This is a genomic window from Nocardia sp. NPDC059177 (genome assembly GCF_042755165.1).
Lineage (GTDB): Bacteria > Actinomycetota > Actinomycetes > Mycobacteriales > Mycobacteriaceae > Nocardia.
Genome location: NZ_JBHZBX010000006.1, coordinates 1 through 55,738 on the forward strand (window position 1 = coordinate 1; position 55,738 = coordinate 55,738).

The 55,738-nt window shown below is 70.3% G+C and carries 55 protein-coding genes and 1 pseudogene (1 of these 56 cut by a window edge); 21 read left to right on the top strand and 35 right to left on the bottom strand.

Annotated features, from left to right (window positions below; genetic code table 11):
• Together ACFXK0_RS09370 and dmpG are read left to right on the top strand one after the other, a co-directional pair.
• Nucleotides 1-279 (top strand): annotated as a pseudogene (locus ACFXK0_RS09370) (acetaldehyde dehydrogenase (acetylating)); the annotation flags it as partial.
• A gap of 12 nt (nt 280-291) precedes the next feature.
• Nucleotides 292-1,326 carry a 4-hydroxy-2-oxovalerate aldolase gene (gene dmpG, locus ACFXK0_RS09375; protein WP_379409530.1) on the top strand — a complete coding sequence of 345 codons (1,035 nt, stop codon included), beginning with the start codon at nt 292-294 and terminating at the stop codon, nt 1,324-1,326.
• Here dmpG and ACFXK0_RS09380 read toward each other — a convergent pair.
• Nucleotides 1,316-2,215, bottom strand: coding sequence for an SDR family NAD(P)-dependent oxidoreductase (locus ACFXK0_RS09380; RefSeq protein WP_379409531.1), 900 nt, complete (start codon nt 2,213-2,215; stop codon nt 1,316-1,318). The two genes, dmpG and ACFXK0_RS09380, sit on opposite strands and share 11 nt — an antisense overlap.
• Nucleotides 2,216-2,304: 89 nt before the next feature.
• Here ACFXK0_RS09380 and ACFXK0_RS09385 point away from each other — a divergent pair, with 89 nt between their 5' ends.
• On the top strand, nt 2,305-2,904 hold the full coding sequence (locus ACFXK0_RS09385; protein WP_379409532.1) for a TetR/AcrR family transcriptional regulator: 600 nt from the start codon (nt 2,305-2,307) through the stop codon (nt 2,902-2,904).
• Nucleotides 2,905-2,908: 4 nt separating this feature from the next.
• On the opposite strand, the gene ACFXK0_RS09390 is transcribed toward ACFXK0_RS09385, so the two are convergent.
• Nucleotides 2,909-5,317: an MFS transporter gene (locus ACFXK0_RS09390; protein ID WP_379409533.1), complete on the bottom strand. Its 2,409-nt coding sequence runs from the start codon at nt 5,315-5,317 to the stop codon at nt 2,909-2,911.
• Nucleotides 5,318-5,695: 378 nt separating this feature from the next.
• On the opposite strand from ACFXK0_RS09390, the gene ACFXK0_RS09395 reads away from it, so the two are divergent.
• Together ACFXK0_RS09395 and ACFXK0_RS09400 are read left to right on the top strand one after the other, a co-directional pair.
• Nucleotides 5,696-6,151 carry a hypothetical protein gene (locus ACFXK0_RS09395; protein WP_379409534.1) on the top strand — a complete coding sequence of 152 codons (456 nt, stop codon included), beginning with the start codon at nt 5,696-5,698 and terminating at the stop codon, nt 6,149-6,151.
• Nucleotides 6,152-6,257: 106 nt separating this feature from the next.
• Entirely contained in the window at nt 6,258-6,593 is a 336-nt protein-coding gene (locus tag ACFXK0_RS09400) for a hypothetical protein (protein WP_379409535.1), read from the top strand.
• On the opposite strand, the gene ACFXK0_RS09405 is transcribed toward ACFXK0_RS09400, so the two are convergent.
• The 5 genes from ACFXK0_RS09405 to ACFXK0_RS09425 form a co-directional block, all read right to left on the bottom strand.
• Nucleotides 6,571-7,434, bottom strand: a complete 864-nt coding sequence (locus ACFXK0_RS09405) for an acyl-CoA thioesterase domain-containing protein (RefSeq protein ID WP_379409536.1) — start codon at nt 7,432-7,434, stop codon at nt 6,571-6,573. The genes ACFXK0_RS09400 and ACFXK0_RS09405 overlap by 23 nt on opposite strands.
• A gap of 61 nt (nt 7,435-7,495) precedes the next feature.
• Nucleotides 7,496-11,158: a cobaltochelatase subunit CobN gene (gene cobN, locus ACFXK0_RS09410; protein WP_379409537.1), complete on the bottom strand. Its 3,663-nt coding sequence runs from the start codon at nt 11,156-11,158 to the stop codon at nt 7,496-7,498.
• 259 nt (nt 11,159-11,417) lie between these two features.
• Nucleotides 11,418-11,906, bottom strand: a complete 489-nt coding sequence (locus tag ACFXK0_RS09415) for a hypothetical protein (RefSeq protein ID WP_379409538.1) — start codon at nt 11,904-11,906, stop codon at nt 11,418-11,420.
• Between the two features lie 467 nt (nt 11,907-12,373).
• Nucleotides 12,374-13,663, bottom strand: coding sequence for a MerR family transcriptional regulator (locus tag ACFXK0_RS09420; protein ID WP_379409539.1), 1,290 nt, complete (start codon nt 13,661-13,663; stop codon nt 12,374-12,376).
• A gap of 51 nt (nt 13,664-13,714) precedes the next feature.
• Nucleotides 13,715-14,383 (bottom strand): hypothetical protein, encoded by a 669-nt coding sequence (locus ACFXK0_RS09425; protein ID WP_379409540.1) that lies wholly within the window; start codon nt 14,381-14,383, stop codon nt 13,715-13,717.
• A 356-nt stretch (nt 14,384-14,739) separates the two neighbouring features.
• Here ACFXK0_RS09425 and cobG point away from each other — a divergent pair, with 356 nt between their 5' ends.
• Both cobG and ACFXK0_RS09435 read left to right on the top strand, forming a co-directional pair.
• Complete coding sequence (gene cobG, locus ACFXK0_RS09430) at nt 14,740-15,945, top strand: precorrin-3B synthase (RefSeq protein ID WP_379409541.1); 1,206 nt, start codon at nt 14,740-14,742, stop codon at nt 15,943-15,945.
• Between the two features lie 269 nt (nt 15,946-16,214).
• Entirely contained in the window at nt 16,215-17,306 is a 1,092-nt protein-coding gene (locus ACFXK0_RS09435; RefSeq protein ID WP_379409542.1) for an RNA ligase (ATP), read from the top strand.
• Nucleotides 17,307-17,349: 43 nt separating this feature from the next.
• On the opposite strand, the gene ddaH is transcribed toward ACFXK0_RS09435, so the two are convergent.
• A complete protein-coding gene (gene ddaH / locus ACFXK0_RS09440; RefSeq protein ID WP_379409543.1) occupies nt 17,350-18,204 on the bottom strand; it encodes a dimethylargininase in 855 nt (284 codons plus the stop codon).
• A 132-nt stretch (nt 18,205-18,336) separates the two neighbouring features.
• Here ddaH and ACFXK0_RS09445 point away from each other — a divergent pair, with 132 nt between their 5' ends.
• From ACFXK0_RS09445 to ACFXK0_RS09460, 4 genes are all read left to right on the top strand, one after another.
• Nucleotides 18,337-18,774 carry an Lrp/AsnC family transcriptional regulator gene (locus tag ACFXK0_RS09445; RefSeq protein ID WP_379409544.1) on the top strand — a complete coding sequence of 146 codons (438 nt, stop codon included), beginning with the start codon at nt 18,337-18,339 and terminating at the stop codon, nt 18,772-18,774.
• A gap of 49 nt (nt 18,775-18,823) precedes the next feature.
• Entirely contained in the window at nt 18,824-19,459 is a 636-nt protein-coding gene (locus ACFXK0_RS09450; RefSeq protein ID WP_379409545.1) for a precorrin-8X methylmutase, read from the top strand.
• 5 nt (nt 19,460-19,464) lie between these two features.
• Nucleotides 19,465-21,111: a precorrin-3B C(17)-methyltransferase gene (gene cobJ, locus ACFXK0_RS09455; protein ID WP_379409817.1), complete on the top strand. Its 1,647-nt coding sequence runs from the start codon at nt 19,465-19,467 to the stop codon at nt 21,109-21,111.
• Nucleotides 21,112-21,184: 73 nt separating this feature from the next.
• Entirely contained in the window at nt 21,185-21,727 is a 543-nt protein-coding gene (locus ACFXK0_RS09460; RefSeq protein ID WP_379409546.1) for a PadR family transcriptional regulator, read from the top strand.
• 10 nt (nt 21,728-21,737) lie between these two features.
• Here ACFXK0_RS09460 and ACFXK0_RS09465 read toward each other — a convergent pair whose 3' ends face one another.
• The 4 genes from ACFXK0_RS09465 to ACFXK0_RS09480 all read right to left on the bottom strand — a co-directional run bounded on the left by ACFXK0_RS09465 (nt 21,738) and on the right by ACFXK0_RS09480 (nt 25,245).
• Complete coding sequence (locus ACFXK0_RS09465; RefSeq protein ID WP_379409818.1) at nt 21,738-22,490, bottom strand: cobalt-precorrin-6A reductase; 753 nt, start codon at nt 22,488-22,490, stop codon at nt 21,738-21,740.
• Complete coding sequence (locus ACFXK0_RS09470; protein WP_379409547.1) at nt 22,487-23,080, bottom strand: hypothetical protein; 594 nt, start codon at nt 23,078-23,080, stop codon at nt 22,487-22,489. Before ACFXK0_RS09470 ends, ACFXK0_RS09465 begins: the two co-directional genes overlap by 4 nt.
• A 183-nt stretch (nt 23,081-23,263) precedes the next feature.
• A complete protein-coding gene (gene cbiE / locus ACFXK0_RS09475; protein ID WP_379409819.1) occupies nt 23,264-24,517 on the bottom strand; it encodes a precorrin-6y C5,15-methyltransferase (decarboxylating) subunit CbiE in 1,254 nt (417 codons plus the stop codon).
• Nucleotides 24,496-25,245 (bottom strand): SDR family NAD(P)-dependent oxidoreductase, encoded by a 750-nt coding sequence (locus ACFXK0_RS09480; RefSeq protein WP_379409548.1) that lies wholly within the window; start codon nt 25,243-25,245, stop codon nt 24,496-24,498. Before ACFXK0_RS09480 ends, cbiE begins: the two co-directional genes overlap by 22 nt.
• A gap of 77 nt (nt 25,246-25,322) precedes the next feature.
• Between ACFXK0_RS09480 and ACFXK0_RS09485 the strand changes: the two genes are divergently transcribed.
• Nucleotides 25,323-25,721: a TIGR03618 family F420-dependent PPOX class oxidoreductase gene (locus tag ACFXK0_RS09485; protein WP_379409549.1), complete on the top strand. Its 399-nt coding sequence runs from the start codon at nt 25,323-25,325 to the stop codon at nt 25,719-25,721.
• A 16-nt stretch (nt 25,722-25,737) separates the two neighbouring features.
• Here the strand turns inward: ACFXK0_RS09485 and ACFXK0_RS09490 are convergent, their stop codons facing one another.
• Nucleotides 25,738-26,865: a M24 family metallopeptidase gene (locus tag ACFXK0_RS09490; protein WP_379409550.1), complete on the bottom strand. Its 1,128-nt coding sequence runs from the start codon at nt 26,863-26,865 to the stop codon at nt 25,738-25,740.
• A gap of 122 nt (nt 26,866-26,987) precedes the next feature.
• Between ACFXK0_RS09490 and ACFXK0_RS09495 the strand changes: the two genes are divergently transcribed.
• Nucleotides 26,988-27,950, top strand: a complete 963-nt coding sequence (locus tag ACFXK0_RS09495; protein WP_379409551.1) for a 5'-3' exonuclease H3TH domain-containing protein — start codon at nt 26,988-26,990, stop codon at nt 27,948-27,950.
• Between the two features lie 57 nt (nt 27,951-28,007).
• Here the strand turns inward: ACFXK0_RS09495 and ACFXK0_RS09500 are convergent, their stop codons facing one another.
• The 12 genes from ACFXK0_RS09500 to ACFXK0_RS09555 all read right to left on the bottom strand — a co-directional run bounded on the left by ACFXK0_RS09500 (nt 28,008) and on the right by ACFXK0_RS09555 (nt 40,303).
• Complete coding sequence (locus ACFXK0_RS09500; protein ID WP_379409552.1) at nt 28,008-28,766, bottom strand: DUF4333 domain-containing protein; 759 nt, start codon at nt 28,764-28,766, stop codon at nt 28,008-28,010.
• The gene (tnpB, locus tag ACFXK0_RS09505; RefSeq protein ID WP_379409553.1) at nt 28,763-30,301 is read right to left on the bottom strand and encodes an IS607 family element RNA-guided endonuclease TnpB; all 1,539 of its coding nucleotides are present in this window, start codon (nt 30,299-30,301) and stop codon (nt 28,763-28,765) included. Before tnpB ends, ACFXK0_RS09500 begins: the two co-directional genes overlap by 4 nt.
• Nucleotides 30,302-30,468: 167 nt before the next feature.
• Entirely contained in the window at nt 30,469-33,165 is a 2,697-nt protein-coding gene (locus tag ACFXK0_RS09510) for a DEAD/DEAH box helicase (protein WP_379409554.1), read from the bottom strand.
• Nucleotides 33,166-33,168: 3 nt separating this feature from the next.
• Entirely contained in the window at nt 33,169-34,122 is a 954-nt protein-coding gene (gene tatC, locus ACFXK0_RS09515) for a twin-arginine translocase subunit TatC (RefSeq protein WP_379409555.1), read from the bottom strand.
• Between the two features lie 98 nt (nt 34,123-34,220).
• Complete coding sequence (gene tatA, locus ACFXK0_RS09520; protein ID WP_379409556.1) at nt 34,221-34,487, bottom strand: Sec-independent protein translocase subunit TatA; 267 nt, start codon at nt 34,485-34,487, stop codon at nt 34,221-34,223.
• Nucleotides 34,488-34,579: 92 nt separating this feature from the next.
• On the bottom strand, nt 34,580-35,608 hold the full coding sequence (locus ACFXK0_RS09525) for a 2-dehydropantoate 2-reductase (protein WP_379409557.1): 1,029 nt from the start codon (nt 35,606-35,608) through the stop codon (nt 34,580-34,582).
• Complete coding sequence (locus tag ACFXK0_RS09530; protein ID WP_379409558.1) at nt 35,605-36,588, bottom strand: helix-turn-helix transcriptional regulator; 984 nt, start codon at nt 36,586-36,588, stop codon at nt 35,605-35,607. The genes ACFXK0_RS09525 and ACFXK0_RS09530 overlap by 4 nt, the downstream gene beginning before the upstream one ends.
• Nucleotides 36,585-37,580, bottom strand: a complete 996-nt coding sequence (locus ACFXK0_RS09535; RefSeq protein WP_379409559.1) for a helix-turn-helix transcriptional regulator — start codon at nt 37,578-37,580, stop codon at nt 36,585-36,587. The genes ACFXK0_RS09530 and ACFXK0_RS09535 overlap by 4 nt, the downstream gene beginning before the upstream one ends.
• Nucleotides 37,581-37,654: 74 nt before the next feature.
• Nucleotides 37,655-38,110, bottom strand: a complete 456-nt coding sequence (locus ACFXK0_RS09540; protein ID WP_379409560.1) for a MaoC family dehydratase — start codon at nt 38,108-38,110, stop codon at nt 37,655-37,657.
• Nucleotides 38,111-38,257: 147 nt separating this feature from the next.
• Nucleotides 38,258-38,380 carry a hypothetical protein gene (locus ACFXK0_RS09545; RefSeq protein ID WP_379409831.1) on the bottom strand — a complete coding sequence of 41 codons (123 nt, stop codon included), beginning with the start codon at nt 38,378-38,380 and terminating at the stop codon, nt 38,258-38,260.
• Nucleotides 38,377-39,534, bottom strand: coding sequence for an acyl-CoA dehydrogenase family protein (locus tag ACFXK0_RS09550; protein ID WP_379409561.1), 1,158 nt, complete (start codon nt 39,532-39,534; stop codon nt 38,377-38,379). The genes ACFXK0_RS09545 and ACFXK0_RS09550 overlap by 4 nt, the downstream gene beginning before the upstream one ends.
• Before the next feature lie 16 nt (nt 39,535-39,550).
• Nucleotides 39,551-40,303, bottom strand: coding sequence for a glucose 1-dehydrogenase (locus ACFXK0_RS09555; RefSeq protein ID WP_379409562.1), 753 nt, complete (start codon nt 40,301-40,303; stop codon nt 39,551-39,553).
• 231 nt (nt 40,304-40,534) lie between these two features.
• On the opposite strand from ACFXK0_RS09555, the gene ACFXK0_RS09560 reads away from it, so the two are divergent.
• The gene (locus ACFXK0_RS09560) at nt 40,535-41,749 is read left to right on the top strand and encodes an IS110 family transposase (protein WP_379409563.1); all 1,215 of its coding nucleotides are present in this window, start codon (nt 40,535-40,537) and stop codon (nt 41,747-41,749) included.
• 22 nt (nt 41,750-41,771) lie between these two features.
• Here ACFXK0_RS09560 and ACFXK0_RS09565 read toward each other — a convergent pair whose 3' ends face one another.
• Nucleotides 41,772-42,923 (bottom strand): acyl-CoA dehydrogenase family protein, encoded by a 1,152-nt coding sequence (locus tag ACFXK0_RS09565; protein WP_379409564.1) that lies wholly within the window; start codon nt 42,921-42,923, stop codon nt 41,772-41,774.
• Between the two features lie 137 nt (nt 42,924-43,060).
• On the opposite strand from ACFXK0_RS09565, the gene ACFXK0_RS09570 reads away from it, so the two are divergent.
• The gene (locus ACFXK0_RS09570; protein WP_379409565.1) at nt 43,061-43,696 is read left to right on the top strand and encodes a TetR/AcrR family transcriptional regulator; all 636 of its coding nucleotides are present in this window, start codon (nt 43,061-43,063) and stop codon (nt 43,694-43,696) included.
• A gap of 94 nt (nt 43,697-43,790) precedes the next feature.
• On the opposite strand, the gene pafA is transcribed toward ACFXK0_RS09570, so the two are convergent.
• From pafA to ACFXK0_RS09600, 6 genes are all read right to left on the bottom strand, one after another.
• Complete coding sequence (gene pafA, locus ACFXK0_RS09575; protein ID WP_186817494.1) at nt 43,791-45,149, bottom strand: Pup--protein ligase; 1,359 nt, start codon at nt 45,147-45,149, stop codon at nt 43,791-43,793.
• A 164-nt stretch (nt 45,150-45,313) separates the two neighbouring features.
• Nucleotides 45,314-46,084: a proteasome subunit alpha gene (prcA, locus tag ACFXK0_RS09580; RefSeq protein WP_379409566.1), complete on the bottom strand. Its 771-nt coding sequence runs from the start codon at nt 46,082-46,084 to the stop codon at nt 45,314-45,316.
• The gene (gene prcB, locus ACFXK0_RS09585; RefSeq protein ID WP_379409567.1) at nt 46,081-46,926 is read right to left on the bottom strand and encodes a proteasome subunit beta; all 846 of its coding nucleotides are present in this window, start codon (nt 46,924-46,926) and stop codon (nt 46,081-46,083) included. The genes prcA and prcB overlap by 4 nt, the downstream gene beginning before the upstream one ends.
• Entirely contained in the window at nt 46,923-47,117 is a 195-nt protein-coding gene (locus tag ACFXK0_RS09590) for a ubiquitin-like protein Pup (RefSeq protein ID WP_019047503.1), read from the bottom strand. The genes prcB and ACFXK0_RS09590 overlap by 4 nt, the downstream gene beginning before the upstream one ends.
• 121 nt (nt 47,118-47,238) lie before the next feature.
• Entirely contained in the window at nt 47,239-48,738 is a 1,500-nt protein-coding gene (gene dop / locus ACFXK0_RS09595) for a depupylase/deamidase Dop (protein WP_379409568.1), read from the bottom strand.
• 69 nt (nt 48,739-48,807) lie between these two features.
• Nucleotides 48,808-49,398, bottom strand: coding sequence for a TetR/AcrR family transcriptional regulator (locus tag ACFXK0_RS09600; RefSeq protein WP_379409569.1), 591 nt, complete (start codon nt 49,396-49,398; stop codon nt 48,808-48,810).
• A gap of 92 nt (nt 49,399-49,490) precedes the next feature.
• On the opposite strand from ACFXK0_RS09600, the gene ACFXK0_RS09605 reads away from it, so the two are divergent.
• Nucleotides 49,491-50,066, top strand: a complete 576-nt coding sequence (locus ACFXK0_RS09605; protein WP_379409570.1) for an alpha/beta fold hydrolase — start codon at nt 49,491-49,493, stop codon at nt 50,064-50,066.
• Between the two features lie 93 nt (nt 50,067-50,159).
• The gene (locus ACFXK0_RS09610) at nt 50,160-51,347 is read left to right on the top strand and encodes a DUF418 domain-containing protein (RefSeq protein WP_379409571.1); all 1,188 of its coding nucleotides are present in this window, start codon (nt 50,160-50,162) and stop codon (nt 51,345-51,347) included.
• Here ACFXK0_RS09610 and ACFXK0_RS09615 read toward each other — a convergent pair whose 3' ends face one another.
• On the bottom strand, nt 51,348-52,076 hold the full coding sequence (locus ACFXK0_RS09615; RefSeq protein WP_379409572.1) for a TetR/AcrR family transcriptional regulator: 729 nt from the start codon (nt 52,074-52,076) through the stop codon (nt 51,348-51,350). It abuts the gene before it with no gap.
• Between the two features lie 90 nt (nt 52,077-52,166).
• Here ACFXK0_RS09615 and ACFXK0_RS09620 point away from each other — a divergent pair, with 90 nt between their 5' ends.
• The 3 genes from ACFXK0_RS09620 to ACFXK0_RS09630 all read left to right on the top strand — a co-directional run bounded on the left by ACFXK0_RS09620 (nt 52,167) and on the right by ACFXK0_RS09630 (nt 53,981).
• Nucleotides 52,167-52,466 carry a DUF6412 domain-containing protein gene (locus ACFXK0_RS09620; protein WP_379409573.1) on the top strand — a complete coding sequence of 100 codons (300 nt, stop codon included), beginning with the start codon at nt 52,167-52,169 and terminating at the stop codon, nt 52,464-52,466.
• An 86-nt stretch (nt 52,467-52,552) separates the two neighbouring features.
• Complete coding sequence (gene yidC, locus ACFXK0_RS09625) at nt 52,553-53,428, top strand: membrane protein insertase YidC (protein WP_379409574.1); 876 nt, start codon at nt 52,553-52,555, stop codon at nt 53,426-53,428.
• Nucleotides 53,429-53,447: 19 nt separating this feature from the next.
• The gene (locus ACFXK0_RS09630) at nt 53,448-53,981 is read left to right on the top strand and encodes an NUDIX domain-containing protein (RefSeq protein WP_379409575.1); all 534 of its coding nucleotides are present in this window, start codon (nt 53,448-53,450) and stop codon (nt 53,979-53,981) included.
• Here the strand turns inward: ACFXK0_RS09630 and ACFXK0_RS09635 are convergent.
• A complete protein-coding gene (locus ACFXK0_RS09635) occupies nt 53,971-54,279 on the bottom strand; it encodes a hypothetical protein (RefSeq protein WP_379409576.1) in 309 nt (102 codons plus the stop codon). The two genes, ACFXK0_RS09630 and ACFXK0_RS09635, sit on opposite strands and share 11 nt — an antisense overlap.
• Before the next feature lie 166 nt (nt 54,280-54,445).
• The gene (locus ACFXK0_RS09640; RefSeq protein ID WP_379409577.1) at nt 54,446-54,814 is read right to left on the bottom strand and encodes an arsenate reductase family protein; all 369 of its coding nucleotides are present in this window, start codon (nt 54,812-54,814) and stop codon (nt 54,446-54,448) included.
• Nucleotides 54,815-54,904: 90 nt separating this feature from the next.
• Here ACFXK0_RS09640 and ACFXK0_RS09645 point away from each other — a divergent pair, with 90 nt between their 5' ends.
• Nucleotides 54,905-55,738 carry the 5' portion of a methyltransferase gene (locus ACFXK0_RS09645; RefSeq protein WP_379409578.1) on the top strand. It continues 285 nt past the right edge of the window, so the window shows 834 of its 1,119 coding nt (coding positions 1-834); it begins with the start codon at nt 54,905-54,907; the stop codon falls past the right edge of the window.

Consider the following 55,738-nt stretch of genomic DNA (forward strand, 5'->3'; position numbering starts at 1 on the left):
ATCCCCGAAGACGCCGACCGTGACGCGATCTCGGAATCGATCTTCCGCATGGAGAAGTCGATTCAGGAGTATGTGCCCGGATACCGGTTGCTCAACGATCCGCAGTTCGATGATCCGTCTGTTGTTTCGGGTGGGTTGGCGAAGGTGTCGATCTTCGTCGAGGTCGAGGGTGCGGGTGATTTCCTGCCGCCGTATGCCGGCAATCTCGACATCATGACGGCCGCGGCCACCAAGGTCGGCGATGTGCTGGCCGATCAGATCCTCTCGGCTCGGGTGTAAGGAGCTTCCCCCATGGTCTATTCAGCAGATCTCGACATCCGCGTCACCGACACCTCCCTGCGTGACGGCTCACATCACAAACGCCACCAGTTCACCACCACCGAGGTCCGCGACATCGTCACCGCGCTCGACAGCGCGGGCGTGCCGGTCATCGAAGTCACCCACGGTGACGGACTGGGCGGTTCCTCGTTCAACTACGGGTTCTCCAAAACCCCCGAACAGGAACTGATCAAGGCGGCCGCCGAATCGGCGAAGAACGCCAAGATCGCCTTCCTGACGCTGCCCGGCGTCGGCATCAAGGAAGACATCAAGATCGCGCAGGACAACGGGGCATCGATCTGCCGCGTCGCCACACACTGCACCGAAGCCGATGTCTCGGTGCAGCACTTCGGGTACGCCCGCGAGCTGGGCCTCGAGACCGTCGGCTTCCTGATGATGTCGCACACCCAGCCACCCGAGGCGCTCGCCGCGCAGGCCCGCATCATGGCCGACGCGGGCTGCCAGTGCGTCTACGTCGTCGACTCGGCGGGTGTCCTTGTCCTGGAACAGGTCACCGACCGGGTGGCGGCCCTGGTCGCCGAACTCGGTGACGACGCCCAGGTCGGCTTCCACGGCCACGAGAACCTGGGCTTGGCCGTCGCGAACTCGGTGTACGCGGTCCGCGCGGGCGCCACCCAGATCGACGGTTCCGCCCGCCGCTTCGGCGCGGGCGCGGGCAACCTGCCCGTCGAGGCTTTCATCGGTGTGTGCGACAAGCTCGGCATCAGCACCGGCGTCGACTTCTTCGCCGTGACCGATGCCGCCGAGGACGTTGTCCGCCCGGCCATGCCGGCGGAATGCCTGCTCGACCGTCAGGCCCTCATGATGGGCTACGCGGGCGTGTACTCCAGCTTCCTGCGCCACGCCGAACGCCAAGCCGAGCGCTACGGCGTCTCCGCCGCGCGGATGCTCGTCCGGGCGGGCGAGCGCAAGCTGATCGGTGGGCAGGAGGACCAGCTCATCGACATCGCCCTGGAACTGCAGCGCGAAGCCGCTGTCACCGTGTGACCGCGGGCGCGACCCCGACCAGCCGCGCGCTGTCGTCCCAGAGGCGCGAGCCGAGGCCGTCGCGCCGCGCCGTGTCCGAGAGTTCCGGCGCGGTGAGACGACCACGGCGCAATGCGACCAGCACCCGGCCCGCGGGTGGTCCGGCCGCGCCGGAGGCCAAGTCCCCCAGGGCGTTTCCCGCCGCGTCCCGGGTGTTCATTTCGGGACGGAACCAGCGCAGCGGCGCACCGAGCGGGGTGCCCAGCGCCGACCAGGCCAGGCGTAACGGTGCGGCCAGGTCGCGGGCCAGGCCGGTACCGAAGACCTGACCCGGGTCGTAGGCGATCGTCGTGATGCGCCTGGCACGGAGGCCCGGGTCTGCCGCGAGGCTCAGCGCGGTCAGTACGGTGCACAGTTTCGCGGCGGTGTAGGCGTGCTGTCCGGCCCGCTTCGCGACGGCATCCCGGCCGGGGTCGCGGTCGGGATGCGCGAGCAGCTGCGCGTCGGCATGACGTGGCGTGGCCAGTCCGGCGCCGGTGGCCGGGTCGTAGGTGCCGCTGGTGGTGAGCACGATGCGGGCGCCGTCGGCCAGGGCGGGTAGGAGGAGCCGCAGCAGCAGGTAGTGGGCGAGGTGATCGACGGCGAAGGTCGTCTCGAAGCCGTCGACCGTGCGGCCGTCGGCGTCGGGCCGGATCACGCCCGCGTTCAGCACCAGCGCATCGATGCCCTGGTCACCGGTCTGCGCACGGACCTTCTCGGCGAAATCCCGGACGGAATCCAGACGGGCGAGGTCCAGGGGGAAGCCGGGTGCGGCGCGCGCGCCGATCAGCACCCGGGCGTCCGCGGCGAGGCGCCGGGCGGCGATCGCGCCGAATCCCGCACTGCCGCCGGTCATCACGATGGTGGTCATCACAGCCCCTTCCCGAGGGGATTATTTATTGAGCACGAACTCAGTATATCTCTTTACTGAGCTTCAGCTCAAGAAGTAATCTGGGCCGTATGACAACGCCCAGGCGCGGCAGGCCACCGTCCGGCGGCCGCGAGCAGATCCTCACCGCAACCTACGAACTGCTCCGCGATCCCGGCATCGCCCGCCTGACCACGCGCGAGATCGCCACGCGGGCAGGCGTTTCCGAGGGCAGCATCTTCTACCACTACGGCAGTCGCGACGGCCTGCTGTCCGCGGTGTTCGAGCAGGCCCTCACCCCGCTGATCGCCCTGCGCGAGCAGGGCATCGGCACGCGCGGCCTGCCCGAGACCCTGGACACCTTCACCGCGACCGTCGAGGAATTCCTGGAACGCGCGGTGATCGTGCTGTTCGCCGCGCAGGCCGATATCGATCTGCGCGGCGGGCTGCACGCCTTCCTCGCCGCCGATCCGGACCGCAGGCCGCAGCGCGGGATCGCGCTCGTGGGCGATCACCTCGCCGACCTGCAGGCGGCCGGTCGCATCCGCGCCGGAATCGATGTCCACACCGCCGCGTTCCTGCTGGTGAGCAGCTGTTTCTTCCGGGTGGGTCAGCCCTGGCTGATCGGTGCGGCGCCGGTGCCGTCCCGCGCTGCGGTCCTCGACACCTTCCTGACGATGCTCGCCCCCTGAGCGGTCAGCGGCGGTGCATCGACTCCTCGTTCTCGTAGCCGAGGGTCACATCGTGGGTGATCTCGCCGCGGGTCACCGACACCTGGCTGGCGACCGGCGGATACCCGCGAGCCACCACGGTGTACTCGCCTTCGGGCAGATCGGGGACCAGGTAGCGGCCCGTGTCGTCGGTGCGGGCGGTGGCCGCCGGGTCGCCACCGGCGTCGAGGACGGTGATCTGCACGTCGGCGACCGGGCGATCGCCGTCCACCCAGGCCGAACCGACCAGGATCGCCATCGGCTCGAGATCGATGTCGTGGTGCAGCGAGCCGGTGTCGGGCACCATCAGCGCCACCGCGGCGGGCCGCATGTGGTCGGCCACCGCGACCAGGGTGTAGGTGCCGCTGACGACATCGCGGCACACATACACCCCGTCCTCGCCGGTGATCGCCGCCCCGACCACATCGCCCTCGGCGTCGGTGAGCGTGATCGTCGCCCCGAGCAGCGGTTCGCCGCGGCGCGCCGACCGCACGATGCCGGTGAGTTCCCCCGCGCCGATCAGCATCAGGTCCACGTGCTGGGCCCGCTCCCCCATCGACACGCTGACCGCCTCGGGCTGATGTCCCGGCGCGGCGGCGATGAGCACATAGTTGCCCGGTTCCGGCGCCTCGATGACGTAGGCGCCGTCGGCGTCACCGCTGCCCCGGGCCACCTGGTGTCCGTGCTGCTCGATCAGGGTGAGGATGGCGCCGGGCACCGGGCGCGCGTCGTCGCGGCGCAGCAGTCCCGCGATCACCCGGCCGGTGGCGGCGGGCCGCAGCTGACCCGCCATCTCCTGCGCGTCGTGCAGGCTCACATCGCGCAGCAGGGTGCTCTCGGCGTCCTCGCCGGGCACCGGATCCTCGCGCAGCGGAATCTCTTTCATGAACACCAGCACCAGGCACGCGACCACGGCCAGGTCGGCGGCGAGGAAGAACACGCCGTGCATCGCGTCGGTGAACCCGGTGAGGATGGGGATCCGTAGTTCGTCGGGCAGCGCGGCGATCCCGCTGGTGTTGCTCTGCAGGGCGGCCAGTTGTCCGGCGTCGAAGCCGGCGGGCAGCTGCCCGCCGAAGGCGCCCAGGATCGAACCGGGCAGCCGGTCGAACAGCACGGTCAGGAACACCGCGACGCCGAGGGTGCCGCCGAGCTGCCGGAAGAAGGTGGCCGCCGCGGTCGAGACACCCATCTCGGTGCGGCCCACCGCGTTCTGGGCGGCGATGACCAGTGTCTGCATGCAGCCGCCGAGCCCGACGCCGATGATCGTGCTGAAGGCCAGCGGCTGCCACAGCGGCCCGTCGAAGCTGACCCGGGCGAACAGCGCGCAACCGATCGCCAGGATCAGCGCACCCAGGACCGGCAGCACCTTGTAGCGACCGGTGGCCTTGGTGATCAGCCCGGACAGTTGCGAGCCGATCATGATGCCCAGCACCAGCGGCAGCATCAGCAGACCGGCCTCGGTCGGCGAGAAACCCCGCACGACCTGCAGATACTGCGGGACCATGGTGATCGCGCCGAACATCGAGACACCGACCAGGAACCCGCCCAGGATGGCGATGCTGAACGTCGAGCTGCGGAACAGGCGCAGCGGGATGAGCGCGGCGTCCTTCATCAGGTACTCGACCACCAGGAACAGCAGCAGACCCAGCACGCAGATGCCGTAGCAGAGCAGCGCCTTGCGCGAGGTCCAGCCCCACATCCGGCCCTGCTCGGCCACGATCAGCAACGGCACCACGCCGATGACGAGGGTCAGCGCGCCGAACCAGTCGATCCGGCTCGGCCGCCGCACATGCGCGACGTCGAGCACCTTGGCCACGACCAGGAACGCGACCACCCCGACCGGCACGTTCACCAGGAACACCCAGCGCCAGCCCTCGATGCCGCCGAGGCTCTCGTAGCCGGACAGGAAGCCGCCGACCACCGGCCCGAGCACGGTCGCGATGCCGAACACCATGAGGAAATAGCCCTGGTAGCGGACCCGTTCGCGGGCGGGCACGATATCGCCGACGATGGTGAACGCCAGCGACATCAACCCGCCTGCGCCGATCCCCTGGATCGCCCGGAACCCGGCGAGCTGATACATGGTGGTGGCGAAGCAGCAGGCCGCCGAGCCGAGCACGAACACCGCGATCGCGATCAGATAGAACGGTTTGCGCCCGTAGATGTCGGCGAGCTTGCCGTAGAGCGGGGTGGTGACGGTGGCGGTGATCAGGTATGCCGTTGTCGCCCATGCCTGTTCGTCGAACCCGTCCAGACTGTTCGCGATCCGCACGATCGCGACGCTGACGATGTTCTGGTCGAGCGCGGCGAGGAACACCCCGAGTAGCAGGCCGGACAGGATGGTGAGGGTCTGGCGGTGCGTGAGGCGTGGTTCGGCAACGACGGTATCGGTCATGGAGAAGCCCTGGTTCTGATCGGCTGGCAAGTGGGGGTCGATCATTCGGCCCACACGAGGGCCGACAACCCCGCTGCGAGGAAAACATTGCGCCGCGGGTGGAACTCTTCATGCACTGGTGCGCCGAGCTTACCCACGTCGCGTTCGCCGTCGACAGGGAGGGATCATGTGACCGCCGATTTCACCGCGGATAGACCGTTCGCGGCGCGCTGATCGCACCCTCGCGCACTGCCGCTTCAGCCACCGGGTCATCCGCGACATCAGCGCACCGCAGCGCAGGCAGCGGTGGCGACGGTGGCCGGGTGGAGTTGCGTTCGGTGACGGTGCGGCGACATGATGGCTCATCCGCCCCGCGATCCACAGTATCGAGGAATTCCTTTGTCCGACAACGACGAGTACGGCCGCAGCGCGCTCAATGCCGCCGTCGACGCGACCATCGTCGCGGTCCGCCGGATGTTCTACGTCCTGGGCGACGACATCGATCGCACCGAGGGCCCCATCGAGTTCACCTTCCACGACGGGTCCACCCTGCTGCTCGACGCGGGCGTCGACGGCGAGGAACTCCGGATCGCCGGTGCGCCCTGGCGCGATCCGTTCGAACCGCTGGTCGACCCGGTGAACATCGAATACGTCGCCATCTCGGGCAAATACACCGCCTTCGATGTCACCGACGAGGCGCCCTACGACATCCTCGCCGGCCGCCGGGTCGACGCGGTGTCGGTGGTGCCGCTGGCCGACGGCCGCCCCCGGGCGGCGACGCTGTACCTGGGCACCGGCCTGGTGAAGGCGGAGTCGATCGCCGACGAACTGATCGTCACGCTCGTCTCGGTGTGAGCGCGGCGCCCGGCCGCGACGACCGTGGGTTCCCGGCGCGCGGGCATCGCTCGAGGCAGCATGGGGCGCGTCGGTGTGGGTGTGGGTCGGGAAGGTGTGGGTGGCGTTGGAGCAGGTCAGGTGGCGGTCGGGCTGGGGTGTCGCGGCGGGATTGTTCGTCGCCGTCTTCGTGCTGGTACCAGCGACTTTCGCGGTGCAGCACGCGTGGCACGTACCGGCGCCACGGCCGATCGCGTTCGCCGAACTCGAACCCATCGCGACCTCGTTCTGGCTCAGCTGGGCACTGACCCTGGCCACGCTGCTGGTCCCGGCCGTGGCGCTGGCGCTGCTGCCGCCCGCCCGGCCCATCGCCCTGGGCTACCTGCTGACGACCACCGTGGTCGGCACGGTGTTGTGCGCGACCACGGTGGGTCTGGCGTTCAGCGGCCTCGATCCGGTGTGAGCAGGCCCTCCGCCACCATGGTCTCGGAGAGCTGGTCGATCACCGCGCCGCGGATCTGGCGGCGCTCGTTGGCCAGCGCGGTGGTGGTGCAGATCCCGAAGGCGCCCTGCTCGTCGTAGAGCACCGCCGCCCCCGCGGCGATCCCCTCGTCGCTGAGATGACTCTCCGCCTCGATACCCATATCGGTGCCGATCGGCATGCGCGAGAAGGTGATCGAGACATCGGTGTTGATGAAGCCGATGCCCTCGGTGCCCCAGTTGGTGACCAGGCTGGTCTGCTCGCCGGTCATGGCGGCGAAACAGAACGGCGAGGCCGCCTCGCCGGCGACGACCGGGATATTGCGCACCCACTTGCGTTTGCGGGTGTCGTTCTGGTGCTCGGTCATCTTCGGTGACCAGCCGTCGGCGTGCCCGTCGCTGCCGAACAGGTGCATGGCCTCCTCGATCCGGGCGAGCGCGCTCGGCGGGGGCAGCGGCCGAGCACGCTCGGCCTGCCACACCTCACCGGGGGGCTGGTTCGAGCGCTTGAGCAGCAGCGCGCTGCCCCTGGCCACCACCGCGCCGTCGGCGCGCAGCTCGATCGCCACCGAGCGGACCCGGTTGCCGTCCCGGATCACCTCGCCGGACACGGTCAGCGGCGCCGCCGGTACCGCCTTGTGCAGGTCGACGGTCAGGCGCGCGGGAACGAAATCGTCGGTGCAGTACCGCGATTCCACCTCGCGCGCCATCAACCCGCACACCGGCGGACCGGACAGGGTGCTCGGCGCCCAGAGACTCATCGAGAACGGGGTCGGCTGGAAAACTCCGTCTACGTGCGTGAAATACGCCGGGGAAGTACTCATTGCCACCCTTTCTTACACTGTAATACGCTCACGATAGAACGTGTTGCAGTGCCAGGGCAAGCTACTCGAGTTCACCCTCGGTCTCGAGGTAGACCTGGCGCAGCCGATCCAGGGTCTCCTGCTCGGGGTGCTCCCAGAGCTTGCGCTCGGCCGCCTCGAGCAACCGTTCGGCGATGCCGTGCAGCGCCCACGGGTTGGACTGCTCCATGAACTTGCGGTTCACCTCGTCGAAGACGTAGCTCTCGGTGAGCTTCTCGTACATCCAGTCGGCGACCACGTTCGTGGTGGCGTCGTAGCCGAACAGGTAGTCGACGGTGGCGGCCATCTCGAAGGCACCCTTGTAGCCGTGCCTGCGCATCGCCTCGAGCCAGCGCGGGTTCACCACGCGGGCCCGGAACACCCGCGCGGTCTCCTCCGAGAGCGTGCGGGTGCGCACGGCATCGGGACGGGTGGAGTCGCCGATGTAGGCCTCGGGGTTCTTGCCGGTCAGCGCGCGCACGGTGGCGACCATGCCGCCGTGGTACTGGAAGTAGTCGTCGGAATCGGCGATGTCGTGTTCGCGGGTGTCGGTGTTCTTGGCCGCGACCGCGATGCGCCGGTAGGCGGTGCGCATGTCGTCGGCGGCGGGGGCACCGTCGAGGTCGCGGCCGTAGGCGTAGCCGCCCCAGGTGGTGTAGACCTGCGCGAGGTCGTCGTCGGTGCGCCAGCTCTTGGAGTCGATGAGCTGGAGCAGGCCCGCGCCGTAGGTGCCCGGCTTGGAACCGAAGATGCGGGTGGTGGCGCGGCGGGCGTCGCCGTGCTCGGCCAGGTCCGACTGGGCGTGCGCGCGCACATAGTTCGACTCGGCGGGCTCGTCCAGCTCGGCGACCAGGCGCACGGCGTCGTCGAGCAGGGCGAGCACGTGCGGGAAGGCGTCGCGGAAGAAACCGGAGATACGCACGGTGACGTCCACGCGCGGGCGGCCCAGTTCTTCCGGGGCGATCACCTCGAGGGAGGTGACGCGGCGGCTGGCCTCGTCCCAGATCGGCCGCACGCCCAGCAGCGCGAGGACCTCGGCGATGTCGTCGCCGGAGGTGCGCATGGCCGAGGTGCCCCACACCGACAGGCCGACCGACTTCGGGTATTCGCCGTGGTCGGCCAGGTAGCGGGCCAGCAGGGATTCCGCCATCGCCTGACCGGTCTCCCAGGCCAGCCGCGACGGGACGGCCTTGGGGTCGACGGAGTAGAAATTGCGGCCGGTGGGCAGCACGTTGATCAGGCCGCGCAGCGGGGAGCCACTGGGACCCGCGGGGATGAAACCGCCATCGAGGGCGTGCAGGACGCGGGCGATCTCGATGCCGGTGCCGCGCAGGCGGGGCACCACCTCGGTGGCGGCGAAGCGCAGGACGGTCCTGACCGCGTCGAGGCGGGCGCTGTCGGCAGGCGACAGGACGGCGCCGGTCGCGGCGGTTTTCGCGGCGGCGGTGGCCAGGATGGCGGTGGCGTACTCGCCGACGAGGGTGTCGACGGCATCGGCCGACCAGTCGGTGGCCTGCAGCGCGGCGAGGAGTTCGCGGGCGCGGGCCTCGACCACGTCGACCCGTTCGCGGGCTTCGTCACCGGCTTCGCTGAGGCCGAGGGCTTCGCGCAGGCCGGGGACGTTCTGCTCGCCGCCCCACAGCTGGCGCGCACGCAGCATGGCCAGCACCAGGTCGAGTTCGGTCTCGGCTTCGGGCGCCTGGCCGAGGATGTGCAGGCCGTCGCGGATCTGCACGTCCTTGATCTCGCAGAGCCAGCCGTCGACGTGCAGCAGCATGTCGTCGAAGACGTCTTCCTCGGGGCGTTCGGCCAGGCCGAGGTCGTGGTCCATCTTGGCCGCGCGCATGAGCGTCCAGATCTGCTGGCGGATGGCGGGCAGTTTGGCCGGGTCGAGGGCGGAGATGTTGGCGTGCTCGTCGAGCAGCTGCTCGAGGCGGGAGATGTCGCCGTAGCTCTCGGCGCGCGCCATCGGCGGGATGAGGTGGTCGACCAGGGTGGCGTGGGCGCGGCGCTTGGCCTGGGTACCCTCGCCGGGATCGTTGACCAGGAACGGGTAGATCAGCGGCAGGTCACCGAGGGCGGCGTCGGTGCCGCAGGAGGCGGACATACCGAGGGTCTTGCCGGGCAGCCATTCCAGGTTGCCGTGCTTGCCCAGGTGGACCATGGCGTCGGCGGCGAAACCGTCGGGCGCGGACAGCCAGCGGTAGGCGGCGAGGTAGTGGTGGCTCGGCGGCAGGTCGGGGTCGTGGTAGATGGCGACCGGGTTCTCGCCGAACCCGCGGGGCGGCTGCACCATCAGCACCACATTGCCGAATCGCAGTGCGGCGATGACGATCTCGCCGTCCTTGTCGGCCGAGCGGTCGACGTAGAGTTCGCCGGGCGGCGGGCCCCACGCCTGCACCACGGCCGCGCGCAGGTCTTCGGGCAGCGAGTCGAACCAGCGGGTGTAGGTGGCGGCGCCGATGCGGATCGGGTTGCCCTCCAGCTGTTCGGCCGAGAGCCAGTCGGGGTCCTGCCCGCCCGCGGCGATCAGGGCGTGGATGAGCGCGTCACCGTCGGCCTGGTCCAGGCCGGGGATCTCGCCGGGTTCGCCGAGGTCGTAGCCGGCCGCGCGCAGTTCGGTGAGCAGGCGGATGGCCGAGGCGGGGGTGTCGAGGCCGACGGCGTTGCCGATGCGGGCGTGCTTGGTCGGGTAGGCCGAGAGCATGACGGCGATGCGCTTGTCGGCGGCGGGGATATGGCGCAGGCGGGCGTGCCGCACCGCGATTCCGGCCACCCTGGCCGCGCGTTCGGCGTCGGGCACGTAGGTGGACAGGCCGTCCTCGTCGAATTCCTTGAACGAGAACGGGACCGTGATGATGCGGCCGTCGAACTCCGGCACCGCCACCTGGGTGGCCACATCCAGGGGGGACAGGCCGTCGTCGTTGTCCTCCCACTGGGCGCGGCCGCTGGTCAGGCACAGGCCCTGCAGGATCGGCACGTCCAAGGCGGCCAGCGCGGCCACGTCCCAGGCTTCGTCGTCGCCGCCCGCCGAGGCGGTGGCCGGCTTGCTGCCGCCCGCGGCGAGCACGGTGACCACGAGCGCGTCGGCGCGGCCGAGCAGAGCCAGCAGTTCCGGTTCGGCGGTGCGCAGGGAGGCGCAGTAGACCGGCAGCGCGCGGGCGCCCTTGGCCTCGATGGCGGTGCACAGGGCGTCGATGTAGCCGGTGTTGCCTGCCAGGTGCTGAGCCCGGTAGTAGACGACCGCGACGGTCGGGGCGTGTGGTTCGAGGATGCGGGCCGAGCGTTCGAGTTCGCCCCAGCTCGGCAGCTGCACGGGCGGCTCGAAGCCGTGGCCGGTGAGCAGCACCGTGTCGGACAGGAAGTGGTGCAGCTGGCGCAGATTCTCCGCGCCGCCCGCGGCCAGGTAGTTGTGCGCGTCGGCGGCGACACCCACCGGCACGGTCGAGCACTCCATCAGTTCGGCGTCGGGCGCGATCTCGCCGCCGAGGGCTACCATCGGCACTCCGCTCGCGCGGACCGCGTCGAGGCCGTCCTCCCAGGCGCGTTTGCCGCCGAGGATGCGCACAATCACCAGGTCGGCGCCGTCGAGCAGCCCCGGCAGGTCCGCCACCAGCAGCCGGGCGGGGTTGCCCCACCGGTACTCGGCGCCGCTCGCGCGCGCGCTCAGCAGATCGGTGTCGGAGGTGGACAGCAGCAGGATCACAGGGTGAGACCTTCCTCGGGTGACGCGCCCAACAGGGTGGTTGTCGTGTGCTCGCCGGAGAGGGTCTGGCTGTTCACAGTGGCGCGACCGCACCGGAATTCCACCGGTTTCCTCGACGCCCGCCGAGCAAGCCGATCGTACTGGCAGCACTCACACCGCAACTTTCCAGCCCGCGTCCCCTTGCTGGACAGGCGTTCACCAGGCCATGGTGGCGGGCATCGCCCGAGAGCGCGCCGCCACCACGGCCTGGTGATCTTGATCAGGGTGTGCGACGCGGGGTGGTGTCCCCGGCGGCGACGGCGGTGGTGACCTCGCCGAGGGCGCGGCGGATCATTGTCCCGTAGTCGTCGTCGGCGAGGGTGTCGATGCGGGCGCGGGCGGCGTCGAGGTGGTGGTCGGCGGCCGGGAAGGCGCCGAGGCGGCGGAAGTTGTCGGCGAGGTTGAGGTGCAGGGAGGGGTAGAAGCCCGCGACCTGCAGGCCCGCGTGGTACTCGGTGAGACGGTGGTCGGTCAGGGTGTCGGCGGCGTCGAGGGCACGGATGTCCCAGGTGAGGGCCTCGGCCGGGTGGTCGTACATGTCGGCCAGGTAGTGGGCGAGGGCGCAGCGGTGCAGCGGGTCACCCGCCGGACCGATCTCCGACCACAGGGCGACCAGCTCGGCGCGGGCGGAATCGGCGCTGCCCGAACGGAATTCGGTCACCGCATCGGTGATCCGGGCCATCACGGAATCGGAGGTGGAGGTGTTCATCGATTTCCCTTTCGATTGGTGGGGTGGGTGCTTCCATCACGCGGGGTGCGGTTCGCGCACGCCGCGAGGCGGACTGCTCAGCGCGGCACCGTGGTCAGCGTTGATGGGTGGGTGCTTCCATCTCGCGGGTGCGATTCAGGCACGCGGGCGAGGCGGACTGCTCAGCGCGGCACCGTGGTCAGCGTTGATGGGTCGGTGCTTCCACTACGCCGGGTGCGGTTCACGCACGCGGCGAGGATGGCTGCGCGCGGCACGGTGGTCAGCGTCGATCGGACGATGACGAGGTGCCGGGTCGTTGGGTGGGGTGACCGCGCAGTGGGTCGTTGCGGCGGGGCTGATGCCGTGCCGGGTCGTGCGTCGACGCCAGGCCACACCAGGTACCCCAGGTCGGCCGCAGCGCGCAGACATTGGCCAGAGGCGCGGGACGGCGGCGTTGGGCGCGACCGGTTGGGTGGCGTTCGGGTCGGCTATCCGGCCGGGGTTTCGGGGCGGCGGGGCATGGTCAGGGTGAGGAGGGTGCCGTCGTCGGCGGAGCGGATGCGGACCGGCTGGTCGGGGGCGATGAGGTCGAGCATCAGGTCCGGGCCCACTGCGCCGGCGACCGCCGGGTACAGGGTGGTGACGGCGAAGTGGATTGTCATGGCCGGACCGGTGACGGTGGCGGTGAGGGTCCGGTCGACGCTGTCGTCGGTGATCCGGAGGCGACCGGCCGGCTCGACGCCCACCGTGACGGTGGCCGCCTGCGCCGACTCGAGTGCGCTCAGCAACGCGCCCCGGTCCACGACCACGCGGACCCGCACCTGCGGCAGCGCCGCCAGCATCGCCCGATAGTCGGGGAAGTCATCGGCCGAATACCGGCATCGCCGAACCGATCCCGCACCGGTCCGGCTGTCCGGCACAGCATTTCGCCCAGCACTGATCTCGGCGGAATCGGCGCGACCGTGTTCGCCACCGGCCACCGCTTCCCGCGCGGCGGCGGGAGCGCCGGATGACGGACGGACCGGTCCACGGCGCTGGTCCGCGTCCGTGTGGAGCGCTGTGGCGTCGCGGTGGCTGTCGTCGGTGAAGCGGAGGTGGGTGGTTTCGGGGTGGAGGCCGACGGTGTGTTGCCTGCGCAACCACGACACCATCGACCGGAGGTCCGCTGCCTCGACGGTGACGGCCCAGGGCGCCACGGTGACGTCGCCGGTGCGCACGCTGCGGGTGGCCAGGCGGTAGCGGTCGGTCGCGGTGAGGACCAATTCCTGTGCGCCCGCTTCGAAATGGATGCTGTCCAGGACCGGGTGCTGCGGATCGGCGACGGTCGCGGTGGCGACCTGGTCGATGGCGGACGCCAGGACCGCACCACGCACCCACACCATGTCGCCGGAATCCGGTAGGTCAACCGCCGACGCGGAACCCACCGCCGACGCAGAACCCGGGCGCATCGTGGCGCGGGCGGCGTCGATGGCGGCGCGCATGCCGGTGAGGTGGCGGTCGAGGGCGGTGAGGTGGGCGTCGAGTAGCTCGTCGGCGCGATGGGGGTCCGGTTCGGCGAGCACGGCGACGACCGCGGGTAGCGGCATGTCGACGGCGCGCAGGCGGCGGATCAGGCGGGCGGTGGTGGCCTGTTCGGGAGCGTAGTAGCGGTAGCCGGTGATGTCGTCGACGACGGCGGGGACGAGCACGCCTGCGTCGGCGTAGAAGCGCAGTGCGCTGGCGCTCAGGCCGCAGAGGCGGGCGAAGGCGCCGATGGTGATCAGCTCGGATTCGGGCACGGGCTCAGGATCGAGGTTCGACCGGCTCGAAGGTCAAGCCGACGCGGCGGATCATCGCGGACCGGTGCCGCGCACGACCATCTCCGGTGCGCCGGTGCCCAGGTTGCGATGGACATTGGCGACCACCATCCGGCCGAGCGCGTTGTTGCCGACCCCGCCGATCACCGCGCCGATCCCGGCCGGGACGAGCGTGCCGAACAGCAGCAGTGTGCGTTTGACCAGGTAGTTGACGATGAATCGTTTGGCGGGTGAGTCGGGCATGTTCGCCAGCCCGGGAATCCGGTCGGTCACCACCGCGAGCCACTGGCCGGTCTTGTGGCCGGCGGTCTCGTCCAGGACCTTGGTCCCGGCCTCCCCCAGCACCACCTTCGACACCAGCTGCGCCTGCCGCGGATCGTCGGGATCGAGCCGGTAGGCCGCCGCGGCACCGACCGACAGCACCGACGAGGCCTCGAGGAAAACAACCGTGTCCACGCCGGTGGCGGCGAGGCTCAGCAGCGTACCGACCCCCGGCACGGCGGCGGTGAGCCCGACAGTGACACCGCTGGCCGTGACCACCACCAGGTACTGCCGCGAGAGCCGCTGCACGATCTCCACCGGCTCGGCGCCGGGATGCCTGCTCGTCAGCCAGTCGACATACCGCCCCACCACGGGCGCCTGCGCGTGCGCCACCCGGTCCAGCGCAGGAACGACCCGCTTGTCCACGAATTCACGCAGCATACGACGACCTCTCCTCGAGCCTTCGAAGCGCACGACTCCACCACCCTAGGCGAAGTCACCGAGCGCGACGCGGCGGCGACACCGGCCAGCCCATGAACGCCCCCGCCCGCACGGCGGCACGACGACACCCGACACATCCACCCGCTCCAGCGGTCCGTACGCACAGACCGCCGGGCCGTCGGCCCCGTGCGAACGGACCGGTACCCGCGGCCATCCGGAACGGGCCGACGGCGACGCGCCTGCGGCAGTGCGGCGGCAGCCGTGCGTGCGCGGTGCGGCGGCCACGCGGCGGCGACGCGGCAGCGGTGCGGGTGGGCAGGTGGGTGTCGGTGGGGCGCCGTAAGGTGGAGGGGATCATGACCAGGAGTACTCCCGACTCGTGTCCCGGCGTGCTGCGTCTGCATCAGGCGGCCGACGGTGCGCTGGCGCGTATCCGGGTGCCGGGTGGCTGCTTGGCGCCCGCGCAGGTGCAGGTGCTCGCCGATGCGGCCCGCGATCTCGGTAACGGCAATCTCGAGCTCACCTCGCGCGGCAATATCCAGGTGCGGCAGGTCCGTGATGCCGCCGAGCTCGCCGCCCGGCTGGACGCGGCGGGCCTGCTGCCCAGCGCGACGCACGAGCGGGTGCGCAATATCGTCGCCTCACCGCTGTCGGGGCGGGTGGGCGGCTTCGCCGAGGTGCACGGGCTCGCGGCCGGCCTCGATGACGGGCTGCTGGCGGATGCGCGGCTGGCCGAGCTGCCGGGGCGGGTGCTGTTCACTCTCGACGACGGCCGCGGTGATGTGAGCACGATGCGCGGTGACATCGGTATCCAGGCCGTGGCCGGGGATCTGTTCGCGGTGCTGCTGGCCGGTGCCGACACCGGTGTGCGGGTCGATGCGAGCGAGGCGGTCGCGGTGATGCTCGAGGCCGCACACGGGTTCCTCGATCTGCGCGGTGCGGGCGAGACCGGGCAGTGGCGCCTGCACGAGATCCCCGGCGGCATCGAGAAGGTCACCGAGACGCTGGACCGCTCCCCCACCGCAACGCCCTTGGAACTCGGTGCGGCACAACCGATCCCGATCGGCTGGCTCGACCAGGACGACGGCCTGGTCACCCTCGGCGCCGGTGTGCCCCTCGGGACACTCCCGGCCCGGACCGCCGAATTCCTCGCCGCGATCGAGCATCCGGTCTATCTCACGCCGTGGCGCAGCGTGGTGATCAGCGATCTCGCCGAAGGTCCTGCCGAGACCGTGGTGCGGGTGCTCGCGCCGATGGGCTTGATCTTCGACGCGAGTTCGCCGTGGCTGCAGGCCAGCGCGTGCGCGGGCCTGCCGGGATGTGCCAAGTCCCGCACCGATGTTCGCGCTGATCTCACCGCGGCCGTCGACTCGGGACGGGTGCGGTCCGATGCTGTCGACCCAGCCCCGGACGCCCTCGTCACCGCCGGGGAGGTCACCGTGTCGGGGCGGCAGCACTGGTCCGGCTGCGAACGCCGCTGCGGCAGGCCCACCGGACCGGTCACCGATGTCATCGCGACCGACGACGGCTACCGCATCGAACACAGCACCCCGACGCTGTAAGCTCCGTCGACACGATTACCCGCGAGTCCACTTGCGGCAGCGCACCTTTCGGGCAGCTGACAACCCGCACGCACCCCACCACCGCGAAAACCGGTCATCGTGGGCGCCCGGGATTCGTACGCCGACCTCCTCGCGACGAGGGGTTTCCATTTGCGCCAGCGCACCTTTCGGACAGCCGACAACCCCGCACGCACCCCACCACCCCGAAAACCGGTCGACGTGGGCGCCCGTGCTTCGTACGCTGACCTCCTCGCAACGAGGGGGTTTCCATGTCCACACTGCAGGTGACGGCCGAACGGCTCATCGTGGTTCCGCATCCCAACGCCGACCGGCTCGAACTGGCCCAGGTCGGCCTGTACCGGGCCGTGGTCGCCAAGGGGCAGTTCGTGACCGGCGAGCACGCGATCTACATCCCGGAACAGTCCGTCCTGCCCGAACCGCTGATCGCCGAGCTCGGGCTGACCGGGAAACTGGCCGGCTCGCAGCGTGACCGGGTGAAGGCGGTGCGGCTGCGCGGGGAGGTCTCGCAGGGCATCGTCTGCACGCCCGCCGCGCTGGCCGGGGTGGATCTCGCCGCGGCCGCGACCGCGCGCACCGATTTCGCGGAGCGGCTCGGCGTCGTCAAATGGGTGCCGCCGGTTCCCGTGTCGATGTCCGGGCAGGCCGAATCGGCGCCGGATCTGCTGCGGTGGATCGATGTCGAGAACATCAAACGGTTCCCCGGCATCTTCACCGCGGGCGAACCGGTGGTGGCGACCGAGAAGATCCACGGCACCGCCTGCCTGCTCACCCATGTCCGCGCCGACGACCGGATCCTGGTCTCGTCCAAGGGTGTCGGCGGCAAGTCGCTGGCGCTGGCGCCCGCCGACGGCAACCTGTACTGGCGTGCCGTGCGCGCGCACCGCCTCGACGACCTCGCTCGTGCCGTCGCGCAGGCGCTGGGCGCCGACCGGGTCGGGCTGTTCGGTGAGGTGTACGGCGCCGGGGTACAGGACCTGCACTACGGCGCGTCCGCCGCGCACGACGACTCGCTCGGCTTCGGCCTGTTCGACGTCGCTGTGCAGCGCGACGGTGAGCCGGTGCGCTGGCTCGACCACCGCGAGATCGGCGCGCTGCTGGCCGAACTCGACCTGACTGTGCCCCGCGTCCCGGTCCTCTACGAGGGCCCCTACGACGCCGACCTGCTGCTGAAACTGGCCGAGGGCACCGAGACGGTCAGTGGTGACGGCGCGAACATCCGGGAGGGCCTGGTGGTGCGCCCGGCCACCGAACGACACTCCCCCGAACTCGGCGGACGGGCGATAGGCAAGATCGTCTCCGACGCGTACCTGCTGCGCGACGGCGGCACCGAGTTCGAGTGACCACGTGCCGCGCGGGCGTTGAACGACGCCCGCGCGGCACCGTTCACGTGTCGCGGCGGGTGTGCAGTTCGAGCACACAGCACTTCACGCCGCCGCCACCCTTGCGCAGTTCGGACAGGTCGACCGGGACCGGAGCGAAACCGCGCGCCCGCAGCTCGGCCACCAGCCCGGTGGCGCCGGGATCGAGGAAGACGTGGTGACCGTCGCTGACACCGTTGAGACCGAACGCGAGCGCGTCGGCCTCGCAGGCCTGGATCGCGTCCGGGTACAGCGCGGCGAGCAGATCCCGGGCGGCGGGACCGAACGCGGGCGGGTAGTAGGCGATGGTGGTGTCGTCGAGCACCATCAGCGCGGTGTCGAGGTGATAGAAGCGCGGGTCGACCAGTTCCAGGGAGACCACCGGCAGCTCGAAGAACTCCTGGACCTCCGCGTGTGCCGCGAGTGAGCACCGGAATCCGGCGCCGGCCAGGATGCGGGTGCCCGCGAAGGTGAAATCGCCTTCGCCCTCGTTGGTTTCGGCGGCCGCGACGAGTTCGCGCAGTTCCCTGGCCGCGAACCAGCGGTGGAAGGCCGGGCCTTCGGCGGCGCGTTCGGGATGGGCGAAGCGCGCCGAGAGGGCGTGCCCGCCGATGACGATCCCGCTGTTGGCGGCGAACACCATGTCGGGCAGACCCGGTTCGCCCGGCACCGTCTCGACGGTGTGCCCGTGCTCCTCGAGCACCGCGCGCAGGATCTCCCACTGGGCCAGTGCCCGCGGCCGGTCCACCGGGGTGGCGGCGTCCATCCAGGGATTGATCGCGTAGGTGACGTCGAAATGGTCAGGCCGGCACATGACATAGCGGCGCGGGGTGGCGACCCGCGCGGGTACCGGGAGGCGAAGGGGGGCTGCGGCGGTCATCAGGGCTCCCGGTGGCTGCGCGGATCGTTGATCCGACGATAAGTGCCGTCGCATTGCACGCGGAACATCGATTCATTGCGAATTTTCGTGCCAGAATGAGGAATCATTGCGTTCGACCCGCCGAGGAGCGACGTGGACGACATCGATCGACGCATTCTGGCCGAACTGCTCACCCACGCCCGCGCCTCCTTCCAGGAGATCGGCTCGGCTGTCGGGCTGTCCGCTCCCGCGGTGAAGCGGCGGGTGGACAAGATGCTCGCCAGCGGGCAGATCACCGGGTTCACCGCGCGGGTCGATCCGGCGGCGCTGGGCTGGACGACCGAGGCCTATGTCGAGGTGTACTACCGCGACAACATCTCCCCGGCCGAACTGCGCCGCACACTGGAGCCGATCCCGCAGGTCATCGGCGTGTGGACGATCGCGGGCGAGGCCGACGCGCTGGTGCACGTGATGGCCACCGACATGGCCGAGATCGAGGTGACGGTCGAGCGGATCAGGGAGAACGCGCGAGTAGGGCGCACCCGCAGTTCGCTGGTGATGTCGCGCATCCTGGAGCGGCCGCGCACCTGAGCCGACCGCGGCGGACACGCTGTCACAGGCAGGTTCTAGGGTTGTCCGCATGTCCGACGTGCGTGCCAGCTACCTCACCGACGGGGCCGAGATCTATCGGCGCTCGTTCGCGACGATCCGCGCCGAAGCCGATCTCGCCGGTTTCCCCGCCGACGTCGAACGCGTCGTGGTCCGGATGATCCACGGCTGCGGACAGGTCGACCTGGCCGCCGACATCGCCTACTCCCCCGGCGTGGTCGCCGCCGCCCGCGCCGCACTGCGCGCGGGCAAGCCGATCATCTGCGACGCGAACATGGTCGCCTCGGGTGTCACCCGCAAGCGGCTGCCCGCCGCCAACCCGGTGCTGTGCCAGCTGGCCGACCCGCGGGTGCCCGCACTGGCCGCCGAGCTGGGCAACACCCGTTCGGTCGCCGCACTGGAACTGCTGCGCGAGCAGCTCGACGGCGCGGTCGTCGCCATCGGCAACGCCCCCACCGCGCTGTTCCATCTGCTCGACATGCTCGACGGCGGCGCGCCCCGGCCCGCCGCGATCGTCGGCATCCCGGTCGGGTTCATCGGCGCCGCCGAATCCAAGCAGGCGCTCATCGACTTCGGCGGGGTCGAGTTCCTGACCGTGCGCGGCAGGCGCGGCGGCAGCGCGATCACCGCCTCGGCCCTCAACGCGATGGCGAGCGAACAGGAGTGAGCGCGATCAGCACCGGCAAACTGTGGGGTATCGGCCTGGGTCCCGGCGACCCCGAACTGGTGACGGTGAAGGCGGCCCGGCTCATCGCCGCGGCCGATGTGGTGGCCTTCCACAGCGCCCGGCACGGCCGCAGCATCTCCCGCGCCATCGCGGAACCGTATCTGCGTCCCGGTCAGCTCGAGGAGCACCTCGTCTATCCGGTGACCACCGAGACCACCGATCATCCCGGCGGCTATCAGGGCGCGATCGACGAGTTCTACGAGCAGGCCGCCGCGCGCCTGGCCGTCCATCTGGCGGCCGGGCGTTCGGTCGCGCTGCTGGCCGCCGGTGACCCGCTGTTCTACAGCTCCTACATGCACATGCACCGCCGCCTGGCCGACCGGTTCGAGGCCGAGATCGTCCCCGGGATCACCTCGGTCAGCGCGGCCTCGGCCGCCTTGGGCACCCCTCTGGTCGAAGGCGAGCAGGTGCTCACGGTGCTGCCCGGCACGATGCCGGTCGAGGAGCTGACCGAGCGGCTGCGCACCACCGACGCGGCCGCGATCATGAAGCTCGGCCGGACCTTCCCCGGTGTGCGCCAGGCGCTCTCGGACTCCGGGCGGCTCGCCGACGCCTACTACGTGGAACGCGCGAGCAGTACCCGTGAACGCGTGCTGGCCGCCGCCGAGGTGGACGAGGCCGAGGTGCCGTACTTCGCCATCACGCTGGTGCCCGGCCCGCCGCCGACCACGCCGATCCGCACCCGCTCCGCGGCGGACGCGACCGATCGCAGCCCTGCGGCCACGAGCCGGCCTGCCACGCTCGCGAACAGCGAACCCGTCGCCACGGCACCCCTGGCCTCGGCCACCGGATCGCTGCACGAGCCCGCCGACCCGATCGGCGAGGTCGTGGTCGTCGGACTCGGCCCCGGCGACACCGACTGGACCACCCCACAGGTCACCGCGGCCCTCGACGCGGCCACCGACCTGGTCGGCTACACCACCTACATCGACCGGGTCGCCGAGCGTCCCGGCCAGCGCAGGCACGCCAGCGACAACAAGGTCGAATCCGAGCGGGCCGCGATGGCCCTGGATCTGGCCAGGCGCGGGGCCCGGGTCGCGGTGGTCTCCTCCGGTGACCCCGGCGTGTTCGCCATGGCGGCCGCCGTACTGGAGGTGTCGGCCGAACCGCAGTTCAAGGATGTCCCGGTGCGGGTGCTGCCGGGGCTGACGGCGGCCAATGCGGTCGCGAGCCGGGTCGGCGCGCCGCTGGGGCACGACTACGCGATGATCTCGCTCTCGGACCGGCTCAAGCCGTGGGAGGTGGTCGCCGGGCGCCTGGCCGCCGTCGCCGCGGCCGATATGGCGATCGCCATCTACAACCCGGCATCCTCCCAGCGACGCTGGCAGGTGGGCGCCATGCGCGAGGTGCTGCTCGCGCATCGGGCCCCGGAAACCCCGGTGGTGCTGGGCCGCGATGTCGGCGGGCCGACCGAATCGGTGCGGGTGATCACCCTGGGTGAGCTCGATCCGGACGAGGTCGACATGCGGACGCTGCTGATCATCGGCGCCTCCACGACCACCGCGTTCGAGAGCCCGGCGGGCACCCGGGTGTTCACTTCCCGCAGGTACGGCACCGGTACCCAGCAACTCCGAGCGAACACGCCGTCGTAAGCGGCACTATTGGTGGACCACACACCCAGGCGTAACATTCCACTTAGGAATGTAGTTCGAAGGGAGTTGACCGTTGACCGACACCGCGACTCGACGCCGCCCGCTGAACTCCACCGCGGCCTCGCTACTGGGGTTCCTGCACGAGGGTCCGATGTCGGGCTGGGACCTGGCCACCCAGGCCCAGCAACGCATCGGCGACTTCTGGACCATCACCCAGAGCCAGGTGTATCGCGAACTGTCCAGCATGGACACCGAGGGCCTGGTGACCAAGGGCGAGCGCGGCGCCAGGGAACGCACCCCGTACCGGATCACCGAGGAGGGCCGCGAGGCCTTCGCCGAGTGGATCGCGCGCGACCCCGGCGCCGAGACCATCCGGGTGCCGCTGCTGCTCACCCTGTCCTTCGGCGAACACCTCGACCCGGTCCACCGCGACCGGATCATCGCCGCCAACAAGAACATTCACCAGGACCGCCTGGACCGCTATCTCGACGAGGACCCGACCGGACTGGCCGCCAACCAGCGCGCCACCCTCGCCTTCGGCATCGCCTACGAACGCGCGGTCCTGGAGTGGTTCGAGCAGTTGCCCGCGATCTTCGCCACGGCGAACCCCCGCTGATCCACCCCGCTCAGCGCACCGCGTGCGCGGCGGCGGCACGCAGCCAGTCGACGGCCGCGCAGACCGAACCGACCGAGACCGCACCCGGGGGCAGCGGCGGCCGGTCGATCATGATCACCGGCAGTCCGGCGGTGCGGGCCGCGGCGATCTTCGCCTCGGTCTGCTCACCACCACTGTTCTTGGTGACCAGCACATCGATGCGATGCCGCGACATCAGCACGAGTTCCTCGTCGAAGGTGAACGGCCCACGCGCCAGCAGCAATTCGCAGCGCGGCGGCAGCGGCGCCACGGGGGCGTCGATGGAGCGGATGACGAACCGGTGATCCGCGCAGCCGGCGAAGGCGCCGACGCCCTGGCGGCCGATGGTCAGCAGCACTTGTTCGTGGTGCGGGGCCAGCGCCGCTGCCGCGGCGGCCAGATCGGGCACCCGCGTCCACAGATCACCGCGGCGCTGGGTCCACTCGGGCCTGCGCAGGTGCACCGCGGGCAGGCCGAGATCGTCCGCCGCGGTGGCAGCATGGGCGCTGACCTGCGCCGCGAAGGGATGGGTCGCGTCCACGACGGCGTCGATCGCGTTCTCGCGCAGCCAGGTTCGGAGGCCCTCGACACCACCGAAACCACCTACGCGTACCGGACCGACGGGCAACCGCGGGTTGGCGACCCGTCCGGCGAGCGAGGACACGATGTCGAGTCCTCGCTCGCCGGACGCGATCCGGGCCAGCTCCCGGGCTTCGCCCGTGCCGCCGAGGATCAGGACTCTCAGGGCTGCCCGCTGAAGTAGGCCGAACCCGCGTCGACCAGCGAGGGACCGCCGGCGACGAGCAGGCCGATCACGCCACCGATGATGGCGCCGGGGATGATCGTCACCACGCCGATGGCGCCGAGCAGGGCGCCGATGGCCGCGCCGACCAGGCCGCCGGTGGAGGCGCGCTGCAGTTCGTTCATGAACCACTGCTGCGAGCTGATGTCCTTGGCGGCGACCGCCTTCGGGGTCAGCGTCAGGCGGGTGCCGTCGGCCTCGAGGGTCGCGGCGATCTCGGTGGCCGCGCCGTCGACGGTGCCCGCCAGCGGCACCTGCGCGACGACCTCGCCCGCGGCGTTGGTCAGGGTGACCGAGGCCGCGTCGGCGGACAGCGCGAACGCGCCACCGGTGACGGTGGTGACGACCGACTTGCCCGCCTCGACGAGCTCGGTGCGGTAGGTCACACCACGGTCGGTGCCCTGCACCGAGGGCGCGGCCTGCTCCTGCACGGCGGGCGCCGGGGCGGCCGGCGCGGCGGCCGCAGGGGCGGCGGCGATCCCGGTCGCGGCGATGGCCAGCAACGCGGGGGCGGTGAACTTCGAGTACTTCATGTATCTCCCCATCACGGAAATCGATCCGAGACGATTTACCCGGAACGGCCCCGACCCTACCCCCGGGGCACGCAACTCACACCTTCGGTTCGTAACTTTCACTCCCCCGCGATCCTGCGACAACGGATTCGCCGTGATCTGCATGTGATCTGACCGTGATCGAAGAACCGGTTCCGTCCTGCGTCAACCAGCGGGTTTTACGGCAATCCACTGGGCCACCGGCAGGTGCGGGCGCCACGCGGTGAACCCGCCCAGCGGTTCGCCCCGGTAGACCTGGAATTTGCGCAGCGCGCCGCCGTGGGCCGCGGCCCAGTCCAGCAGCAGCGCTTCCGATTCCGCGGTGACCGCGTTGGCCACCAGCCGCCCGCCGGGCCGCAGGTGCTGCCAGCACCGGGCGAACAACTCGTCCTGGGTGAGGCCGCCGCCGAGAAATATCGCGTCCGGCGCCGGAAATCGTGCCCCGGCTAACTCCGAGCGCACTTCGCCGCGCACCGTTATTCCCGGCACACCGAGCGCGTGCGCATTGGCGGTGATCTGTTCGCGGCGCGCGGGCAGCCGTTCGAAGGTGACCGCGCGGCACAGCGGATGGGTGCGGCACCATTCGATGGCGATGCTGCCGGAGCCGCCGCCGACGTCCCACAACGTCTCCCCCGGTACCGGGGCCAGCGCGGTGACGGTCAGGGCCCTGACCTCGGCCTTGGTGAGCTGGCCGTCGCCGGTGAAGGCGGCGTCGGCCAGGCCGGGCAGCCGGGTGTCGCGCCGGCGCCCCGGATCGGCGACCGTGTCGACGGCCACGATATTGAGCGGGTCACCGGGTGGGTGCGCCCAGCCGTCCGCGGTGCCTGCGCGGATCGCTTCGGAGGGTCCGCCCAGCTGGTCGAGGACGGTCAGGGTGGAGGCGCCGAATCCGTTGGCGGACAGCAATTCCGCGATCCGGGCCGGGCTGCCGGCATCCTCGCTGAGCACGAGCACGCGGCGGCCGTCGGCCAGTTCGGGCAGGATCGTCGGCAATGGCCGGGCAACCACACTCAGCACCGGTGTCTCGGCCAGTGGCCAGCCGAGCCGGGCACAGGCCAGCGAGGCCGAGGACGGCTGCGGGAAGACTCGCAGGGCGCCCGCGCCGAAGCGGCGGGCCAGGGTGACGCCGATGCCGTAGAACATGGGGTCGCCGCTGGCCAGTACGCCGATGCGGCGGTCGCGGTGGTCGGCGAACAGGCCGGGTAGTGCCGGGAGCAGCGGGGTCGGCCACGGCACTCGTTCCACCGCGCCTGGCGGCAGCAAGGCCAGTTGACGCGAGGAGCCGAAGACGACCTCGCAGGCGCCGACGGCGGCCCTGGCCGATTCGCCCAGGCCGGACCAGCCGTCGGCGCCGATCCCGACCACGGCGATCGGGTGCCCGGACCAGGACGGCTCGGTCACCGCGGCATCCGGCGCCAGACGAACTGCGGCAGCAGCCGCATCACGAAGAACGCCACGGCCAGGCTCCCCGGCACCGCGACGCGGGTCGAGCCCTTGGCCAGGCCGCGCACGACAGCGTCGGCGACCTGCCCCGGGGTGCTGGACAGCGGCGCGGGGTCCATACCGGTGGTCATCCGGCCGATCACGAAACCCGGGCGCACGAGCAGCAGCTGCACACCGGTGCCGTGCAGCGCGTCACCGAGGCCGCTCGCGAAGCCGTCCAGGCCCGCTTTGGCCGATCCGTAGACGTAGTTGGCCCGGCGCACCCGCACCCCAGCGATCGAGCCGAACACGACGATCTGGCCCGTCCCCTGCGCCCGCAGCAGGGTGGCCAGGGTGGTGAGCACGCTGACCTGGGCGACGAAATCGGTGTGCACGACCGCGACCGCGTGCGCCGGGTCCTGTTCGGCGCGCGCCTGATCGCCCAGCACCCCGAAGGCGAGGACCGCGGTCGCGATCCCGCCGTGTTCGGCGGCGAGCTTCTCCAGCAGCGGGGCGTGGGTGACGGTCTCGTCGGCGTCGAACTCGACGGTGTGCACGGCGCTCGCCCCCGCGGCCCGCACCTGCTCGACCTCCTCGGTCAGCGCGTCGGCGCGGCGCGCGGCCAGGATCACCACGCGGCCGGGCGCCAGCCTGCGCGCGATCTCGACACCGATCTCACTGCGCCCACCCAGAATCAGGACGGGACCGCCGGTCTGCATACCCATGCCGTCAGTCTGTCATCCTGGACGGCCGGCACCCGCACGCGAGGGTGACGTCGCCGGGCTCGGCTACGGTCGTATCCATGCCGACGACCACCGCCCAGCTCTCCCCCACCGCGCTCGAATTCGTGTCCGAGCGGCACCTGGCCACCCTCACGACCCTGCGCGCCGACGGCACACCGCACGTGGTCGCGGTGGGCTTCACCTGGGATCCCGATACCGGGATCGCGCGGGTGATCACCGACGGCGCCTCGGTGAAGGCGCGCAACGCCGCCCGGGGCGGATACGCGGCGATCAGCCAGGTCGACGGGGCACGCTGGCTCACCCTCGAAGGCCCGGCGACGGTGCTCGGCGAGGCCGACGACGTGGCCGAGGCGGTGCGCCGCTACACCGCGCGCTACCGGGTGCCGCGGGAGAACCCGACGCGTGTGGTCGTCGCCGTGCAGGTGCGCCGGGTGCTGTCGTCGAGCACGCTGAAATAGCCTGCGCCGCAATACTTTACAGCGCGGTCAGGCCGTGTGGGCGCTGGTTCATCGACTCGGCGCCGTCCTCGGTGACGACCACGATGTCCTCGATCCGCGCGCCCCACTCGCCACGGAAGTAGATGCCCGGCTCGATGCTGAAGGCCATGCCTGGTTCGAGCACCAGATCGTTGCCTGCCACGATGTAGGGCTCCTCGTGGACCGACAGGCCGATGCCGTGGCCGGTGCGGTGGATGAACGCGTCGCCCAGGCCGGCGTCGGCGAGCAGGGTGCGCGCGGCCGCGTCGATGGATTCCGCCGTCACGCCGGGGCGGACCGCGGCCACCGCCGCCGCCTGCGCCTGCTCGAGCAGCGCCACCTGCTCGGCGACCCGCCTGCCCGGGGTACCGAGCACGTAGGTGCGGGTCGAATCGGAGTAGTAGCCGGGCTCGACGGGGCCACCGATGTCGATGACGACCACGTCGTCCTGCTCGATCGTGCGATCGGACACCTCGTGGTGCGGGTCGGCGCCGTGCGGCCCACTGCCGACGATGACGAAGGCGGCCTCGGTATGGCCCTCCTCGATGATCGCGGCGGTGATGTCGGCGGCGACCTCGGCTTCGGTGCGCCCCGGCCGCAGGAACTCACCCATCCGGGCGTGCACGCGGTCGATGGCCGCGCCCGCCCGGCGCAGGGCCTCGATCTCGGCCTCGTCCTTGATCATTCGCGCCTTGCGCAGCACCGGGGTCGCCGAGGCGGGCAGGCCGGTGGTGGATTCGGCGAGCGGGATCAGGTGCAGTGCGGGCATGGCGTCGGCCACCGCGATGCGGGAACCGGCGTGCAGCGTGGAGTGCACGAGCTGGTACGGGTCGACCCCGTCGACCCAGTCCAGGATCCGCAGGCCGAGCTCACCGGCCGCCGAACCTTCCAGGGACGCCAGTTCGAGTTTCGGGACGACCACCGACGGAGTGGCGCCGTCGGAGGTGATCACCAGGCAGGTCAGTCGTTCGAAGGACTGCGCCGTCGAACCGAGCAGATACTGCAGATCGGGGCCGGGGGTGATGAGCAGGGCGTCCAGATGCGCCTGGCGCATCGACTCGACCGCCCGTTCCAGTCGCCGGCCGTAGACCTCCGCGGCGAACCTTGCCTCCGTGTGCGCGCTCATAGGGCCCGACGTTACCCGGAGCGTCGCGGCGGTCGCGAGAACTGGAACCGGATCGTGCCCACGGCCGCCCCGACGGCACGGCCACCGGCGCCGGAACCCGCCGTGGGGGCACAATCACCGGTGTGACCGTTGACCAGACCCCCCGCGGACCCCTGTTGATCCTCGACGGCGCCAGCCTCTGGTTCCGCGCCTACTACGCGATCCCCGACAAGCTGCGGGCCACCGACGGCCGCTCGGTGAACGCCCTGCGCGGTTTCACCGACATGGTGGCCTCGCTGATCACCAAACACCGGCCCGGCCGGCTCGTCGTCGGCCTCGACCTGGACTGGCGCCCGCCGTTCCGGGTGGCGCTGGTGCCCTCCTACAAGGCGCACCGGCTCGACACCAGCGGTGACGCCGCCCCCGGCGCCGAGGAGGTGCCCGACACGCTCACCCCGCAGGTCGAGATGATCCTCGAGGTGCTCGCCGCCGCGGGCATCGCCACCGGCGGCGCCGCGGGCCTGGAGGCCGACGACGTACTCGGCACCCTCGCCAGCCGGGAACGCACCGATCCGGTGATCGTGGTCAGCGGTGATCGCGACCTGCTGCAGCTGGTCCGCGACGAGCCGGCCCCACCGGTGCGGGTGCTCTACGCCGGCCGTGGCCTGGCCAAGGCCGAACTGTTCGGTCCCGCCGAGGTGTCGGCGAAATACGGTGTGCCCGAACAGCACGCGGGCCCCGCCTACGCCGATATGGCCACCCTGCGCGGGGACGCCTCCGACGGGCTGCCCGGGGTGAGCGGGATCGGTGACAAATCCGCCGCCCAGCTCATCTCCAAGTTCGGTTCGCTCGATGCCCTGCTGGCCGCCGTCGACGACCCCGGCGCCGACCTGGCCAAGGGTGTGCGCGCGAAACTCGTCGCCGCCCAGGACTATCTGAAGGTCGCCGCCCCGGTGGTGCAGGTGGTACGCGACGCCGAGGTGGTCCTCTCGCGTCCGGACATCCTGCCCGCCGGGCCCGTCGACCGCGAGCGTCTGCTTGCTCTGGCGAGCACCTACAACGCCGAGAGCCCGGTCGCCCGGCTGATCACCGCGCTCGAGCTCTGACGACGAGACCGGGCCGCCCGCGGAATGCGGACGGCCCGGAAAGCGCGGTGCGACAGCCTAGTTCGGGCGGCCGACCTCGTAGGTGCCGTCGTCCTTGGTGATCTTGACGGTGACCTTCTTCGCCTCACCACTGACCTTCAGGTCGCAGGTGAAGGTCGCGTCGACCTCGACCTTCTGACCCGAGGGGCACGAGACATCGGAGACGTCGACGATGCCGTAGGACTCGTTCAGCACGCGCGCGACGCCGTCCTGCACGGCCGCGTTGTCGAGTTCGTCGGAGGAGAACACCACCAGCAGCAGACCGACGACCGCGGCGACGACGAGCACGCCCGCCACGATCAGGCCGATCAGCAGGCCCTTGTTGCTCTTGCCACCGCTGCCGCCCTGCGGCTGCTGACCCCACTGCTGCTGCGGCTGCGGCGCGCCCTGCTGGCCCCACTGCTGCTGCGGCTGCTGCTGACCCCACTGCTGCTGGGCGTTCGCGGCCTGTGCGTTCCAGTCCTGCGGCGGCGGCTGGGTCTGACCCCACTGCTGCTGCGGGCCGGTCGGCTGCTGCGGCTGCTGCCCCCACTGCTGCTGGCCGGGCTGCTGCGGCTGCTGGGGCTGCTGACCCCACTGCTGCTGGGGCTGCTGTGCGTTCGGGTCACCCCAGTGCTGGGTGGGCTGCGCCTGCTGCTGGGGCTGCTGCGGCGGCTGGGCCCCACCGCCCCAGTGCTGCGTGGGGCCGGCGCCACCGGCCCCCTGCTGACCCCCCCAGTGCTGGGTGGGATCGTTGCTCCCCTCCCCTGGGCCGTTCGGTCCGTACGGGCCGCTCATCCACTCGCCTCCACTCGCATTTGTTGTACTACGGTAGCCGTTGCCGTCTGGTGTGCAAACGTGAGTGCCCTCCATCGGGCAGCCTCGCCTTGCGGTGAGGCGGTCCCCGTCTGACCCGGCTGCCGCCGGTGCGGGGTTGACGCTTCGCAGCCTCCAGCCTCGCCCGCTTGCGCGGGCTCGGTCTCACGGATGGCTCCACGTCCTGCCACCGGCCCACTGCCGGCAGGACTCTGTTCACCCGGAGAACGGGTGTCGCCGAGTCTGGCGAGGTTGATCGCGGCATTACGATCCCGGTCGATCTTCACACCGCAGTGTTCACAAACGAACATCCGGTCGGCCAGGGACAGGTTTGGCTTTCGCCTGCCACAGCCCGAACACGTCTTCGACGACGGGTAGAACCGGTCGGCCACCACCAGCGTGGACCCGTACCAGGCCGTCTTGTAACCGAGCATCCGACGGACCTCAGCCAGCGCCGCGTCCGCGAGTGCCCGGTTCAAACCACGCTTGTACCCGCCACCACCTGCGCACATCCCCGCGACGTTCAACCGCTCCACGACGATGACACCATGCCGCCGCGCGAGTCCGGTGGTGGCCTTGTGCAGTGCATCGCGACGCACGGCAGCGGCGTGCGCGTGCGTCGCGCCGATCCGGCCTCGGGTGCGTGCCCAGCGCTTCGACGGCGCCTGCCGGATCTTGGCGGCCGGGTCGTAGGGCCCGTGCTGGCGGGCCGCCCTGCGTTGCAGGTTCCGCAGCCTGGCCTGGGCCCTGGTGAGAGACTTCGGTGCCGCGACACGTCCGACTTCACTCCCACCGGGCGTGGCCACCACCAGCAGCGAATCGGCTTTCACGCCGATATCGACACCCACCACGGCCGCCCCTGTACCTACATGCCCAGCAGCCTTGATGCCGCGTCGCACGATGGTCTGGAATGCCACGTGCCACCGTCCTGACGAGTCCTGCGACAGGGTCGCCGACAGGATCCGGGCGGTGTCGCCGCCGACTCGTCGGGCCAGTTTCCTGGTGGACTCATGAGTCCTGACTCGCCCCAGCCGAGGCAGGGTGACATGGTGGCGCGAGTCGTCGACCCGAATGGTTCCGGTGGTGAACCGCACCGTTCGCCGTGACCGGACCGACTTGAAGCGGGGGAACCCGACAACGGCACCGCCGCAGTGTTCCTTCCTCGATCTCGACCACGCGTCCAGCCCACGAGCCAAAGCATCAAGGCCGGTGTTGTAGGCCTCTTTCGAGTTCTCCGCCCACCACGGTGCCGCTCGGTGTTTGCGGATGTTCCACTCCTTGCGTAGACCTGGCAGCGACCAACTCAACGATGGCGTCAGCTCGGTCTCGGCGATCCCGTAGGACCGTTCCGAGCGCCGCTGATCCATCACGGCCTTCACCAGGGCGAGCATCGTGTTGTGCGCCTTGCGGGCGGCACCGGCATGAGACCGGAAAGCTCGTTCCTGTCCAGGAGTGGGGTCCAGCGCATAGCGATAGGCCTGCACAGTCCAGCCCTCGGGAATCTCGAACCCAGCCACCCCCACCCGCCTTCCCCGACGCGTCCTGCTTGCTCCCGTGATCGCCCGTCTCGCCCGTTTTGTTCTCTGTGTCCTCGGTGGTGCTCCTCCGCGACCACCACCTCAACACTGACCCCAACTCGGTCACTACCTCGGTACGCCAGGAAATCAAATCACAGACGTACCCATCACGCGGCGTCCACTGCGACGACACCCCGTCGAACGGCCCGCACGGCCTTGGCCGCGGTGGCCGCGATCTCCGGGTCGTCGGCGGTGTTGTGGATCTGGTCGAGCAGGTCGATCACCTGCCTGCACCAGCGCACGAAATCGCCCGCCGACAGCGGATTGCCCTGGTCACCGCTGGCCAGCAACGCCTCGGCCAATACGTCACCGCGCGCCCACTTGTAGACGCCGGTGACGAAGCCCAGATCGGGTTCGCGGGTCGGCGGCAGCTTGTGCCTGGCCTCGTCGGAGCGCAGCTCGGTCCACACCGCGATGGTGGCGCCGATCGCGCGCCGGATCGGCTCGGTCGGGCCCGCGGCGGTGAGGTAGCCGTTCTCCGAGCGTGATTCGTAGACCAGGGTGGACACCACCGCGGCCAGTTCGGCCGGGCCGAGCCCACGCCACAGACCCTGCCGCAGGCTCTCGGCGACGACCAGATCGCTCTCGGCGTAGATCCGGGCCAGCCGCCTGCCCTCGGCGGTCACCTCGCCGTGCGCGACGAAACCGCGCTCCTCGAGCAGCCCGACGATCCGGTCGAAAGTGCGCGCGAGCGAATTCGTCGTCGCGGCAACCTTCTGGCGCATCGTCTCGGTTTCGCGGGCGAGCCTGCTGTAGCGCTCGCCGATCCGGCTCAGCTGCTCGCGATCGGGGCGCGCGTGCGCCGGATGCGAGCGCAGACTGCGGCGCAGGGTCGACAGCTGCCTGTCTTCCCCGCCGCGGGTGTGGTCGTTGCGCCTGCGCCTGCCCGGCGCAGAAATGCCGGTGCTGCGCAGAGCCGAGGCGAGATCGCGGCGGATCCGGGCGGCCCGGTGATCGACGCGGCGCGGCAGGCGCATGTGGCCGAGCGCCTCGGCCGGGACGGGGAAGTCCGCGGCCGAGATCCGGCCCGCCCAGTGGTCCTCGGTGAGCACCAGCGGGCGCGGGTCGCCGGGGGTCTGGTCCGGCTCCAGGATCACCGCCAGGCCCGCGCGTTTGCCCGACGGGATGGCCACCACATCGCCGCGGCGCAGTTCGATCAGCGCCTTCACCGCGGCGCCGCGCCGGTCGGCCCGGCCCTGCTGCTGGATCTCGCGCTCGCGCTGCTTGATCCGTTCGCGCAGCGACAGGTACTCCATGAAGTCGCCGTCGACCCCGCCCAGCTGGTTCTCCAGCTTGCGCATCGCGCCCTGGTTGCGCTCGATGCCACGGACCAGCCCGACCACCGAACGGTCGGCCTGGAACTGGGCGAAGGAGCGTTCCAGCAGCGCGCGGGCCTCCTGGGCGCCCATCCGGTCGATCAGGTTGATCGACATGTTGTAGCCGGGCCGGAAAGAACTGCGCAGCGGGTAGGTGCGGGTGGAGGCCAGCCCGGCGACGGCGCTGGTGTCGACCTCGGGCTGCCACAGCACCACCGCGTGGCCCTCGACGTCGATCCCGCGCCTGCCCGCCCGGCCGGTGAGCTGGGTGTACTCGCCCGGGGTCAGCTCGGCGTGCGATTCGCCGTTGAACTTGACCAACCGCTCGAGCACTACCGTGCGGGCAGGCATGTTGATGCCCAGCGCCAAGGTCTCGGTGGCGAACACCGCGCGCACCAGGCCCTGCACGAACAGTTCCTCGACGGTGTGCCGGAACGCGGGCAGCATGCCGGCGTGGTGGGCGGCCAGGCCGCGGTGCAGCGCCTCGCGCCACTCCCAGTAGCCGAGGACCTCGAGATCGCCCTTGGGCAGGTCGCCGGTGTGTTTCTCGACGATCTCGTCGATCCGCTCGAGGTCACCGGGCCTGCTCAGGTCGAGCCGGGCGCGCAGGCACTGGGCCAGCGCGCCGTCACAGCCCGCGCGGCTGAAGATGAACGTGATCGCGGGCAGCAGGCCTTCCTCGTCGAGGCGGGCCAGCACCTCGGGCCGGGGCAGCGGGCGGAAGTTGCCGCGCCCGCCGCGACCGCGCGGCCCGCCGTAGCCCTGCATCCGGTCGGCGGCTTCGCGCTGGCGGATGAAGCGCACGAGGTCCTCGTCGACGAGCACCTTCTGATCGCTGGATTTGGTGTCGAACAGGTCGAACATCCGCCGCCCGACCATCACGTGCTGCCACAGCGGCACCGGCCTGGTCTCGTCGACCACGACCGCGGTGTCGCCGCGCACGGTCTCCATCCAGGCGCCGAACTCCTCGGCATTGGACACCGTCGCCGAGAGGCTGACCAGGCGCACGTCCGGCGGCAGGTGCAGGATGACTTCCTCCCACACCGCGCCGCGGAACCGGTCGGCCAGGTAGTGCACCTCATCCATGACGACATAGGACAGCCCGTAGAGCGCCTCGGAGGACGCGTAAAGCATGTTGCGCAGCACCTCGGTGGTCATCACGACCACCGGCGCGTCGGGATTGATGGACTGGTCGCCGGTGAGCAGGCCGACGCTGTCGCGGCCGTAGCGCGCGGTCAGATCGGCGAACTTCTGGTTCGACAGCGCCTTGATCGGCGTGGTGTAGAAGCATTTACCGCCCGTGGCCAGCGCCATGTGCACCGCGAACTCGCCGACGATGGTCTTGCCCGCGCCGGTCGGGGCGCAGACGAGCACGCTGTGCCCGTCTTCCAGCGCCACGCACGCGGCCTGCTGGAAGGGGTCCAGTTCGAAGGAGATTTCGCTGGCGAACTGCGCCAACTCGTTGGCCCGCACGGGAGAATCGGTCACCCGTCAGAGGGTATCGGAGTAGTCCGACACCGGGCGCGGGGTTTTCCCGGGGTCGTCCACCGAGCCGGCCGGGGCGACCGGATCGGGTGTGCCGAGCGGCGAGGCCTCCTCGTCCGACAGCGTGCCCCAGCCTTCGCTGTTCTCCCGGCGGGCGCGGCGCGCATCGTTGAACCGGGCGAATTGCACCGCGAACTCGAACAGCACCGTCAGCGCGATCGCCAGCGCCAGCATGGAGAACGGGTCCTGCGGGGTGACGATGGCCGCGAAGACGAACAGGCCGAAGATGATCCCGCGCCGCCAGGCCTTGAGCTTGACGTAGGGCAGCACACCGACCAGGTTGAGCCCGATGATCACCAGCGGCGTCTCGAAACTGACGCCGAAGATGATCAGCAGCTGGATGATGAACCCGAAATACTGGGTACCGCTGAGCGCGGTGATCTGGACGTTGTCACCGATGGTCAGCAGGAACGACAACGCGTGCGAGACCACCACGTAGGCCAGTACCGCGCCGGTCACGAACAGCAGCGTGCCCGACACCACGAACCCGACCGCGTACTTGCGTTCCTTGGCGTACAGGCCGGGGGTGATGAACGCCCACAGCTGGTACAGCCAGAACGGCGCGGCCAGCACCACACCGGCGGTGAAGCCGACCTTCAACCGCAACATGAACTGCTCGAACGGCGCGGTCGCCAGCAGGCGGCAGGCGCCGTCGGGGCTCAGGCTCGCGCGCGCGGACTCCGGCAGCGCGCAGTAGGGCCCGCGCAGGATCTCACCCAGGCTCTCGATGCCGAGGAACGAATGCGCGTACCAGAAGAAGCCGAGCAGCGTGGTGACCGTGATGGCGGCCAGGGCCAGCAACAGCCGGGTGCGCAGTTCCTGCAGGTGCTCGACCAACGACATGGTGCCGTCGGGATTCGTCCTGCGCTTGCTGCGCCGGGGATCGAACGGAATGCGCATGGTGGGTGGTGGCCTCTAACCCTCGACTTCGGCGGATGCTCGCGAAACAGCACTCGACCCCGGAGCGGGCACACGCCGCCCCGGGGAGAACACCGAGGTCAGAGCGTCTTGTGGCCCTGCTGCGGGTCGGCGATCGGTGCCTGCGCCTGCGGGGCGGACGCGGGCAGCTGCTGCGGCGGCGCCGGGGTGGCGGCGGCCGTGCCTGCCGGGGTGGTCGACTCCGACTGCATCTGCCCGACCTCGCTCTTGAAGATGCGCAGCGACCGGCCGAGACCGCGCGCCGCGTCCGGAAGCCGCTTCGCGCCGAAGAGCAGGACGAACAGCAACGCGATGATCAGCAGGTGCGTCCAGCTGAACGTGCCCATTATCAGTTACCTCCAAAGACTGTGGTGATTACCGATGCTACCTGGGCCGCCGGGGTGGTGGCTGTCCAGTGGCCGCGGTGTTCGCCACGAGTTCAACCCTGGACCGCGGTGGCGGCACCGGTCAGTTCGGCCAGCAACCGGCTGCCGCCGTAGCGGCGCGGGTCGCCGGATTCGGCGATCCTGATCAGTTCGGTGAGCCGCCGGTTCACCGGGGTCGGCCGCCCGACCATCTCGCCGAGCCGCACGATTTCCCCGCACAACCACGCGATTTCGGTGCGCCTGCCGAGCGCGAGATCGTCGGCCATCGACGAGCGCGCGAGCGGGTCGATGGCGAGCACCCGGCCGAACACGCGACGGAAGATCGGATCGGGCACCCGCAGCAGCCGCACCATCAACTCCGGTGGGACCGGCGTCAGCTGGGCGGGGCGAATTCGCGCAGTGTTCATCACCTCGAGCGCTTCGGCCTGGACCAGCGACAGGCAGCGGCGGTAGTCGCGCTCGCCGAGTTCCTCGCGCAGCGGCTTGCCCGACAGCGCGTTGATCGGGTTGTTCAGGTTGAGCAGCAGCTTGGCCCACTGCACCGGGCGCAGGTCGCGGTAGCGGCGCAGCGGCAGGCCCGCGGCGCGGAACTGGTCGGCGAAGCGGTCGACCACCGGATCGTCCTGGATGGCGACGATGCCGTCGCTGGCCCGGTGGAAGCGGCCCTGGTCACGGTGGACCACGTTGAACATGACCATGCCGGCCAGCACCAGGCAGGTGGGCAGGATCTCGCGGATGACGGTGTCGTTGCCGATGCCGTTCTGCAGGCTGACCACCGGGGTGCCGGGCCGCAACCGGCCCGCGACCATACGGACAGCGGCGGCGGTGGCCGCCGATTTCACGGTGACCAGCACCAGGTCGGCCAGTTCCGGTTCGTCCGGCGCCAGCGCGAGCCCGAAGCGGTCGGGTGAGACCTCGGTGGACCCGCCGTCCAGGTCGGTCAGGCGCAGGCCGTGCTCGGCGATGTCGTCGAGGATCCGCTGGCGGCCGACGAAGATGACTTCCATGCCCGCGGCGGCCAGATGACCGCCGATGAAGACCCCGACGCTGCCCGCACCGAGGACCAGTACTCGCTGGTTCACGCCGGTTCGGTCTCCCCGGACAATCCCGCGGCCGCGTAGGCGGCCAGCGCGGCGTCGGCGCGCTCGCGCACCGCCGCGACGAGCTCCGGTGGGCCGAGCACCCGCACCCCGGTACCGAAGCCGAGGAGTAATCGCGCCATCCAGTCCGGCGAGGCGAAGCGCATCCCCGCCTCGATGCTGCCGTCGGCCCGCGATTCGATGCGGTGCATCGGGTACTGGTCGAGCACCCAGGCGTAGTCCGCGCGCAGGCGCAGGCGGGCCAGCGGGACGGCGGGGTCGTCCTGGAACAGGTCGAGGGCGGCCGCGTCGTCGCCGGCGTGGCTGGGCGGGCGGGCGGGTTCGCCGAGTTCGGTGGCGTCCTCGATGCGGTCGAACCGGAACAGGCGAACGCCCTCGGCCTGCCTGCACCAGGCCTGCAGGTAGCTGTTGTTGTCGACGAGCACCACCCGGATCGGGTCGACGATGCGCTCGGACACCTCGTCGCGGCTGGCCGAGTAGTAGACCAGCCGCAGCGCGTGGCCGTCGGCGAGCGCGGCGCGCACGGTCGCGACCACGGGCCGTTCGACCGGCACCGCGGCCGGCTTCCCGCTGACCACCGCGTCGGTGCTGGCGATCGCCGACTCGATCTTGGCGATCGCGGCGTGCGCGGCGGTCGGGTCGACCATGCCGGGCATCTCCACGATCGAGCGCAGCGCCACCAGCAGCGCGGTGGCCTCGGTGGAGGTCAGCCGCAGCGGCCGCTCGATGCCTGCGGCGAAGGTGACCTCGATGCTCTCCTCGGAGAACGACAGGTCGATCAGGTCGCCGGGCCCGTAGCCGGGTAGCCCGCACATCCACAGCTGGTTGAGGTCGCTCATCAGCTGTTTGGTGGTCACGCCCAGTTCGGCGGCGGCCTCGGCCGCGCTGATGCCCGGGTGCGCGAGCAGATACGGCACCATGTTCAACAGGCGCGAAAGGCGCAGGGACAGACGTGAACTCACGACGCCACCTCCGTGTGGTCGAGTACCGACCGTAGCCGGTTCATCACATCGGCGCGCAGTTCCGGCGGATCCAGTACCAGTACGTCGGGGCCGAGGCCGGTGATCAGCCGGGCCACCCAGTCGCGCGAGCGCACCGGGACCTCGACCACCGACCCGGAGCGTCCGCCCAGGTCACGGGTCTCGAGTTCGGTGCCGATGCGGCGCAGTTCCCGGCCGCGGCCCTTGGCGACCCACACCAGGGCCGACCCGGTGACGGGGGCGTCGCCGGTGACCCGGTCGACGATCGCGCGCAGGTCGGTGTGCTCGGGTTTGCGCACGGCGTTGTCGGGCCCGTACGGGGTCACCTCGCCGCCGATGCGGGAGAGCCGGAAGGTGCGCACGGCGTCGCGTTCGCGGTCGTGGCCGACCAGGTACCAGCGCCCGTGCCGGGTCACCACGCCCCACGGTTCGACATCGCGGGTGACGAACGGATCGGTGACGGCGCTGTGGTGCCCGAAGCGCACGGCCCGCCCGGCGTCGATGGCGGCCAGCAGCGCGCGCAGCACCGGTTCCGAGCCGCGGGTGCGGGCGGGCACCGCGGGCATCGAGACCCCGACATTGTCGGTCTCGACGGTGACCCCGGCGGCGCGCAGCTTCAGCAGCGCGCCCTCGGCCGCACCGGCGAGTTCCGGCGACGCCCACATCTGCACGGCGACGGCGACCGCGGCCGCTTCCTCGCTGGACAGGTCGATGTCGGGCAGTTCGTAGGCGTCCCGGTTGATCCGGTACCCCTCGAGCGTCGAGAACCGCCCGACGGGACCGACTTCCAGCGGAATGCCCAGATCCCGCAGTTCGTTCTTGTCGCGCTCGAACATCCGGCTGAACGCCTCGTCGGTCGCGGAGTCCTCATAACCGGCCACGCTGGCGCGAATGCGTTCCGCGCTCAGGAACTGCCGGGTCGACAGCAGCGCGATGACCAGATTCATCAGCCGCTCGACCTTGGATATCGCCACCCGCTAGAGGGTAACGGTCGCGCCGCCCCGCCCGCGCGTCGGCGCACGGTTGTCCACCGCCCGCCCGCGGGTCCTCACGCCAGATACCGCGCGATGGCCTCGGCCACACACGCCGGACGTTCGGCACCCTCGAGTTCGATGGTGACCCGCCGCGCCACCTGGACTCCGCCCGGCACGTCGGTGACCTCGGTGAGCGTGACCCGTCCGCGTACCCGGCTGCCGACCGGCACCGGGGTGAGGAAGCGGACGCGATCGAGGCCGTAGTTGATCGCCACACCGGCCGCGCTGACCGACATCACCTGCGCGGTGATCGGCACCATCAGCGACAGCGTGAGGAATCCGTGGGCGATGGTGGCGCCGTAGGGTCCGGCCGCGGCGCGCTCGGCGTCGACGTGGATCCACTGGTGATCGCCGGTGGCCGCGGCGAACTGGTCGATGCGCTGCTGGTCGATGGTGATCCAGTCGCTGGGGCCCAGTTCGGTCCCGACCGCGGCGCGCAGGGCGTCGAAATCAGCGAAATCCGTGGTCATTGCGTTCCTCCGTGCGTCGGCGCAGTTCGCGCTCGAGTACTGTGTGGGTGGGTTTCGGATGACATGCTCGATCACATCCTGCTCGGTGTACTCGCCGTCCGTCACGACAACGGCCACGATCTCCTCGCCGACTGCGACCGGCGTGGTTCACCGGGTGAGCGCGGTGATCGCGTGGGCGGCCAGGTCGTCGGGACGGGCCTCGGCCAGTGCGCCACCGTAGCGGCCGAACGGCGTGCGGACGCCGTCGACCAGGTAGGCGCGGGCGGTCACAGGCCCATGTCCTTGGCGATGATCATCTTCATCACTTCGCTGGTGCCGCCGTAGATCCGGTTGACCCGGTTGTCGGCGTACAGGCGCGCGACCGGGTATTCGGTGATGTAGCCGTAGCCGCCGTGCAGTTGCAGGCAGCGGTCGATCACCCGGGAGGCCACCTCGGTGCAGAACAGTTTCGCCGCGGCCGCGTCGGCGGGGGTGAGCGCACCGCGGTCGAGTGCCTCGAGGGCGCGGTCGACCACGGCCTCGGCGGCGTCGACCTCGGCGCGGCAGGCGGCCAGTTCGAACTTGGTGTTCTGGAACTGGGCCACCGGCTGCCCGAAAACGCTGCGGTCCCTGGTGTATTCGAGGGCGAACCGGATGGCGGCCTTGGCTTGGGCGTAGGCCCCGACGGCGATGGACAGCCGTTCCTGGGGCAGGTTCTGCCCGAGATAGCGGAAACCCTGGTGGGCTTCGCCGAGCAGATCGGTCACCGGCACCCGGACATCGGTGAAGGACAGCTCGGCGGTGTCGGACACCTTCAGGCCGAGCTTGTCGAGCTTGCGTCCGACGGTGTAGCCCGGGGTCGTCGTGTCGACCACAAACAGCGAGATGCCGTGGCGCCGATCGGCTTCGGTGGCCGGGGCGGTCCGTGCGCACACGATCACCCGGTCGGCCTGCACCCCACCGGTGATGAACGTCTTCGCCCCGTTGAGCACATAGTGCGTGCCGTCCTCGGACAACTGCGCGGTCGTGCGCATTCCCGCCAGGTCCGACCCGGTACCCGGCTCGGTCATGGCGATGGCGAACATGATCTCGCCGGAGACGAACCCGGGCAGCCAGCGCCGCTTCTGTTCCTCGGTCGCGAGGTTCTTCAGGTACGGCAGACACAGGCCGACGTGCACGCTCGACCCGCCGAAGGACACCCCGGCCCGGGCGGTCTCCTCGATGAGCACCGCCTGGAACTTGAACGAGTCGATACCCGCGCCGCCGTACTCCTCGGGCACCTCGATCCCGAAGACCCCTAGTTCGGCCAGCGACCGATAGAACTCGCGCGGCACGATGCCTGCCTCGTACCACTGGTCGTACACGGGCACGACCTGGGATTCGACGAACGCGCGTGCCGTCTCGCGGAACGCCTCGTGTTCGTCGGTGAAAACTGTGCGCTGCATGTCGATCTCCCGCAAGCTAGAGGCGGCGGCCGCCGTCGACGTACACGGTCTGCCCGGTGACGAACCCGGCGTCCTCGGAGGCCAGGAAGGCGACCACGTTCGCGATGTCGGCGGGCGTGCCGACCCGGCGCAAGGGGGTGATCTCGGCGGTCTTCGCCTGGAGTTCCTCGGCGCCGATCCCCATCCGGGCGGCGGTGGCCGCGGTCATCTCGGTGGCGACGAAGCCGGGCGCGACGGCGTTGACCCGGATACCGAAGGGGCCCAGTTCCATCGCGAGCGTGCGGGTCAGGCCCTGGATGCCGGCCTTGGCGGCGGCGTAGTTGGCCTGTCCGCGATTGCCCAGCGCCGACACGCTCGAGGTGTTGACGATCGCGCCGCCGCCACGTTCGACCATGTGCTTCTGGGCGAGCTTGCTGCACAGGAACGCCCCGCGCAGATGCACCGCCATGACGGTGTCCCAGTCGTCGACCGACATCTTGAACAGCAGATTGTCGCGCAGCACGCCGGCATTGTTCACCAGCACGTCGAGGGAGCCGAAGTCGCTGACGGTGCGCGCCACCGCGGCGGTGACGGCGGCTTCGTCGGCGACATCGCAGCCGAGGCCGATCGCGGTGCCGCCCGCGGCGTTGATCGTGCCCGCGGTGCGTACGGCGGCGTCGGCGTCGAGATCGACGACGGCGACGGCGTACCCGTCGGCGGCCAGCCGGGCCGCGGTCGCGGCGCCGATGCCGCGGGCCGCGCCGGTGACGAAGGCGGTTCGGTGGGTCATGGGTCGTACTCCCTAAGTTTGTTGGTGTCTGGGGTTGGTGCCCTGGATGCCCAGAGCGGTGGGGTGTAGCTGATGGGTTCTTGCCTTGGTCGAGGCTTCACAGGACTGGCTGCCCCACCGCGCTGGACGCTCCGGCTGCTGATTGAGAGCTTGTTGCGGATCGTCGCTGTTTAGGGATCTGTCGGCGGGGTTGTCCACGGGCGTAACCGCTTTCGAGTCAGGAGCACGCGGGTGACAACTCGGCCTCAGATATGGGTCGGAATCGACGTCGGCAAGCAGTCGCATCACGCCTGCGCAGTCGACGAGACCGGAAAAACGCTGTTCAGCCACAAGTTCGGCAACGATCAGGCCGCGATCGAAGCCTTGATCGCCCGCGCCGACAAGGCCGCCGACCGGGTGCGGTGGGCGATCGATCTGACTTCTCCGTTGGCGTTGCTGCTGATCACGGTGTTGCTGGCCGCTGATCAGACGGTGACCTATGTGCCGGGCCGGGTAGTCAACACCATGACCCACGGGTTCCGCGGCGAAGCCAAGACCGACGCCAAGGACGCGAAGGTCATCGCCGAAACCGCCCGGATGCGCCGGGACCTGAGCCAGGTCACGATGCCCGACGAGCTGGTAGTCGGGTTGACTCAGTTGACCAGCTACCGCACCGATCTGATGTCGGACCGGGTCGCCGGGATCAACCGGCTCCGTTCCCTGCTCGGCTCGATCTTCCCCGCACTCGAGGCCGCATTCGACTACTCGAGCCGGACACCGTTGATCCTTGTCGCCGGCATGTGCACCCCAGCCGAGATCCGAGGCACCGGAATTGATGGTGTCGCAACATATTTGACTGACAACGGGGCCTGGAAACCCGGGATCGGCAAGACCGCGGCCACTGCGGTCGAGGCCGCCGGACGACAAAGCCTGACCCTGCCGGGCGAGGCCGACACCGCGATGTTGGTCAAACGGATCGCCCGGAAACTGCTCGACCTCGATCGCGAGATCAAGGACACCGACAAGCTCATCACGGCCCGTTTCCGGGAACATCCCTGGGCGCGGATCATCGAGTCGTTGCCCGGGATGGGGCCGGGCTTGGGCGCTGAGTTCCTCGTTGGCACCGGTGGTGAGCTGGCCAATTTCGCCAGCGCGGGCCGGTTGGCGTCGTATGCCGGCCTGGTCCCGGTGCCTCGCGACTCGGGCAGGGTTTCGGGCAATCTGCACCGTCCGAAGCGCTACAACCGGCGACTGCGCAGGGTGTTCTACATGGCTGCGCTGTCGAGTCTGCGTTACGAGAACGGGCCCTCGCGGCGGTTCTACGACCGCAAACGCAGCGAGCGTCAGATCCATACCCAAGCCCTCCTAGCCCTGGCCCGACGTTTGGTCGACGTGTTGTGGGCACTGTTGCGAGACCAGCGTGAGTTCACCCTCGGCAACCCGGTACCGGTTGCTGCTGCGGCTTGACACGGTCATTGAGAGTCCTGTGTCAGACAATGGCGTTCACGCCGGTGAGGGCGCGGCCGATGAGCAGTTTCTGGATCTGGGTGGTGCCCTCGTAGAGGGTCAGCACGCGCGCGTCGCGCAGGTATTTGGCGACGGGGAACTCGTCGATGTAGCCGTAGCCGCCGAACACCTGGATCGCGTTGTTCGCCGCCTTCACCGCGGCCTCGGAGGCGAACAGCTTCGCCATCGACGCGGCGGTGCCGAACGGTTCGCCCCGGTCGACGAGATCGGCGGCGCGCCAGGCCAGCAGCCGCGCCGCCTCGGTCTCCACGGCCATGTCGGCGAGCAGTTCCTGCACCAGCTGATAGCCCGCGATCGGCTTGCCGAACTGCTCGCGCTCCCCCGCGTAGCGCACCGAGGCCTCCAGGCAGGCGCGGGCCAGCCCGACGCAGCCCGCGGCCACGCCGATCCGGCCTTTGTCCAGGGCGGCCATGGCGATCCGGAACCCCTGCCCTTCGTCGCCGAGCCGCAGGGCGTCGGGCACCCGGACCCGGTCCAGGACCAGCTCGGCGGTGGCCTGCCCACGCAGACCGAGCTTGCCGGTGATCTCGGTACGGCCGAAGCCGGGCGCGTCGGTCGGCACGAGGAACGCGGTCACGCCCTTGGGTCCCGGTCCCCCGGTGCGCGCGAAGACCAGCGCGACATCGGCCCAGGTGCCGTTGGTGATGAAGATCTTGGTGCCGTCGATGACCCAGTCCGCCCCGTCCCGGGTGGCGCGGGTGCTCAGATTCGCGGCATCGGACCCGGTCCCCGGCTCGGTGAGCGCGAAGCAGCCGAGCTGCTCGCCCGCGCACAGCGGCGGCAGGAACCGGGCCTGCTGTTCCTCGGTGCCGTAGGCGGCGATCGACTTGCCGACCAGCCCGAGCGACACCGACACGATCCCGCGCACCGCGCTGTCGCCGCGCCCGAGTTCTTCCAGCAGCACGCAGTAGGCCAGCGCGTCACCGCCGGACCCGCCGTACTGCTCGTCGATCCCGATCCCGAGGAATCCCAGTGCGCCGAGTTTGCCGACGATCGCCGGGTCGACCGATTCGTCCCGGTCCCACTGCGCGGCGTACGGCACGACTTCCTTGTCCACCCAGGTGCGGGCCAGCTCACGCAGATCGTGCTGCGCCGGGCTGAGTGCGAGATCCATCCGATCACTCCTGAACCAAACGGTGTTAGGTTTACTCGGGCACCGTATCCTAACGCCGTTCGGTTCATCAAGGGCCGGCACGGCCATCGGTGATAGCGTTCGACATTCCGACCGACCCGAGCAGACAGGAGTGGCGCATGGCCAGGCCGCGCGTACCGCTGTTGAGCCGCGAACGCATTCGCGACACCGCGCTGGCCATGATCGACCGCGACGGCCTCGCCGAGGTCTCCATGCGCAAACTGGCAGCCGAACTCGGCGTCCAGGCGGCCTCCCTGTACGGCCACTACCCGAACAAGGACGACCTGCTCGACGACATCGCCACCGCCGTCATGAGCCACGTCGACACCACCGGCTTCGACACGCTGCCCTGGCCGGAGGGCCTGGCAGCCTGGGCCCGCAGCTACCGCTCGGCGCTGGTCGCGCACCCGAATTTCGTGCCCTACCTCGCCACCGGCCCCGGCCGGCGCGCGGAGAACCTGCGCGCGGCCGACGCCGTGCACGGCGGGCTGGTCGGCGCGGGCTGGCCACCGCGCTACGCGACCATGATCGGCGCGGCCACCCGCTACCTGGTGATGGGTTCGACGGTCGGCTCGTTCGCGGGCGGATTCGCCGACGACGTGCAGGTCTACCGGGACCGCTACCCGCACCTGAACCAGGCGCACCTGCTGCGCGCGGTCGCCGACGAGATCGACGACGACAGCTTCGAGCTGGCCCTGACCGCGTTCGTCACCGGCCTCAGCGGCACCTACGCCACCGTGGTCCGCACGGACTGAGCACCCGCGGACACACGACGGGACCGGTGGCGCCTACGCATTCGCTCCCATGCGCCACCGGTCCCGTCGACATCCCCCCGTCTCGGGGGTTCGCCTACATCGAGGCGATCAGCCGATCGACACGCTCGTCGACCGACCGGAAGGGATCCTTGCACAGCACGGTGCGCTGCGCTTGGTCGTTGAGCTTCAGATGCACCCAGTCGACGGTGAAATCCCGGCCGGCTTCCTGGGCGGCGGTGATGAAATCACCACGCAGCTTGGCACGGGTGGTCTGCGGCGGGGTCTCCACCGCGGCGTCGACCGCCTCGTCCTCGGTGATCCGCTTGGCCAGCCCCTTGCGCTGCAGCAAGTCGAACACGCCGCGACCACGCTTGATGTCGTGATAGGCCAGATCCAGCTGGGCGATCTTGGGATCGGACAGCTCCATGCTGTAGCGGTCCTGGTAGCGCTGGAACAGCTTGCGCTTGATCACCCAGTCGATCTCGGTGTCGACCTTGGCGAAATCCTGCGCCTCGACCGCGTCGAGCGTGCGGCCCCACAGATCCACCACGGCGTCGACCTGCGGGTCGCGATCGCGATTGCGCAGGTGCTCGACGGCGCGGGCGTAGTACTCACGCTGGATCTCGAGGGCGCTGGCCTGGCGGCCACCGGCCAACCGGACCGGACGGCGACCGGTGAGATCGTGGCTCACCTCGCGGATCGCGCGGATCGGGTTGTCGAGGGCGAAGTCGCGGAAGGAGACGCCCGCCTCGATCATCTCCAGCACGAGCGAGGCGGTGCCCACCTTGAGCATCGTCGTCGGCTCGGCCATGTTCGAATCGCCCACGATCACGTGCAGGCGCCGGTACTTCTCGGCGTCGGCGTGCGGCTCGTCGCGGGTGTTGATGATCGGGCGCGAGCGGGTGGTCGCCGAGGAGACGCCCTCCCAGATGTGCTCGGCACGCTGGGACAGGCAGAAGGTGGCCGCCTTGGGCGTCTGCAGCACTTTGCCCGCACCGCAGATGAGCTGGCGGGTGACCAGGAACGGGAGCAACACGTCCGAGATCCGGGAGAACTCACCCGCGCGCACCACGAGGAAGTTCTCGTGGCAGCCGTAGGAGTTGCCCGCGGAGTCGGTGTTGTTCTTGAACAGGTAGATGTCGCCGCCGATACCCTCCTCGGCCAGGCGCTGCTCGGCGTCGATCAGCAGGTCCTCCAGGACCCGCTCACCGGCGCGGTCGTGGGTGACCAGCTGCACCAGGCTGTCGCATTCCGCGGTCGCGTACTCGGGATGTGATCCGACGTCGAGGTACAACCTGGCACCGTTGCGAAGGAAGACATTAGAGCTACGGCCCCAGGACACCACCCGGCGGAACAGGTACCGGGCCACCTCGTCGGGGGACAGCCGACGGTGACCGTGGAAGGTGCATGTCACACCGAACTCGGTCTCGATCCCCATGATTCGTCGCTGCACACTATCGACACTACAGCCATGACCAGTGCCCGTGCGGCGCTCCGGACAACCCATCTGCATACGTGTTCACAACGATTCGGACAGTGCTGCGCCGCAGCACACACGGCGAAATCGGGCCCACGAACCGTCCTGGTTCGCGGGCCCGACTTGATCATGACAGCGGGCTACTTCCCGGCGTCGTCCTCGGGTTCGGGCAGCTTCGCCTCTTTCACGGCCTTGGCCTTGGGCGCACCGCCGAGTGCCTTCTGCAGGGCCGGGCCCTGCAGCCGGCGGAACGCCCGCCGCGGCCTGGCCTGCTCGAGCGTGGCCACCTCCAGGGAGGCCTCGCCGAGCGAGCGCTTGTCCTTGTCGGCCTCGGGCTGACCGGCCTGCAGCGCCCCGATGGCCACCTTCAGCGCGTCGTCGAGGGACAGTCCCGGCTGGTAGGCGGCCTTGAGGGCGGTCACGATGGGCTCGGTGGTGCCACCCATCACGACGTACTCGCGTTCGTCGACGATCGACCCGTCGAAGGTGATCCGGTACAGCACCGAGGCCGGCGACTGCTCCGGATACCCCACCTCCGCCACGCACAGCTCCACCTCGTAGGGCTTGAGCTGATCGGTGAAGATCGACCCCAGGCTCTGCGCGTACAGGTTGGCCAGGCCACGGCCGGTGACATCGCGCCGGTCGTACTGGTAGCCCTTGAGGTCGGCCTGCAGGATGCCGCCGCGGCGCAGGGCCTCGAACTCGTTGTACTTGCCGACCGCAGCGAACCCGACGCGGTCGTAGAGCTCGCTGATCTTGTGCAGGGTCGCCGACGGGTTCTCCGCGACGAACAGCACGCCCTTGTCGTAGACCAGCACGATCACACTGCGACCGCGACCGATGCCCTTGCGGGCGAGCTCGGTCTTGTCGCGCATGATCTGCTCGGCCGAGGCGTAGTAAGGCAGCGTCATGCGCCGGCACCCCCGTTCTGTGCGGCCGCGCGGTCGGCCGCGATCGCCGTGGTGATCGCGCCGAGCCGATCCTCGGCCACCTCCGTTGCGCCGTCGGCGTCGACGAGCACCACCGTCGGGTAGATCCCGCGCAACGCGTCGGGCCCACCGGTGGCGGTGTCGTCGTCGGCGGCGTCGACCAGTGATTCGACCGCGATCCGCAGCGCCTGTTCCTGGTCGAGTCCGTGCCGGTAGGTCTTCTTCAGCGACGACTTGGCGAACATCGAGCCGGAGCCGACCGCGGTGTAGCCGAACCGTTCCTCACTGCGCGAACCGACCACGTCGAAGGACACGATCCGCCCGGCCTTGTCCTGGTCGGTGACCTGGTCGTCGAACCCGACCAGCAGGGGCACCACAGCCAGCCCCTGCATGGCGGCGGGCAGGTTGTCACGCACCATCTTCGACAGCTTGTTGGCCTTGCCGTCGAAGGTCAGCGACACGCCTTCGATCTTCTCGTAGTACTCCAGCTCCACCGCGAACAGCCGGACCATCTCCACCGCCAGCCCGGCCGTGCCCGCGATGCCCGCCGCGGAGAAGGTGTCGGTGATGTACACCTTCTCCATGTCGCGCGAGGCCACCAGGTTGCCCTGGGTGGCCCTGCGGTCGCCGGCGAGCAACACACCGCCGCGATAGCTGACCGCGACGATCGTCGTACCGTGCGGCGCGAAATCGGCCGAGGCGGTCAGCTCGGACGCACCGAACCTGTTGCCGGGCAACAGGTCCGGTGCATGCATCCGCAGGTGTTCGGTGAACGAGGAGAGAGCCTGCCCCGCGTGGAGGCGCAACGGATCACCTGAGGTCACTGGCCGCCCTTCTGCACATAGGCCCGCACGAAGTCCTCGGCGTTCTCCTCGAGCACGTCATCGATCTCGTCGAGCAGGTCGTCGGTTTCCTCCGCCAGCTTCTCGCGGCGCTCCTGCCCAGCGGCGTCGACGCCCTCGGGACCCTCGTCCTCGTCGCCACCCCCGGCGCGCTTGGTCTGCTCTTGTGCCATGGCAGCCGACCTCCTCTTCCTCATCACGATGTTCGTGCTAGTTCCTCAACCCTACCGAGCGGATCCGACAAGGTGGTCTATTAGCGATCGGATTGTCGCCCGACCGTGCCGCCGAACCGGGTCAATGAGTGAGCTGGTCGACCAGCTCGGCGGCACTCTGCGCGGCGTCCAGGAGCTTCCCGACGTGCGCTTTCGTCCCCCGGCGCGGCTCGAGGGTGGGAATGCGCACCAGCGAATCGCCGCCCAGATCGAAGATCACCGAATCCCAACTGGCGGCGGCGATATCGGCACCGAAGCGGCGCAGGCACTCACCGCGGAAGTAGGCGCGGGTGTCGGTCGGCGGCTTGGTCATCGCGTCGAGCACCTGCTGCTCACTGACCAGCCGCTTCATCGACCCGCGCGCCACCAGGCGGTTGTAGAGGCCCTTGTCCAGGCGCACATCCGAGTACTGCAGGTCCATCAGATGCAGTTTCGGCGCGGCCCAGCCCAGCCCCTCGCGGCTGCGCATGCCCTCGAGCAGACGCAGTTTCGCGGGCCAGTCGAGCAGGTTGGCGCATTCCAGCGGATCGCGTTCGAGCAGGTCGAGGACCATCGCCCAGTTGTCGACGATGTCGCGTACGCGCGGGTCGTCGTTGCCTTCGCGGTCGATGAACTTGGCGACGCGCTCGTGGTAGAGCCGTTGCAGCGCAAGGCCGGTCAGCTCGCGGCCGTCGGCCAGCGCGACGGTGGCGCGCAGCGTGGGGTCGTGGCTGATCTGGTGCACGGCGGTGACCGGGCGGGCCAGCTGGAACTCCGAGAGGTCCTCGCCCGCCTCGATCAGGTCGAGGACCAGCGCGGTGGTGCCGACCTTGAGGTAGGTCGACATCTCGGCCAGGTTGGCGTCACCGATGATCACGTGCAGGCGGCGGTACTTGTCGGCGTCGGCGTGCGGTTCGTCGCGGGTGTTGATGATGCCGCGCTTGAGGGTGGTCTCCAGGCCGACCTCGACCTCGATGTAGTCGGCGCGCTGGGACAGCTGGAAGCCGGCGGTGTCACCGGACTGGCCGATGCCGACCCGGCCGGACCCGCAGATCACCTGGCGGGAGACGAAGAACGGGGTCAGCCCGGCGATGATGTGGCTGAACGGGGTGTCGCGGCTCATCAGGTAGTTCTCGTGGGTGCCGTAGGAGGCACCCTTGCCGTCGACATTGTTCTTGTACAGCTGCAGGCGGGGCGCGCCGGGGACGCTGGAGGCGTGCCGGGCGGCGGCCTCCATCACCCGCTCGCCGGCTTTGTCCCAGATGACCGCGTCCATCGGGTCGACGACCTCGGGCGCGGAGTACTCCGGGTGCGCGTGGTCGACATAGAGCCGGGCCCCGTTGGTGAGGATCATGTTCGCCGCGCCGACCTCGTCGGCGTCGATCACCGGGGCGGGCCCGCTCATCCGGCTCAGGTCGAAACCACGCGCGTCACGCAGCGGGGATTCCACCTCGTAGTCCCATCGGGTGCGCTTGGCGCGCGGCACCCCTTCGGCGGCCGCGTAGGCGAGCACGGCCTGGGTGGAGGTGAGGATCGGGTTGGCCGTCGGCTCCGTGGGGGTCGAGATGCCGTACTCGACCTCGATTCCGATGATGCGCTGCATGCTGTCGAGCCTAGGCGACGCGCCGGACCCACATCGCCATCTCGGCCCGAGCCACCCCCGCCGCCCAGCTCAGCCGCGTGCCCGCACACCGCTCAGCAACTGGGCGACATCCCCCGCCGCCTGCTCCGGGGACAGCGTGCGATGGTCCACCAGCAACCGGTACCAGAACACCCCGAACAGCTGGTCGGCCGCCAGGTCCAGGCCGGCATCCGCGCGCAGTTCGCCGCGCTCGACCCCGCGCGCCAGCATCGCGACGACCACGGCACGCCGCGTGCCGATCCATTCGCCGAAATGCCTGGCGAACTCCGGATCGAGTTGCGCCTCGGCCATCATTCCCCGCAGAGCCTGTGCGCGGACCGGGAATTCGGTGACCCGGTAGAGCTCGGTGACGAAGGCGACCAGATCCGATGCCACCGCACCGGTATCGGGCTCCGGCATCCGCCGGGCGACCGCCTCGGCGTAGGCGTCCATGGCGAGTTCGGCCCGCGAACGCCACCAGCGGTAGATGGTGCTCTTGGCGACACCGGAACGCGCGGCGACACTCTCGACGGTCATCCGGCGGTAGCCGTGCTCCTCCAGGATCTCGGCGCTGGCCCGCAGGACATCGGCGCGCGCCGCGTCGCTGCGAATCCGGCCACCGGTCCGTGCCTTGTCGCCCATGTCACCTCCACGAGAACTTCTCCTCACTCTAGTTCGCTGCTATCTTTATCGAAACGCTACGGAGCGTTTTGATTTTATGGAGGACTGTTTCGATGAGCACCATCGTCGTTTCCCACGGGTTCGAGGCACGCAGCGACAGCGTCTGGTTTCCCTGGTTCACCGCGGCCTCGACCGCGCTCGGCCACCAGGTCGTGATCCCCGACCTGCCCGAACCCGGTGCGCCGCACCTCGAGCCGTGGCGCGCGACCCTCGCCGCGGCGGCCACGGCCGCCGATCCGGCCGACACCGTCCTGGTCGGCCACAGCATCGGCAGCGTCAACGTGCTGCGCATGCTCGAGCAGCACGCGGGCACGCCGTTCGCCGGCGCGGTACTGGTGTCGGCCTCGGCGCACGAGGTGGGTTACGACATCCTCGCCGAGTTCTTCGACGGCCCGTTCGACTGGCCACGAATCCGGGCTGCCGCCACCGACTTCCGGCTGCTGTCGGCGATCGACGACCCGGTCAACGCCGCCGATCCGATGGGGCATGTCCAGCAACTGGTTCGCGGGCTCGGCGCACGCGCCCTGGTGCTGCCCAGCGGTGGTCACCTCGGCGCCCACCCCGACGATCACATCGAGCTGCCGGAAGCGGTCGCGCTGGTGGAAGAGATTCTGGCCCAGCGCGACTGAGCCGGACGGGGGACCCGGGGTCCGTCACTGGGTGGACCGCGGGTCGTCCTCGGGGGCGATCCGGGGGCGCGGACTCGTCGCGATACTCGATGCATGAGCGACACCGCGCAGCAGCTCGCACCACCCGTTCGCCCGGATCGCCCCGGGCGGCTGATCGCTCTGGATGTCCTGCGTGGCATCGCGATCCTGGGCACCCTGGGCACCAATATCTGGATCTTCACCGATCCGGCCGGGCTCGTCGGGTATGTCGACGGGCTCGGTGGCGCCGCCGAGAACGGCTGGCAGTGGACCGAACGCGTGCTCCAGCAGCTGGTGCAGGGCAAGTTCCTCGGGCTGCTCACGGTGATGTTCGGCATCGGCCTGGCGATCCAGCAGGCCTCGGCGCAGCGGGCGGGACGGCGCTGGCCGGGCCGGTATCCGTGGCGGGCGGGGCTGCTGTTCCTCGACGGTCTGGTCAACTTCCTGCTGGTCGCGGAGTTCGACGTGCTGATGGGGTACGCGGTCACCGGCCTGGTGGTCGCCTACCTGCTGGCGACCGGCCCGCGCGCACAGCGGCGCTGGCTGATCATCGCGGCCGCGGTGCACGTGACGATGCTGACACTCATCGCGGTGGCACTGGCCGCCGTCCCGGCCGGCGACGGCGCGCGCTCGGCACCGCTGGACCCGAATCCCTATGCGGACGGCTCGTTCTGGGATCTGGTGCTGTTCCGCCTCGACCACGCCCTCGAGTTCCGGTTGGAAGCGGTGTTCGTGTTCCCGATGTCGGTGGCGCTGTTCCTGCTCGGTGCCCGGCTGTTCCACGCCGGGGTGTTCCGGCCCGAGGGCGCGCGCCTGCGCCGGAGGTTGATGCTGATCGGCTTCGGTGTCGCGGCACCACTGGACCTGATCATCGGGGTCGGTATCGGCGGCGACCTGGTGCTGTTCACCCGCTATGGCATCGCGCCGCTGGTCTCGCTCGGCATCCTGGCCGCGGTCGCCGAGTTCTACCTGCGCAGACCACGGACCGGGTTCGCCGGCGCACGCCTCGGCGAGGTCGGCCGCACCGCGCTGAGCTGCTACATCCTGCAGAATCTGCTGGCCGGACTGCTCTGCTACGGCTGGGGCTTCGGGCTGGCGGCTCGCGTGTCCGCCGAGGCGCGGGTGCCGTTCACGATCGCGGTCTATCTGGTCGTCATCGCCGCCATCAGCGTCTGCGCCCACCTGTGGCTGCGCCGCTTCGAGCGCGGACCGGTGGAGTGGCTGTGGCACCGCACCTACCGGCTGGTCGCGCCGAACGGCTGATCAGCGCAGCCGCTCGGCCGGCGGTGGCGCCGCGTCGGGCGCCACCAGCAGATCGGCGACGAGCGAATCCCGTTGCAGCGGAACACCGAGACTGCGGGCATTGCCCTCGAACAGCGACAGCACCGATTCGGTGAGGATGCCCTGGATCTGCTCGGCGCCGAGCACCGGTTCCGGTTCGGCCCGCCAGCTGGCGACCACCCCGTCGACGAGCCCGACCATGCCGAAGGCCATCGGCCTGGCCCTGGCGGGGTCGATGCCGAAGCGGGCCAGGGTGGCGGCGAACATGTCGGCCAGCTGCCCACCGACCTCACGGCCCGCACCGGACAGCCCGCCCGCACCGCTCTCCTGCGGCGCGTCGCCGAGGAACCTGTGCAGGTTCGGGTGCAGTTCGATCCAGTCCAGGTAGGTGCCGACGGCGCCGCGCACCGCGTCCTTGAGCGTGCCGGTGGGCTGCAACGCGGGCAGCAGCTCGGCGAGCAGCAGTTCCAGGATGCGCCTGCGGGCCAGCGCGTCGAGTTCGGCGCGACCACCGATATGGCGATAGACCACCGGCCGGGGCAGCGCGAGATGCTCGGCGATAAGCTGCACCGAGATTTCGAGCCCGTGCTGTTCGATCACCTCGACCGCGGCATCGATCATCTCCGCGCGGCGGCGGGCCTTGTGCCCGTGCCAGCGGGTGGCGCGCCCGTCGCCGACGGGCTGCGCGGCCTGGGCGGAGGGTGCAGTCACAGCCCCTACGATACGCGGCGGCAGCGGTGACCGAGACACCGCGTACCACCAAAACGCCTGGACCCGGCCACGACCGGTATGCTCGTCGGCATGCAAGCACGGGCGATGGTGATGGCCTACGCGGTCCTCGCGTGCCTGCTGCCTGCCTTCGTGCTCGTCACCGCGCCGGGCGGTACGGACGCCCGGTTCCTCGCGGCCGGCGCCGTCGCCGCGGCGATGGTGTGCGCGCTCGCCGCGATCACCACCCGCAAACAGCTGCCGATCCGGGTCGCCACCGCAGGCCCGCCGCGCTCGGCCCAGCGCCGTTTACGCGGCGCATTCCTCCCCCAGAGCAATCCGGACACCGCTGGCCGCCCACGGCCACGCGCACCAGGAGCCGATCACCGCTGACAGGACGCCGAGGCGCCTGTCGGATTCCGTGATCCCACTCCCCTTGCCGTGCGTGCGCGCACGCTGTCCGGACAGGTCGTTCCGTCATGCTCGATATCGTCTATTTCCCCGTGTCCGCCGTGCTCTGGTGCTGGCACCAGCTCTTCGCCCTCCCCCTCGGTCCCGCCGACGGGCTCGCCTGGCTGCTCGCCGTGGTCGCACTGGTTGCGACGGTGCGCGCACTGCTGATCGGGCCCGCGCTGCGCCAAGCCAGATCGCAGGCGATCATGCGGTCACTGCAACCACGCACCGACCGCCTCCGCCACCGGCACCGCGACGACCCGCGCGCCCTGGCCACCGCGATCCGCGAACTGCATCGCGAGCACGGTGTGCGCCCGTTCGCCGGATTCCTGCCGCTGCTCGGCCAGGGCGTGGTGTTTCTCGGCCTGTTCCACGTGCTGCGTTCCTTCGACCGCACCGGCGCCTATACCGTCGGCCCGTTCGCCTCGACCAGTTCCCCGCTGTCGGCCGAGACGAACAGCGCGACCGCCAACTACCTGTTCGGTGCCCCCGAGGTCCGCGCCTTCCTCGACGCCCGGCTCTTGGGCGCACCGCTGTCGGCGACGGTCGCCGGCGCGGGCGAGCTGCTGGTCTCGGTGGCGGCCCTGGCCGTGCCGCTGGTGCTGATCGCGGCCGTGTCCACCCATCTCACCGCCCGCTTCGCGCCGGTCGGCACCGACAGCACCGCCACCGTGCTGCGGACCCTGTCGCTGTGGGTGCTCCCGGCGGGCGCGCTTGTCAGCGGGGCGATCATGCCCGTGGTCGTGCTGGTCTATTTCGCGACCAATGCCGCGTGGACCTGCGCGCAGCAGTATCTGCTCCGGCGCGTGCTCGCCGCGGAGGAAGCCGCCGTGGCAGCGACTGCCACGGCGGCAGCGCGTGCCATTGCCCCGCGACCCGGCGCGAAACCACGCCGCCGCTGACCCGCGTTAGTCTCGGGCAGTGTCGACGTCCCCGGAATCGGAACTGCTCGCCGTCTACGACGCCACCGGCCGGGTGACCGGCGCCGCCGAGCGCGGCGCCGTCTACCGCGACGGTCTCTGGCATGCCAGCGCGGGCGTGCTCGTGCGATCCGGTGACGGTGAGCGGGTGTACGTGCATCGGCGCACCGACAGCAAACTCGTCTTCGCCGGCCTGCACGACTGCCTGGCCGGCGGCGTGGTCGACGCGGGCGAGGACCCGGCCGACACCGCGATCCGCGAACTGCGCGAGGAACTCGGTATCGCCCTGCCCACGGGCACGGTGCTGCCGCTGCGGGCGAGCGCGTCCTGGGACGGCAGCTGGGTGGGCAGGCCGCTGCGCTGCCATCTGTTCGGCTACGAGGTGCGCTACGACGGGCCGATCCACCACCAGCCCTCGGAGATCGCCGAGGGCTGGTGGTGCGAGATCACCGAACTGCGTGCGCGCCTGCGTGATCCGGACTGGCCGTTCGTGCCCGACACCCGGCTGCTGCTGGCGCAGCTGCTCAGAACGTGATCACCTGCCAGGTCTGCATACTGAACGGCAGGTCACAGGCGGTTTCGGAGTGGAAGCCGCCGAACGCGGGCTGACCGTAGCGCTCATAGCTGCTGAACCAGTTCCACCAGGCCCAGCAGGTGACGCGCACCTGGTGCCAGACCGGATCACCACACATGGAGAACGCGCCGGTGCCCGCGATCGGGTTCACCGAACAGTGCCCCGGCGGCTGCGCCTGGACGGGCCCGGCGAGCAGGGTCGAGGCACCGATGAGCCCGGCGGCCGAGACGGCGACGGCGATCTTGCGAAGCGATTTCATGACAACCTCCCACGCGTGGAGATCCCGCTCTCGCAACCTGCCGGCAGATCCACGCTCGGTCCGATATGGCCTCGGGACGGGGTGTCCCGCTGATGTGACCTACATCATGAGATCCGCTTACCATGTTACGTCCGTACTCGAATAGTTACCTTCGAGCTATCGTCGCTCAGTCCAGCTTGCGCAGCGCTTCGGCGTCCCTGGCGACCACCGCGCCACCGTCGGCGGTCAGCACGATCGGGCGCTGGATCAGCTTCGGATGTTCGGCCAGCGCGGCCAGCCAGCGCTCCCGATCGGCCTCGGTGCGCCCCCACCCGGACAGGCCGAGTTCCTTGGCGATGTCCTCGCCGGTGCGGGTGATGTCCCACGGTTGCGCGCCCAGCCGCTCGAGTACCGCGCGCAGCTCAGCGACGGTCGGCGGATCGTCGAGGTAGCGCCGCACCGTGTAGTCCACGCCAGCCTCGTCGAGGTGGGCGGTGGCCTGACGGCTCTTCGTGCAGCGCGGGTTGTGCCAGATCTCGGTGTGCCCAGACGTCATGGTCCCAGCGTAATCGCGCGGTCCGACCCGGACGGCGCCACCGCGGCCGGATACGGGAGACTGGAGACCGCCGACCATCGGGAGACACCCGTGTCCACCATCGCCTGGACCGAAGACCACACCCCTCGCACCGCCCACTGGCATTCCGAGAACGGCGCGCCCGCACCGCGCACCGTGACCGTCGCCGACGACACCCTCGCCGCCGACCAGGCCTACCGCCGTATCCGCGCGGGCGAATCCCTGCTCTGGAACGGCGATTTCCACAACGGCCGCCAGCTGCTGACCGCGCTGGGCCGCCGCGCCGACCGGGCCGCGAAAAGGCCGCCCACCGGCGACCTCACCGCACGCTACGAACACGAGCGGGACCGGAAACGCACGCGCGCGGGCATTCTCGGCCGGCTGCTGGTCGTCCTCGACGACAACGACCTGCACCTGCGCCGCGCCCCCGAGGTCCGCGCGGCCTGCCTCGCCGCCTACGGCCCGAATCCCGGGGCCCGCGTCGTAGCCTTCTCCGAACTGCTCGGAGTGCTGGGCGCCTACCGCTGGCAGCAGCAGGGCGTCGAGGTGCCCGCGCTCGGCGCGCGCATCCATCCCGGCTACGGCGTCTTCTCCCCCACCCGCAGCGAATACGTCGACCTGGTCGCCGACGCGCCGCTGAATCCCGCGGCGCGCACGGCATTCGACCTCGGTACCGGCACCGGCGTGCTCGCCGTCGTGCTGGCCCGGCGCGGGATCTCGCGGGTCACCGCGACCGACATCAATCCGCGCGCGCTGCGCTGCGCGAGCGAGAACATCGAGCGGCTCGGGTACGCCGACCGGATCGAGGTCACCGGTCCGGCCCTCTATCCGTCCGGGCGCGCCGATCTGGTGGTGTGCAATCCGCCGTGGCTGCCCGGCGAGCCCACCTCCGATCTGGAACGTGGT

What these genes read in the sequence shown, in the direction of transcription:
- dmpG (WP_379409530.1), top strand. Translation starts at nt 292, where the DNA reads ATGGTCTATTCAGCAGATCTCGACATCCGCGTCACCGACACCTCCCTG.
- ACFXK0_RS09380 (WP_379409531.1), bottom strand. Translation starts at nt 2,215, where the DNA reads ATGACCACCATCGTGATGACCGGCGGCAGTGCGGGATTCGGCGCGATC.
- ACFXK0_RS09385 (WP_379409532.1), top strand. Translation starts at nt 2,305, where the DNA reads ATGACAACGCCCAGGCGCGGCAGGCCACCGTCCGGCGGCCGCGAGCAG.
- ACFXK0_RS09390 (WP_379409533.1), bottom strand. Translation starts at nt 5,317, where the DNA reads ATGACCGATACCGTCGTTGCCGAACCACGCCTCACGCACCGCCAGACC.
- ACFXK0_RS09405 (WP_379409536.1), bottom strand. Translation starts at nt 7,434, where the DNA reads ATGAGTACTTCCCCGGCGTATTTCACGCACGTAGACGGAGTTTTCCAG.
- ACFXK0_RS09415 (WP_379409538.1), bottom strand. Translation starts at nt 11,906, where the DNA reads ATGAACACCTCCACCTCCGATTCCGTGATGGCCCGGATCACCGATGCG.
- ACFXK0_RS09425 (WP_379409540.1), bottom strand. Translation starts at nt 14,383, where the DNA reads ATGCTGCGTGAATTCGTGGACAAGCGGGTCGTTCCTGCGCTGGACCGG.
- cobG (WP_379409541.1), top strand. Translation starts at nt 14,740, where the DNA reads ATGACCAGGAGTACTCCCGACTCGTGTCCCGGCGTGCTGCGTCTGCAT.
- ACFXK0_RS09435 (WP_379409542.1), top strand. Translation starts at nt 16,215, where the DNA reads ATGTCCACACTGCAGGTGACGGCCGAACGGCTCATCGTGGTTCCGCAT.
- ddaH (WP_379409543.1), bottom strand. Translation starts at nt 18,204, where the DNA reads ATGACCGCCGCAGCCCCCCTTCGCCTCCCGGTACCCGCGCGGGTCGCC.
- ACFXK0_RS09450 (WP_379409545.1), top strand. Translation starts at nt 18,824, where the DNA reads ATGTCCGACGTGCGTGCCAGCTACCTCACCGACGGGGCCGAGATCTAT.
- ACFXK0_RS09470 (WP_379409547.1), bottom strand. Translation starts at nt 23,080, where the DNA reads ATGAAGTACTCGAAGTTCACCGCCCCCGCGTTGCTGGCCATCGCCGCG.
- ACFXK0_RS09480 (WP_379409548.1), bottom strand. Translation starts at nt 25,245, where the DNA reads ATGGGTATGCAGACCGGCGGTCCCGTCCTGATTCTGGGTGGGCGCAGT.
- ACFXK0_RS09485 (WP_379409549.1), top strand. Translation starts at nt 25,323, where the DNA reads ATGCCGACGACCACCGCCCAGCTCTCCCCCACCGCGCTCGAATTCGTG.
- ACFXK0_RS09490 (WP_379409550.1), bottom strand. Translation starts at nt 26,865, where the DNA reads ATGAGCGCGCACACGGAGGCAAGGTTCGCCGCGGAGGTCTACGGCCGG.
- ACFXK0_RS09500 (WP_379409552.1), bottom strand. Translation starts at nt 28,766, where the DNA reads ATGAGCGGCCCGTACGGACCGAACGGCCCAGGGGAGGGGAGCAACGAT.
- tatC (WP_379409555.1), bottom strand. Translation starts at nt 34,122, where the DNA reads ATGCGCATTCCGTTCGATCCCCGGCGCAGCAAGCGCAGGACGAATCCC.
- tatA (WP_379409556.1), bottom strand. Translation starts at nt 34,487, where the DNA reads ATGGGCACGTTCAGCTGGACGCACCTGCTGATCATCGCGTTGCTGTTC.
- ACFXK0_RS09540 (WP_379409560.1), bottom strand. Translation starts at nt 38,110, where the DNA reads ATGACCACGGATTTCGCTGATTTCGACGCCCTGCGCGCCGCGGTCGGG.
- ACFXK0_RS09550 (WP_379409561.1), bottom strand. Translation starts at nt 39,534, where the DNA reads ATGCAGCGCACAGTTTTCACCGACGAACACGAGGCGTTCCGCGAGACG.
- ACFXK0_RS09555 (WP_379409562.1), bottom strand. Translation starts at nt 40,303, where the DNA reads ATGACCCACCGAACCGCCTTCGTCACCGGCGCGGCCCGCGGCATCGGC.
- ACFXK0_RS09565 (WP_379409564.1), bottom strand. Translation starts at nt 42,923, where the DNA reads ATGGATCTCGCACTCAGCCCGGCGCAGCACGATCTGCGTGAGCTGGCC.
- ACFXK0_RS09570 (WP_379409565.1), top strand. Translation starts at nt 43,061, where the DNA reads ATGGCCAGGCCGCGCGTACCGCTGTTGAGCCGCGAACGCATTCGCGAC.
- prcA (WP_379409566.1), bottom strand. Translation starts at nt 46,084, where the DNA reads ATGACGCTGCCTTACTACGCCTCGGCCGAGCAGATCATGCGCGACAAG.
- ACFXK0_RS09590 (WP_019047503.1), bottom strand. Translation starts at nt 47,117, where the DNA reads ATGGCACAAGAGCAGACCAAGCGCGCCGGGGGTGGCGACGAGGACGAG.
- dop (WP_379409568.1), bottom strand. Translation starts at nt 48,738, where the DNA reads ATGCAGCGCATCATCGGAATCGAGGTCGAGTACGGCATCTCGACCCCC.
- ACFXK0_RS09600 (WP_379409569.1), bottom strand. Translation starts at nt 49,398, where the DNA reads ATGGGCGACAAGGCACGGACCGGTGGCCGGATTCGCAGCGACGCGGCG.
- ACFXK0_RS09605 (WP_379409570.1), top strand. Translation starts at nt 49,491, where the DNA reads ATGAGCACCATCGTCGTTTCCCACGGGTTCGAGGCACGCAGCGACAGC.
- ACFXK0_RS09610 (WP_379409571.1), top strand. Translation starts at nt 50,160, where the DNA reads ATGAGCGACACCGCGCAGCAGCTCGCACCACCCGTTCGCCCGGATCGC.
- ACFXK0_RS09620 (WP_379409573.1), top strand. Translation starts at nt 52,167, where the DNA reads ATGCAAGCACGGGCGATGGTGATGGCCTACGCGGTCCTCGCGTGCCTG.
- yidC (WP_379409574.1), top strand. Translation starts at nt 52,553, where the DNA reads ATGCTCGATATCGTCTATTTCCCCGTGTCCGCCGTGCTCTGGTGCTGG.
- ACFXK0_RS09635 (WP_379409576.1), bottom strand. Translation starts at nt 54,279, where the DNA reads ATGAAATCGCTTCGCAAGATCGCCGTCGCCGTCTCGGCCGCCGGGCTC.
- ACFXK0_RS09640 (WP_379409577.1), bottom strand. Translation starts at nt 54,814, where the DNA reads ATGACGTCTGGGCACACCGAGATCTGGCACAACCCGCGCTGCACGAAG.